The organism is Oceaniglobus ichthyenteri, from assembly GCF_003057885.1.
GTDB lineage: Bacteria > Pseudomonadota > Alphaproteobacteria > Rhodobacterales > Rhodobacteraceae > Oceaniglobus > Oceaniglobus ichthyenteri.
The window spans coordinates 1-57,671 of the sequence record NZ_QAGK01000015.1 but is presented as its reverse complement, the minus strand read 5'-3'; the positions used below and the strand labels follow the sequence as shown (position 1 = coordinate 57,671).

Sequence of the window (57,671 nt, the reverse complement as noted above, 5' to 3'; positions counted from 1 at the left end):
CCACGGATCATCCGACAGCGCCGCCTTGGACGCAGTGTTTGAGGTATTGGTGCGCGCCGGGCGGTCGGCCCCGATGGCCAAAACCATGATGGTGCCAGAATCCTGGAGCAAGCAGGCCGAGGAGCTGCCAAAGGCTTGGCGCGACATGTATTCGTACTGCAACTCGGTTATGGAACCCTGGGATGGCCCCGCCGCGCTGGCGATGACCGATGGGCGCTGGGTGTGCGCCGGGCTTGATCGCAACGGGTTGCGCCCCATGCGCTATGTCGTGACCGGCGATGGTTTGGTGATTGCCGGGTCCGAGGCCGGGATGGTGCCGGTGGATGAGACCGGCGTGGTGGAAAAGGGCGCGCTGGGTCCGGGCCAAATGTTGGCGGTGGACATGCAAAAGGGGCTGATGTTTCACGACACGGCGATCAAAAATAAACTGGCCGCCGCCCTGCCGTTCGAAGAATGGGTGGGCAAGATCAAAGAGTTGGACACAACCCTGACCGCCCTTCCCGAAGTGCCGGGATATACCGGCGCAGAATTGCGCCAACGCCAATCTGCGGCGGGCTATACCATTGAGGAATTGGAACAAATCCTGGCCCCCATGGCCGAGGATGGTAAAGAGGCCATCGCCTCCATGGGCGATGACACGCCAAGCGCGGTCTTGTCGCAGAAATACCGGCCACTCAGCCATTTCTTTCGCCAGAATTTCAGCCAGGTCACAAACCCGCCCATCGATTCGCTGCGTGAACACCGGGTGATGAGCCTGAAAACACGGTTCGGAAACCTGAAAAACGTGTTGGACGAAGACAGCAGCCAGACCGAAATCATCGTTTTGGAAAGCCCATTTGTGGCCAATGCCGAATTTGACGAGCTGATTCGTCATTTCGACAGCACGGTCTCCGTGATCGATTGCACATTCTCCCCCGGCACCGGTGCCTTATCCCAAGGATTGGCCCGCATCCGCGCCGAGGCGGAAGACGCCGTGCGATCAGGGTCCGGCCATCTGGTGCTCAGCGATCGGGGGGCGGGCCCCGACCGGGTGGCGATGCCGATGATCCTGGCCACCAGTGCGGTGCATTCCTGGTTGACGCGCCAGGGTTTGCGCACCTTTTGTTCGCTGAACGTGCGCAGTGGCGAATGTATCGACCCGCATTATTTTGCGGTGTTGATCGGTTGTGGGGCGACCACGGTCAACCCGTATCTGGCACAGGATTCCATTTCCGACCGGATCGAACGCGGCCTGTTGGGCGGCACTTTGGCCGAGGCGGCGGCGCGCTATCGCAAAGCGATTGATCAGGGCCTGCTGAAAATCATGGCGAAAATGGGCATTTCGGTTGTGTCCTCTTATCGCGGCGGGCTGAATTTCGAAGCGGTGGGATTAAGCCGCGCCATGTGTGCCGAATATTTTCCCGGCATGCACAGCCGGATTTCCGGCATCGGCGTGTCGGGGATTCAGTTGAAGGTTGAACAGGTTCACGCCCAAGGGTGGCACGGCGGCAGTGATATTTTGCCCATCGGCGGATTTTACAAAGCCCGGCGCAGTGGCGAAACCCATGCCTGGGGCGCGACCAGCATGCACATGCTGCAAACCGCCTGTAACACCGCCAATTTCCAGATGTGGAAACAATACAGCGCCAAGATGCGCAGCAACCCCCCGATTCATCTGCGCGATCTGCTTGATATCAAACCCTTGGGCAAACCGGTGCCGTTGGAAGAGGTGGAAAGCATCACCGCGATCCGCAAACGGTTTGTCACGCCGGGCATGTCGCTGGGCGCGCTGTCGCCCGAGGCGCATAAAACACTGAACGTGGCGATGAACCGGATTGGCGCGAAATCGGACAGCGGCGAAGGCGGCGAAGACCCGGCGCATTTCGTGCCCGAATCCAATGGCGATAATCCTTCGGCCAAGATCAAACAGGTGGCCTCGGGGCGGTTTGGCGTTACTGCCGAATACCTGAACCAATGCGAAGAGTTGGAAATCAAGGTCGCCCAAGGCGCCAAACCCGGCGAGGGTGGCCAATTGCCTGGCATGAAGGTGACCGATCTGATCGCGCGTTTGCGCCATTCAACCAAGGGCGTGACCCTGATTTCACCGCCCCCCCACCACGATATTTATTCTATCGAGGATCTGGCACAGCTGATTTACGATCTCAAACAGATCAATCCGCGCTGCAAGGTGACGGTGAAATTGGTGGCCAGTTCCGGCGTTGGCACGATTGCCGCCGGGGTGGCCAAGGCCAAGGCGGATATCATCCTGATCTCTGGCCATAACGGCGGCACCGGGGCCTCGCCCGCGACCAGCATCAAATATGCCGGCCTGCCTTGGGAAATGGGCCTGACCGAGGCGCATCAGGTGTTGGCGATGAACAACCTGCGCGACCGGGTGACATTGCGCACCGATGGCGGTTTGCGCACCGGGCGCGATATTGTCATGGCGGCGATGATGGGGGCCGAAGAATACGGCATCGGCACCGCCGCCCTGATTGCCATGGGCTGTATCATGGTGCGCCAGTGTCAATCCAACACCTGCCCGGTGGGCGTGTGCACCCAGGATGACGCGCTGCGCGAAAAATTCACCGGCACTGCCGATAAGGTGGTGAACCTGATCACATTTTACGCCCAAGAGGTGCGCGAGATTCTGGCCAGCATCGGCGCGCGATCGCTGGATGATGTGATCGGGCGGGCGGATTTGTTAAGCCAGGTATCGCGCGGATCGGCGCATCTGGATGATCTGGATCTCAACCCGCTGTTGGTGACGGTCGACGATGCCAAAACCATCGTTTACAATCGCAACAAAGACCGCAACGCCGTGCCCGATACGCTGGATGCCGAAATCGTCAAAGATGCGGCGCGGTTCCTGGAAGACGGTGAAAAGATGCAGCTTTCCTATGCGATTCAGAACACCGACCGCACTGTGGGGACGCGCACATCGTCCCATATCGTGCGCCGGTTCGGAATGCGCAACAGTCTGCAGCCCGATCATCTGACGGTGAAACTGGCAGGCTCGGCCGGTCAATCCCTGGGGGCGTTTGCCGCGCCGGGATTGAAATTGGAAGTGTCGGGCGATGCCAATGATTACGTCGGCAAGGGCCTGTCGGGCGGCACTATCGTGGTGCGCCCGCCCATGGCGTCGCCCCTTGTCGCGTCGGACAATACGATTGTCGGCAACACGGTGCTGTACGGTGCGACAGACGGCTATCTGTTTGCCGCCGGGCGCGCGGGCGAACGGTTTGCTGTGCGCAATTCGGGCGCGAAAGTGGTGATCGAGGGCTGCGGCAGCAACGGTTGTGAATATATGACCGGCGGTGTGGCGGTGATTTTGGGATCAATCGGCGCGAATTTCGGCGCGGGCATGACCGGTGGCATGGCGTATCTGTATGACCCCGATGGAGTGTCGGCGGCGTTGATCAACATGGAAACACTGGTCACCTGTTCTGTGAGTGTCGATCACTGGCATGATCAGTTGAAAGGCCTGATTGAACGGCACGTTGCCGAAACAGGCAGCCGCAAAGGCGCGGCGATCCTGCAACATTGGGAAGAAGAGCGGCACCATTTCGTGCAAGTCTGCTCAACCGAAATGCTGGCACACCTGCCCGCGCCGCTGACTGTTGAAAACCGGGCGATGCCCGCTGAATAAAGCGGGTGCGCCGCAATTGAAAAAGCCCTGCCTTTGCGGGCGGGGCTTTTTCAATTACAAACACTGGAATGTTTCGCCGATGCGCCACCTTGACCGGGGCGGGCGGCCTTGGTCTATGGTGCGCTGTGGCACGTTCTAAACCCTCAAAAAAAGCGCAGGCCAAAGCCCCGCGCCAATTCCGCCCTGTGCGGTGGCTGTTGCGCTGGGCGTTTCGGATTGGCGTTGTGGCGCTGTCTCTGGGGCTGATCTGGATTTCGTGGTTTGCGGTGTTCAACCCCGGTTCCACCCCTTATATGCGCGACGAAAGAAAACGCCTGGGGGCGGTTGATTATCAATGGGTGTCGATGGCCGATATCGCGCCGGTGATGGCCCGTTCGGCCGTGGCGGCAGAAGATGCGAATTTCTGCGCCCATTGGGGGTTTGACATGGCCGCGATCCGCCTCGCGTTGGAAAACGGCGGCGCGCGGGGCGCTTCGACCATCTCGCAACAGGTTGTGAAAAACCTGTTTCTTTGGCAGGGTCGCAGTTGGACGCGCAAGGCGCTTGAGGCTGGAATCACCCCTATCGTTGAAACCCTGTGGAGCAAACGGCGCATTCTTGAGGTATACCTGAACATCGCCGAATTTGACCAAGGGGTGTTTGGCGTCGATGCCGCAGCGCACCATTATTTCGGCGTGACCCCGGCCAAATTATCGGCAACCCAGGCGGCACGTCTGGCCGCGATCCTGCCCAACCCGAAAGAGCGGTCTGCCAGCAAGCCCAGCAATTTTGTGCGCACACGTTCAAACAGCATCCGGGACGGTGCCGCAACCATCGACCGCGATGGGCGCGCGGCGTGTTTTCAACAGTGAAACCTGTGTAGGGGCCGGTGTCTTGCGCGGCTTGCCCGAAACCCGTGCCGAACACAGGATAACGCGGCGCTGAGCGCGCGTCTGTGCCGGATCAGGCCCGGCCCCCGATGAACGGTTGAAAAGACCCGGCGTTCGCGCCATTGAGGGGGTAACCCTGACAGTACGGTAGTGCCCGATGAATCGCTTGTTCCATGTTCCTTTGTCGCCCTATTCCCGCAAGGTGCGTTTGGTGTTGGCCGAAAAGAAAATCGAAGTCGAGCTGGTCGAAGAGCGGTATTGGGAGCAGGATCCCGATTTCCTGCGCCGCAACCCGGCCGGCAAAGTGCCGGTTCTGAAATACGGATCGCATACGCTCAGCGATTCGATGGCGATTTGCGAATACATCGAAGAGGTGCACCCGACCCCGCCTCTGATGCCCACCGATGCCTTGGGCCGTTACGAGGTGCGCCGTCTGGTCGCCTGGTTCGATGACAAGTTTCAGCACGAGGTGACATCAAAGCTGTTATACGAACGGGTCAATAAAAAGGTCATGGGCCTAGGATACCCCGACAGCACCAATATCAAAGCCGGCGCAAAGGCGGTGAAATACCACCTTGATTACATGGCCTGGTTGTTGGAGCAGCGCCGCTGGTTGGCGGGCGATGCGATGACCTTGGCAGATTTCGCGGCAGCGGCGCATTTGTCCTGTCTGGATTACATTTCCGACGTGGACTGGAATCGAAGTGAAACGGTAAAAGACTGGTATGCCAAGATAAAATCGCGTCCGGCGTTCCGTTCTATTCTGGCGGACCAGATTTCGGGGTTCATGCCGCCGCCCCATTACGCCGATCTGGATTTTTGATCGCTGGTGTCGGGGGGGGGGTTCACCCCCTACACCCCCCAGGATATTTGTAAAAACGAAAATGGGGGCGGTGTGTCAGCAGATTTGAAGACTGCGCTTGTCGATATGGCTTTGGCAGAGGGGTTTGTTTCGGTCGGGATATGTCGGCCGGGCGCGGTGCCCCATGCGGCGGGGCGGTTGGCGGAATATGTCGATCTGGGGCGGCACGGGCAGATGGAATGGATGGCGCAGCGCATGGAGTGGCGCGGCGATCCGGCGGCGTTGTGGCCGCAAGCGCGGTCAGTGGTGATGTTGGCCGAAAGCTATGCGCCCACCTATAACCCGTTGGATGTTTTGGATTTGCGTGACCGGGGCGCGATATCGGCCTATGCACAAGGGCGCGATTACCACGATGTGGTGAAAAAGCGCCTGAAACGGGTGGGGCGGTGGTTGATCGATCAGGCGCCGAATGCCGAGATCAAGGTGTTTGTGGATACCGCGCCAGTGATGGAAAAGCCGTTGGCCCAGGCGGCGGGGCTGGGCTGGCAAGGCAAGCATACCAATGTGCTTAGCCGGGATTTCGGCAATTGGGTGTTTCTGGGTGCGATTTTCACCACGCTTGATTTGCCCGTTGATCCGGCAGAACAAGAGCATTGCGGCAGTTGCACCGCCTGTCTGGATATCTGTCCCACTTCGGCTTTTCCGGCGCCTTTTCAATTGGATGCGCGGCGGTGCATTTCCTATCTAACGATTGAGCATGCCGGGCCGATTGATCCGGAATTGCGCCCGTTGTTGGGCAACCGGATTTATGGCTGTGATGATTGTCTGGCCATATGTCCGTGGAACAAATTTGCCGTCGCGGCATCGGATTTACGGTATCATGGCACGGGCGATCTGGTGGCGCCGGTGTTGGCGGAACTGGCCGTATTGGACGATGCCACCTTTCGGGCGCGGTTTTCCGGCAGTCCGGTCAAACGCATTGGCCGCAACCGGTTTGTGCGCAACGTCTGCTATGCCATTGGAAATTCAGGGTATGTTAAATTGGCACAGGTCTTGGACGGATTGACCCAGGACAGTGATCCGACCGTTGCCGATGCGGCACAGTGGGCTAAGATGCGATTGAGTGGGTTATAAAAGGCGGCAATTGGTGCTGGGGCGCAGTATTCTTCATAAAACGGCGGTGGGATTTGAGCGGTTGGTTGACCGCGCCATGCGCCGTGAAGGCGCGCGCCCGTTGTTGGATGGCTATCACGGGTTTGCCACGCCTGACCGTCTGATCCTGCGTGGCCGGGTGTTAAGCGCGCTGCGCCGGGGTGCGCCATTGCCCGATCAGGGCAAGTGGGCGAATTTCAAACAGATGGTATCGCTGTTCATGACCGATGAGGTTGCGGGCGTTACCGTGCGCAGTGGCCAGACCACCGCGGTCAGCGATGGCGAGGGATATATCTGGTTGGAAATCCCGCGCGAAGGGCATGGCCCGGGTTGGCATGAGGTCGAGGTGATGATCGACGGCGACCCCGAATCGACGGTGATGTTTCCGGTGATGGTGCCGGCGCGCGATGCGCATTTGGGGGTGATCTCCGACATTGATGATACGATGATGCAAACCGGCGCCTATTCCCTTGGGCGCAATTTATGGACCACATTCACCGGCAGCGCGCGCACCCGAAAGGTGTTTCCCGATGCGGTGGTGCTGATGGATCATCTGCATGCCCATGGGCGTAATCCGGTGTTTTACGTCAGTTCGTCGCCCTGGAACCTGCATTATTTTCTGAACAAGGTGTTTGATCGGGCCGGGCTGGTGCCGGGTCCGATGTTTTTGCGTGATTTCGGGGTGGGTGAAACCCATTTTCTGACCGGCACCCATGGCGACCATAAAGGCGGGGCCATTGACCGGATATTGGCCGCCAACCCCAGATTGCCGTTTGTTCTGATGGGGGACACCGGCCAACATGACGCCGAGGTGTATCACGCCGTGTGCGAACGTGCCGGCGGGCAGATTGCCGCCGTGGTTTTGCGTGAACCGGGGCGGGGGGCCAATGACGAACAGCGCCGCCAGATTGCGGCGATGCGCACCATGGGGGTGGTTGTGCATACCGGCGTGGATTTTTCGGGCGCGGCCAATACGCTTTCGAAAGGCGGGATTGAGCCTTAGGGGCATTTCGCTAAAAATAATCGACACCGGCATGCTGTGCCTTGCCGCAGGGCGCGCGCCTGTCTAGGGCTGGTAGGGTCTTTGCCCGAGGTTTCCATGTCTCCGTTACGCGCCATTTTGTTCAAGGTCGGGTCTGTCGTTCTGTTTGTTCTGATGTCGGCCCTGATCAAACTGGCCAGCGAAGATGTCCCGGCGGGGCAGGCGGTGTTTTTCCGGTCGTTCTTTGCGATCCCGGTGATTTTGACCTGGCTGTTGTGGCGGCATGAATTGCGCACCGGTTTGCGCACGGTTGTGCCGCTGGGCCATGTCTGGCGCGGGCTGGTGGGCACCACATCGATGGGGTTGGGGTTTGCCGGTCTGGCCTATCTGCCGTTGGCCGAGGCGCAGGCGATTCAATACACTGCGCCGTTGTTGGTGGTGATTTTCGCCGCGATGTTTCTGGGCGAAGAGGTGCGCGCCTTTCGCCTGACCGCTGTCGCGCTGGGCATGACCGGCGTTTTGATCGTACTGTCGCCCCGTCTGACCACGCTTAGCACCGGAGGCGTGGCCGATACAGATGCGCTGGGCGCGTTGTTGGTGCTGATGGCCGCGGTTTTTGCCGCCCTCGCACAGGTGTTCGTGCGCAAACTGGTGCGTACGGAGCAAACCAGCGCGATCGTGTTCTGGTTTTCGGTCACGGCATCGGTATTGGCGTTGACGACCATTCCGTTTGGCTGGGTCATGCCCGGTGTGCCGGTCCTGGTGATGCTGGTGTCGGCTGGCCTTGTGGGGGGATTGGCGCAAATCTTGCTGACCACGTCATACCGGCTGGCCGATGTGTCGGTGGTGGCACCGTTTGAATATTCTTCGATGCTGTTGACTGTGGCGATCGGATATTGGGTGTTTGACGATGTGCCGACGCTGACGATGCTGTTTGGTGTGGCGTTGGTGATTGCTGCGGGTGTGTTGATTATCTGGCGCGAACGCGCGCTGGGGCTTGAGCGGCGTCAGGGCCGCAAGGCCGTTCCGCCGCAATAGGATAATTGGCGCGCAGATCGAAAAAGCGCCGCATCAGCCGCGCTTTTGCATGCTTCACCCCGGGCTTTTGGGTTCAGCCCCTCAAACCCGCATGATCCATGGCATCGCGGATCACCGCCTGTGCGCCACTGGTCAGCCCGACCAATGGCAGGCGCACCTCGTCCGAACACAGACCCAACAGCGACATGGCGTATTTCGCGCTGACCAATCCCGGTTCGATAAACAATGCCCGGTGCAGTGGCATCAGGCGATCCTGATACTCCAACGCCTTGGCATAATCGCCTGCCAAAGTGGCCTCTTGGAATTGGGCGCAAAGTTTGGGCGCAACATTCGCGGTGACAGAAATCGCACCGTGGCCGCCATGGGCATTATACCCCAGCGCGCTGGCATCTTCGCCCGACAATTGGATGAAATCGGTGCCGCAGGTGATTCGCTGATCCGATACGCGGGTGATATCGCCGGTGGCATCCTTTACCCCGATAATGCGCGGCAGTTTGGCCAGTTCGCCCATGGTGGCCGGTGACATATCCACCACCGAACGGCCGGGAATGTTATAGATGATGATCGGAATATCCGCCGCTTCGTGCAGCGCGGTGAAATGCGCGATCAGCCCCGCCTGTGTCGGCTTGTTATAATAGGGTGTCACGACCAGCGCGGCATCTGCCTTGACCGATGCGGCATGACGGATCAGGCGCATGCCTTCGTTGGTGTTGTTTGATCCGGCACCGGCAATCACCGGCACGCGGCCTGCTGCATGGGCCACGACGACCTCAATCACCTGTTCGTGTTCTGCATGGCTTAACGTCGGGCTTTCGCCTGTTGTACCGACAGGAACCAACCCATGGGTGCCCTGTTCGATATGCCAATCGACAAGTTTTTTCAGCGTGTCCAGATCCAGTGCGCCGTCCTTGAACGGCGTGACCAGGGCAACAAATGATCCCTTGAACATGACACGCTTCCTTTGTGTTTGGGGTGCGTTCCCCGGTTGATTGCGCGGCAGACCCTAGCGGCAGTTCGCGGGATTGCCAAGTTTGTGTATTGATGTAATCGCGCGAAAGACTAGGGTTCACCGCATGTTTTCAGTTCAACGATTTCTTTTTTTCATCCTGCTGGTTTGTCTGGGGGGCGCGGCCCTGGCCCAGGCCACATCGCCCCCACCCCAGCGCCCTTTTGTGTCGCCGGTCAGCCATGGCATGGCCCAGGCATTGGCCGCCATCGCCGTGGGCAGTTACACTGATGCCTTTGCCGCCGCTGACCGCGCCGGACCTGTGGCGCGTGACATTGTCGAATGGCACCGTCTGCGCGCCGGGCAGGGCACGTTTGACGAGGCACTGGCGTTTCTCAACCGCAACGGCGATTGGCCCGGTCTGGCATATCTCAAACGCAAACAAGAAGAAAATCTGCCGTTGGATGCCCGTGCGCCCGATGTAATTGCGTTTTTTGCCGATACACATCCGGTAACGGGGCGCGGTGTGGTTGCCCTGGTCAATGCGTTTCGCGCCATTGGGGCCGATGGCGATGCCCAGGCCCAAGCGGCGATGGCCTGGTTGGATCTGTCGATGACCGCCGAGGCCGAGGCGACGCTGCTTTGGTATTATCCCACATTGCTGGCGCCCCTGCATTTGGCGCGGCTCGACAAGATGTTGTGGGATGATGCCGAATCCGCCGCGGAACGGATGGTCGAACTGTTGGATGATCCGGGCCAGACGGCGCTGGCGAATGCGCGCTTGGCCCTGCGCAACGGGCGGCCCGGGGCGGCGGCGTTGGTGAAAGCGGTGCCAGAGGCGTTGCAGGACGATCCCGGTCTGGCATTTGAACGGTTTCGCGCCGCCCAGATTGATGATCGTGACGCCGAGGCGACCGACATCATCACCCGCCACAGTGTCGATCTGGCGAAATTGGGCCGCCCCGAAGTTTGGTCGCGGCGCCGTCGCGCGTTAACCCGCACCCTGATGCGGGCGGGCGACTTCGAAGACGCCTATGCCGTTGCCTCATCCCACCGGTTGGAGGCCGGGGATGATTACGACTATTCCGATCTGGAATGGTTGTCAGGGTATATATCATTGCGTTTTCTTGAGGATCCGGCCCGCGCCCTGACCCATTTTCAGAAGTTCCGCCAATCGGTGGCCAGCCCGATCAGTCTGGGCCGCGCCGGATACTGGGAGGGGCGCGCCCATGCCGCGCTTGGCGATGGCGAAGCGGCACAGAATGCCTATGCCTTTGGGGCGGAATACCAGACCAGTTTTTATGGCCTGCTGGCCGCCGAACAGGGCAATATCGCGATGCAGCCGGAATTGACCGGCACGCAGATCTATCCCGATCTGGCAACCGCGCCCTTTGCCCGTTCGTCGGTGTTGGAGGCGGCGCTATTGTTACAGGCGGCGGGCGCGCGCGATTTGTCTGAACGGTTTCTGGTGCATCTGGCCGAAACCCTGACCGAGCCGGAGTTGGGCACATTGGCCGATCTGGCCCTGGCTCTGGGAGAGCCGCATATGGCGCTGATGATCGCAAAAGAGGCGGCGACACAGGGCATTACCCTGCCGCGGGCCTATTATCCGGTGGTTGATCTGGGCCTGCCCGATATGCCTGTGCCGCTGGAACTGGCCCTGACCATTGCGCGGCGCGAAAGTGAATTCAACCCCGGCGTGGCCAGTGGTGTGGGCGCGCGCGGCCTGATGCAGCTGATGCCGGGCACCGCCAGCGATATGGCGCGCAAGCTGGGCATCGAATATTCGCGCAGCCGCCTGTTTACCGACCCGACCTATAACGCCCGCCTTGGCACCGCCTATCTGGCGGAATTGATCGGGCGATATGGCGCCAATGTGGTGTTGGTATCGGCGGGGTATAACGCCGGGCCGGGCCGCCCGAACCGGTGGATGCGCGAGCGCGGCGATCCGCGCGATCCGTCCGTTGACGTGATTGACTGGATCGAAATGATTCCGTTTGATGAAACCCGCAACTATGTGATGCGCGTGGCTGAATCCCTGCCGGTGTACCGGGCGCGGATCACCGGCAAAACCGCGCCGATCGAATTGTTGAAAGAGCTGCAGGCGCGTTAATTTCCATCCGTGAGGCGGGCCAGGGCCGCGTCCAACGCTGCCGTATCGCCCAACTGCAACCGCACCGGCAGGGTCAACACCTTGGGGCGAAACGCAGCAGGCAGGCGCGCGGCGTCTTTTTCGGTGGTGACAAGTTGCGCATTCAGCGCCTTGGCGTCGCGCTCCAGCCGGGTCAGAAGTGCGGTCGTGAGCGTTTGGTGATCGTCCAACGCCTGTTGGCCCACCACATCGGCCCCCTGTTGGGCCAGCGTCTGGAAGAACTTTTCAGGCCGCCCGATCCCGGCAAAGGCAAAGGCGCGCAGCCCGGCCCAATCCATCCCCATTTGTAGCGGTGCCAGATGCCCGCGCAGATGCGGCACCCGGATCGCCGCGCCCCAGTCCTGGTCAAAGCGGGCCTGTGCGGTGTCATCGCCAATGCTCAGCACCATATCAGCCCGCGCCAGCCCCACGGCGACCGGTTCGCGTAGCGGCCCCGCCGGTATCACGCGCCCGTTGCCAAACCCGACGGCGGCATCGACCACGACAATCGACAGATCCTTGGCCACGCCGGGGTTTTGAAACCCGTCGTCCAGCAGAATCAATTCGGCCCCCGCGCCCTGTGCCGCGCGCACGCCCTGGGCGCGATCTTTTGCAACCCAGGTGGGTGCAAAGGCCGACAGCAAAAGCGGCTCATCCCCGACCTGATCGGCGGTGTGCACGCGGTCTTGCACCTGCACCGGGCCGGTCAATGTTCCGCCATATCCGCGGGACACAACATGGGCGCGCAGGCGCAGGTGTTGCAGCAGGGCAATCACTGTGGGGGTCTTACCCACACCGCCGGCATTCAGGTTGCCGATGCAGATCACCGGTCCATCGGCCTTGAACCCCGGGCCTTTCGCCACCCGCCGGGCGGTGCCGGCCGCATACAGCGCGGCAAGCGGAGCGAGAACCGCCGCCTGCCATCCCGGCGGTTGGTGCCAGAATGCCGGGGGGCGCATCAGGCGTGCCCCTGATTGAGCAAATCATGCAGCAGCGACAGCGCCCTGTCGGTGGCTTCGGCTCCGGTGGTCATCACCTCCCATCCGGCATTGGCCAAAGCGGCGGCTTTGTCGGCGGCCTGCAGGTGTTCGATCATCCGCCCCAGGGTGGCGCCCGAGTCAACAGAGCTTAGCGCACCGGCGCGGCGCAGGCGGGAATAGGCATCGTCGTGACCATGGGTATGGGGCCCATGCACCACCACCGAACCCAGCGCGGTCGGCTCCATCGGTGAACGCCCGGGCCCGGTACCCGACAGGGTTTGCCCCATATACGTCACCGGGGCGAGGCGATACCAAAGGCCCAGTTCACCATGGGTATCGGCCAGATATATCTGTGTGTTTTCCACCGGCGTTTCCTCGGCCGAGCGCAGGGCGGTTTGCCAGCCGTCGGATTCTAGCTTGTCACGCCACACCGGCCCCAGTGCGGGATCATGGGGCGCAAGGATCAGGATCAAACGATGTGACAGGCGGCTGGCCAATCGGTGCGCTTCGATTACGGCGGCGCATTCTTCCTGGGGAATATCGGCGGCCAACCAGATCGGGCGCGCATCGAATGCCTGGCGCATATCGCCCCATTCGGCATCATTGGCCGGCAGCGCGCCGGATGACGCCTCTAACCAGCCGCAGGTTTCCACCTGACCGGGGGCGGCCCCCGCGGTAATCAGGCGTTGCGCATCGCGCGCGGATCCGGTCAGGATATGCGCAAAGGCGGCAAACGGGCCATGCGCCAGTGCCTTTGGCGTCATTCGTTGTTTGGTCGGTTCCAACTGCATGTCAACGCACAGGGCCGGGATCGACCGCCGCGCCGTTTCAGCCAATAAAACCGGGGCCCAATGCGCCCCGATCCACAGGCAGATATCAGGGTGCCAGTGGTCAAGAAAGCCGCGCGCGGTATCGTCGGAATCGATTGGCGGCAATTGCACGATTGCACCGGGGATTGCACCGGGTGCGACGGGCTGTTCCGAGGTCAGCAAGATCGCAAGCGGGCCATGATCGTCGCGCAGCCGGGCAACCAACAGGGCAACCGCCGCCATGGTGCAGATGCCGCCAATGTGGACCCATGCCAAATCCCCCTTGGGGCGGATGTGAGTGGGGCGGCCAAGGCGCTGTTGCAGGCGTTCACGTTCGGCCGGGTCTTCGGATTTTCCCATCTGGCGCAACAGGGTTGCCGCATCGCCGCGGGTCTTGAACCGATGGTGCCAGAGGGAAAACATTTAGCCCCGTCCCCTTGTCGCGATGCCTGTCCTGCATTCGCCATCAAAAACGGGCTGTAAACGCTGGGCCATCTGAAGATTCCTCATGCACGCAACCTAGCGTTGGTGTTGGGTGGCCACAACACCCCAGCATCGCGGCCCGGCTCAGGCCAATCGCGACAGCAGGGGGGTGTGAAGCGCCGGCGCCGTGGCCAGGCATCCATCGGTCTGTGCCGTTGCGGTGTTGAACAACAAAGGCATGCCGGTGCGGGTTGTCGTGCATCCGCCCGCCTCGGTCACGATCAGGGTGGCGGCGGCGATGTCCCATTCCCATGTGGGGTGCAGGGTGATCATGGCGTCAAACCGGCCCTGGGCCACAAGGCAGGCACGATAGGCCAGCGAGGGGCGATAATGCCGGTCGCTCGGGGGTGTCGCGGCCCAGTTGGTTTGGTGCATCACGGGTTTTGCCGCCAGGATCGTGGCTGTGTCCGGGTTGGCGGCGATTGACGCGTGGATCGGCGTATCGTTCAACGTCGCCCCCTGGCCCAATGCGGCGGCAAACAGTTTTCTCTGGGCGGGCAAGAACACCGCACCGGCAGTGATTTTTCCGTGGTGCGCCACCGCGATTGAAATCGCCCATGCAGATTGGCCCGAAATAAAGGCGCGGGTGCCATCAATCGGATCGATGATGAAACAGTGATCCGATGTCAGGCGGGCCGGGTCGTGATCGGATTCTTCGGACAGCCATCCATAGTCGGGGCGCGCCGTGCGCAAAATGTCATGCAGATGGTCATTTGACGCCAGATCCGCCTCGGTCACTGGCCCTGCCGCCCCTTTCGACCAGGTTTTCGGATCGCCCTTCCAATACTTCAGGGCGATGGCACCGGCACTTTGGGCGGCATCGGTCAGTAACGCCAGATCGCTTTGCACCGGGGTCATGACCCGGCGAGGGTCAGCCCCTCAACCCGCAGCGATGGCACCTGGCGTGACAGATGGGCGCGGGCATCATTGGCGGCAGTCAGGGTGCGCAGCATATCGCGCAGATTGCCCGCGATGGTGCATTCGTTCACCGGATAGGCCGGCACACCGTTTTCGATCCACATGCCGCTGGCGCCGCGCGAATAATCGCCCGTGGTGGGGTTGATCGTGCTGCCGATCATTGATGTCACCCACAGGCCCGTGCCCATTTCTGCCATCAGATCGGCGGGCGATTTGCTGCCTTGGGTCAGGGTCAGGTTGCTGACGCCCGGCGATGGCGGGGCCGATGGGCCACGCTGGGCATTGGCGGTGCTGGCCAGACCCAGCTTGCGCGCCGTGGCCAGATCAAGCGTCCAGCCGGTCAGCTCTCCGGCGCGGATGATGGCGCGCTTTTGGGTGGGCAGACCTTCGGCGTCGAACGGGCGCGATCCGGGCGTGCGCGGGCGCAACGGGTTTTCAATCAGCGACATGCCCGCGGGCAACACCTGTGCCCCCATCGCATCGCGCAACCACGACGCACCCCGCGCAATCGCGGTGCCGTTGATCGCAGCCACCAGATGCCCGATCAGCGAACTGGCGACCCGTTCATCAAACAAAACCGGATAGGCGCCGGTTTTGGGTTGGCGCGGATTGGCCCGGGCGACGGTGCGTTCCCCGGCCAGTTGGCCGATGGTTTCGGGGCTGTCCATATCGGCGCGGAAAATGCGGTAATCGCCGTAATAATCCCGCTCCATCCCCGCGCCGGTGCCGGTAATCGCCACACAGGACACCGCGTTGTCGGTGCGGGCATAGCCGCCGGAAAACCCGTTTGATGTGGCCAGATGAATGGCGCGCCGGCCATATCCCGCACTGGCCGATTGCACCTGTGCCACACCATCAACGGCCAGCGCGGCCGCCTCGGCGCGGCGCGCGGCGTCCTCTAACAGGGCGGGGGCGGGTTCATCGGCGGGATCGGCCAGTTCAAGTGCTGCGATATCCCAATCGCGGGCGAATTGTTCGGGGTCGGCCAACCCGATGGTGGGGTCAACCGGGGCCTCGTGGGCCATGGCCACGGCGCGCTGGGCCATCTGGGTGATTGTATCGGGGTTGATATCGCTGGCCGATACACAGGCCTGACGTTGGCCAATCATCACCCGCAACCCGATATCAATGCCTTCCGAACGTTCGGCATGTTCCAACGCCCCGGCGCGCACGTCGATGGAAACGGATGTGCCATCCACCGCCATGGCATCGGCGCTGTCGGCCCCGGCTTTGCGGGCGGCAGTCAGCAGGGCATCGGTGAGTTTTTCAAGGCGATCAGACATGGGAATTCCTTTGGCGCGGTCTGATCTGACCTAGTTCGCCAAAGAGGGGCATGCAAGGGTGGCAAGCCCAGGAAAGCGTGCCACCCCCATGCCGTTTACTGCAAACGCTGACCGTTTGCCGAAATTGCCCCATCCGGCGTGACCTGAATTTTCGAGGTCAGCGTATCATCGCCCGATGGCACGGCAAACAGACCCATCATCATTCGCGCGCCCATCGCCTGATCCTGGGGCAGCAGGCCCATTTGCACCAGTTTATCCAACAGGGTGTTGCCACCAACCAGTTTCAGATTGATTTCGCCATCCGGCGCGGGAAAGCCATCGAACGTGACCAGATCAGAGTTGTCAAAGGTAAAGCCACCCTCGCCAGTCAGTTCGGCCCCGGCAATCGACAACCGCAGCGCATCAAGTTTCAGCGCGTGCAATTCGCCGGGCGCGGCATCCGTATCAAGCGCGGCAGGGTCGGTCGGATCAACCAGCATTGTCGCCTGTCCACCCAGATCAACCAACAGCGTGGCCGGGTCGCGCGGCAAGGCGCCGGACGGGTCAATCATGCTCCACAATACATCGCTGACACTCAGCCCGTCGAGGATCAGGGTGAGGCCGAAATCGGCCGGCGCGTCGGTTTTCACGACGGGCATTTCCAGTGCAAAGCCGAACTCATCCAGTGTGGCGCTGAGTTCGGGAAACGGAATTGCCGCGCCCGATACTGTCAGATCCAGGGATTGGGATTCCCCGGCATACATCATCGTGCCATCCACGATAACGGCATCCAGACTGCCCGCAGCAGTGGTGGAGGCAAAGGTGAAACTCCCTTCCTCGGGGTCGCTTACATCCAGGGTGAAGCTTCCGCCGTTATGGGTGTAACCACTTTCCAATACGGTGTCGGGTGCAAACAGGGCGGCGGGATCGGCCATATTGCTCAGCCCCGCGCCCTGGCCGCTGTTTTCGGCGCGAATATCCTGATACGCGGCCTTCAGCGAAACACCGGAACCGGGCGTTTCAAGATCGCGCCCTTCCATATCGACAATCAGCGTGGCGATATCCACCACACTTTCAAAACCGAACCCTTCGCTGCTGTCGATCAGATAATGGCCCGCCAGACCGTTCACCGCGACATCGAGATCCATATCGACAGGTTTGCCATCAACCATCATTTCAACAATCGACATGGCAATCTCGGGCGCGGTGAAATCATATCTGATATTCTCAAGACTGCCCGATGCGGTGGTCTGCAGGCCCGGCGTGACCAGTTGCAGGGTCATATCCACCGCTTCATCGTCTTCCGGGTCAAGCTTTACGCGCATGTCATATTGCGGCGACATGGTGATCAGCACCGTGCCATCCTGCGGTGCCAAGGTGATATTGGACAGGGTGCTGGTAAACTGACCATCGGGCACATCCATCGCAATGGCCACATCGTTCAGGGACAAGATGCCATTGGTCATGGTTTCGGTGCCCACGGTGATGGATTGCCCCATATTCGCGCCGAGGTTTTTCCAACTGTCCCACACCTGTTGCGCGGTCAGATCGGCGGCGGCGGGGCTGGCAAGCGTAAGCGCCAAGGCAGATGCGGTGTAAGCGGGGGCAAAACGGATCATCATATAGTACTTTCCAAGACAGGTTTGATATCAGAGTGTGCCGCCGTCACCGTGGCGTCAAGGGCGGAAGCCCTGATATGGCAAGGCGTTGCCAAGTGTCGTTTGGCAAGCCGGCCGCACCGGGTTAGGATGATACGGACACTGAAAAGGGGACAACCAAGTGGATATGACAGGCAAAACCGTTCTGATCACCGGCGCAAGTCGTGGCATCGGCGCCGAGGCCGCGCGCGTCTTTGCGGCGGCGGGGGCGAATGTGGCTTTGCTGGCGCGCAGCGGCGATTCGCTGGCGGAACTGGCCACGGAAATTGGCGACCGGGCGGTGGCGCTGCCTTGCGATGTGTCGTCGTGGGGCGAAATGTCGGGCGCGGTTTCGGCCTGTGTCGACCGGTTTGGCGGGTTGGATGTGTTGATCAATAATGCCGGCGTGATCGACCCGATTTCGCATCTGGCCAGTGCAGACCCCGAGCAATGGGCCAAAGCCATCGATATCAATCTCAAAGGCGTGTTTTACGGAATGCGCGCGGCGGTTCCGGTGATGGCGGCGGCGGGGGGCGGCAGCATCCTGACCATTTCATCGGGGGCGGCACACAAACCTACCGAAGGCTGGTCGGCCTATAACGCATCAAAGGCCGGTGTGGCGATGCTGACCCGGTGCATTGATGGCGAAAACCGCGCCGACGGCATTCGCGCGATTGGCCTGTCGCCCGGCACCGTGGCCACCCAGATGCAGCGCGAAATCAAGGATAGTGGCGTGAACCCGGTCAGCCAACTGGATTGGTCAGTGCATATCCCCCCCGAATGGCCCGCCCGCTGTTTGCTGTGGATGTGCGGCCCCGAAGCCGATGAATATCTGGGCGATGAGATTTCGCTGCGCGATGAGGGTATTCGCCGCAAGGTGGGGTTGATTACGTGATCCTGTGCGCCCGGGATGGTGCCGTTGTCACCCTGACTTTGAATCGCCCCGACAAGGCAAACGCCGTGACGCCCGACATGTTGGCCGATCTGGTGGACCATGTTGAACGGTTGGGCGATGCCAAGGTTTTGATCCTGACCGGGGCGGGCCGGGTGTTCAGCGCCGGCGCCGATCTGGACGCGGTGCGCGCCGGGCTGGCGACATCGGAACTGTGGGAAACCCTTTCCGGCGCGATTGCGCGGTTTGACGGGCTTTCGATCTGTGCGCTGAACGGATCACTGGCGGGAGGCGCGTTTGGCATGGCTTTAGCCTGTGATATCCGCGTGGCGGTGCCGGGGGCAAAATTTTTCTATCCGGTGATGAAGCTGGGGTTTTTGCCTCAGCCGTCTGATCCGGGCCGCCTGACCGCGCTGATCGGTCCGGCGCGGGCCAAGATGGTGCTGATGGGCGGGGCCAGGTTGGACGCGGCTCAGGCGCTGCAGTTCGGGTTGGTTGATGCGCTGGACGACGATGTCATTGGTGCCGCCCACAGGTTGGCGGGCGATGTTTTGTTGGCGGATCGGGCGCATGTGGCCGCTATCAAGCAGATGATTTGACGGGTGTCGCGCGCTGTTGGGGCAGGATGCCTCCGGCGGGGATATTTCAGGCAAGAAAAAGCCGGGCGCGGCGTTAGCGTGGCATCGGATTGGTGGCCTTGGAATAGGGCTGCCAGTTGGTGATTTCGGGGTAATGTCGTTTGCGCCAGGCCCGCACCATCGGGTTCATCTTGCGCCGCCATAAAGGCGGGATCATCGCGAAAAATGTCATCAATGGATAGCCATGGGGCAGTTGTGGCGCCTGATCCGTGTCATAGGTCTGTAACAGTGGGAAACGCCGGTTGGGTTTGTAATGATGGTCAGAATGGCGCTGAAGGTTGATCAGCAACCAATTGGTGGCCTTATGCGCGGCATTCCAGGAGTGGCGCGGCATGACGTGTTCGTATTTGCCATCGCCCAGATATTTGCGGGTCAGGCCGTAATGTTCGACATAGTTGGCCAGCTCAAGCTGCCAGATTGCGATGCCGGCCGAAAATAGCAGGAGGGCGAGGCCAGCCAGCCCGCCCAGTGCCAGGGCGAGAGCGGCGAATATGGCCTGCAACGCCCAATAGCGCCAGAACGGATTCGAGCGGTGCCATTTCGACAGCCCCTTGCGCGCCAGCATCGCCGCCTCGGCGCGCCAGGAAGATTGGTAACATTCGCGCAGAACCCGGGGGTAAAACCGGTGAAACCCCTCGTTATAGCGGGCGCTGACCGGATCACGGGGGGTGGCGACGTAACGGTGATGGACCAGCAAATGTTCACTGCGGAAGTGGGAATAGAACGCCATGGCGAGCAAAGCATCGGCCATCCAGCGTTCAACCCTGGATTTCTGGTGCATCAATTCATGGGCATAGTTGATGCCGATCGTGCCATTCATCACCCCGACCCCAAAGAACAGCGCGATCTTTTCCCAGGTTGCCAGATGGGGGGCGTGGGCGGTGTACCAGATCAGGCCAAAGGTGGTAACGCATTGCAACGGAAACCAGATCAGCGTGATCAGGCGATACCAGACCAGTTGATCGTCGGGCGTGTCGGGGTCGGCGTTTTCGGTTTCGAGCCCGGCGAAGGCATCGACGATGGAAAACATGTACCAGGTGCAAATCGGCACCAACGCCAGGGTCCAGCCGCCATAAACCGCGCCCAGAACAACCAGGGGAATCAGCGATAGCGACAGCCAAAAGGGCAGGGCGCGGGCGAGGCTGGCAATGGGTCTGCGGGTCATGATCGGGCCTTTTTGCCGAATGTACGGGGGATATGTGGCCGATTAAAGGGTACTGAATGTCGCGCGGGTGGCATCCCACACTTTGCGCATCACGGTCGGCAGATCGGTGGGGCGGAATGCGTGTTTGTCGATGAAATGGCCGGTTGTTGGAGTCGCATCCTGTGGCACGTTCGCGGTGCGAATCGCCAGGATCAGATGGAAATGGGTGAAGGTGTGGCGCACATGCAGCCCCGGATCGTGCCAATCGGCGGCAAGGGGGGGATGTTCCTGTGCCGTGTCACCCCATGGCGCGCCGGGCCAGCCCAACATCCCGCCCAGCAGACCGGTATCGGGCCGGCGTTCCAGCAGCAGTGCGCCGTCGGTCCGCCGGGCCACATAGGCAATGCCATGGCGCGTTGGCTTGGCCTGTTTTGGCAGCTTGCGCGGCAGATCGGCGGCGATGCCGGCATGGCGCGCAGCACAAGGGGCCATCCACGGGCAGATGCCGCAGGCCGGGGATTTCGGGGTGCAGATGGTGGCGCCCAGATCCATTACCGCCTGGGCGTAATCTCCGGCGCGGGTTTGCGGCGTCAGGCGGCTGGCATGGGCGGTCAGCTCACGCTTGGCCGGGGGCAGGGGTGTTTGAACCGCGAACAGGCGGGCCATCACCCGTTCGACATTGCCATCGACCACGGTTTCAGGCCGATCAAACGCGATTGCGGCAATGGCGGCGGCAGTATAGGGGCCGATGCCCGGCAGTTTGATCAGATCGGCGTGGGTGTCGGGAAAGTCACCGCCATGATCGGCCACCACAGCGCGGGCGCATTTCAACAGATTGCGGGCGCGGGCGTAATAGCCAAGGCCGGCCCACTCTGCCATTACATCGCCGTCATCTGCCGCCGCCAGATCCGCGACTGTGGGCCAGCGGGCGGTGAAGCGCGTGAAATAATCGCGCACTGCGGCGACGGTGGTTTGTTGCAACATGACTTCGGATAGCCAGATGCGATAGGGGTCGGGGCGCAGACCGGCGGCGCGATCCTGGGGCGGCACCCGCCAAGGCATGGTGCGGGCGTTTGCATCGTACCAGTCCAACAAAATTTCGCTGAGTTCACTTTCACGCAATGTTTATGGTCCCTTTTCCGGCTTGGGCTTGGTATGCACCGCGACAACGCCTAGAACTAGCGCAACCTGAACGATGGAACAGAGATGAGCCAGCCCCGCCGCCCCGCGACCCGCAGTTTCAGCCGGGGATTCAAGATGACCTCGGCGTTGCTGGGCCCGCAGATTCGCGCGGCGGGGGAAAAGCGCGGATTTGCCGTGACCCGTCTTTTGACCCATTGGCCCGAAATCGTGGGCGAAGACGTGGCCGGGATGTGCCGACCCGTGAATGTGTCATACGGGCGCGGAAATTTCGGCGCGACGCTGATTTTGCTGACCACCGGGGCGCGGGCGCCGATGCTGGAGATGCAAAAGGAAAAGATTCGCGAAAAGGTGAATGCCTGTTACGGATATGCGGCGATAAAACGGGTAAAGATTACCCAGACCGCGCCGACCGGATTTGCCGAAGGACAGGTGAGTTTCGATCACCGTCCACGCGCCAAAACGACCCCGCCCGACCCCGCAATCGATGCCCATGCCGAGGCGGCCGTGGCCCCGATCACCGACCAGACATTGCGCAGCGCCCTGGAATCCCTTGGGCGGAATGTGTTAAGAAAATCCTCTGAAAAGAAAGGCCTGAAATGAAACGTTTCATCCCTGCTATAATCGCCATCGCATTGGGTTTGGGGGGCGCTGTATATTACCTGAACCAACCCACCGACACCACAGCCGCCACATCATTCGCGCTGGATGCGCAAGAAGCGGGTGACGTGGATCTGTCGTTGGTGAATGAAATGACCATGGGCGATGCGGACGCGCCAGTGACCATGGTGGAATATTCGTCCTTCACCTGCCCCCATTGCAAACGTTACCACGAAGGGCCGATGAAGGAGATCAAGAAGAACTATATCGACACCGGCAAGGTGCATTATATCGCCCGCGAAGTGTATTTTGACCGCTATGGCCTGTGGGCCGGGATGGTGGCGCGCTGTGGCGGGCCGGTTCGCTATTTTGGTGTGACCGATCTGATTTACGCCCAGCAGGCAGAATGGACGCGCGGCGAGCCCGCCGAGATTGTGGCGAACCTGCGCCGGATCGGCAAAACCGCCGGTTTGAGCGATACGCAGTTGGATGCCTGCCTGGCGGATGCCGACAAGGCACAGGCGATGGTCGCGACCTGGGAAAAATTTCAGGCTGAGGATCAGATTCAATCGACCCCCACATTCATGGTGAATGGCACGCAGTATTCGAACATGAGCTATGACGAGTTTGCCACGTTGCTGGATGAAAAACTGGGCGAATAGGCCAGGTTTGATCAAATGGGGCGCGCTGGCGCGCGCGCTTCATTTTTTGTTTTGGCGTATATGGCGGCGGTTGTGATTTGATTTTGGGCGATGCGCCCGCGTTCACCTGCGGTTTTTTGGATATTTAGAGCAAGAAAAAGCCAGAGTTTCCGATTGGCGCAGATGATGTGCGATTCGTCGAAAATGCAGCGGGAATGGCGCATTTTCCGGGTTGTGGCAACACAGGTAAGCGCGTAAAGCGGCGGTGGGACACGCCGCCCCAACGCGGCGCATTTATCTGTGAGGATACTATCAATGGCTATTGATGCTCCGGCTGCGCGGCCGGTCAATCCGCGTTTTTCTTCTGGCCCCTGTGCCAAGCCCCCCGTATTTTCGTTGGATCGTTTGCGTGACGCGCCCTTGGGCCGGTCGCACCGTGCCGCTGTCGGCAAGGCCAAGCTGGCCGCCGCGATTGATGAGACGCGCGCGATTTTGGGCGTGCCTGACGATTATCGGATTGGCATTGTCCCCGCGTCAGATACCGGCGCGTTTGAGATGGCCATGTGGAACCTGTTGGGCGAGCGCCCGGCAGAGATGGTTGCCTGGGAAAGTTTTGGTGCCGGTTGGGTGACCGATGCCGTGAAACAGCTGAAGATTGAAGCGACAGTTCACGAGGCACCGTATGGTCAGATCGTGGATATGGCGGCGCTGAATTATGACCATGACGTGTGTTTTACCTGGAATGGCACGACATCGGGGGTGCGGATGCCCAATGGTGATGCAATTCCGGCAGATCGTGCGGGGCTGACATTATGTGATGCCACCTCTGCGGCCTTTGCGATGGAATTGCCGTGGGACAAATTGGATGTGACCACGTTTTCCTGGCAGAAGGTTCTGGGCGGAGAAGCGGCCCATGGGATGCTGATTCTGTCGCCCCGCGCCGTTGCGCGGTTGGAAAGTTATGCCCCCGCTTGGCCGTTGCCCAAGATTTTCCGCCTGACCAAGGGTGGCAAGCTGATTGAGGGGATTTTCAAGGGCGAAACCATTAACACACCCTCAATGCTGTGTGTTGAGGATTATTTGCAGGCGTTGGATTGGGCGCGATCCGTTGGCGGATTGGCCGGGCTGATCGACCGGGCCGATGCCAACGCCGCCACCGTGGCCGATTTTGTGACCGCGCGCGATTGGATTGATTTTTTGGCCGAAAATCCGGCGACACGGTCTAACACATCGGTTTGCCTGAAATTTACCAATCCGGCGATTGCCGATGGGGCCGCCTTTGCCAAGGCGGTGGCGAAACGGTTAGAGGCAGAAGGTGTGGCGTTTGACATTGGCGGATACCGTGATGCGCCCCCCGGATTGCGTATCTGGTGTGGTGGCACGGTGGAAACATCGGATGTGGCCGCCCTGATGCCCTGGATCGAATGGGCCTATCTGAGTGAGCTTGCGGCGGCGGGATAACCCCCGCGCCACCCCCCACGAAATATAGTCAAAGGAGCGCCCTGAGATGGCCCCCAAAGTTCTTGTATCTGACAAGTTGTCGGAAACCGCTGTGCAAATTTTTCGCGATCGTGGAATCGATGTGACCTTCGATCCGTCGATCGGGAAGGATAAGGAAAAGCTGCTGAGTGTGATTGGTGAATACGATGGATTGGCGATTCGCAGCGCCACCAAAGTGACCGCCAAAGTGTTAGAGGCCGCCACCAACCTGAAGGTGATCGGCCGCGCCGGGATTGGTGTGGATAACGTTGAAATCCCCGCCGCCAGCAAAAAGGGCGTGATCGTGATGAACACGCCCTTCGGCAATTCGATCACCACCGCCGAACATGCGATTTCGCTGATGATGGCTGTGGCGCGCCAGATCCCCGAGGCAAACGCCAGCACCCATGCCGGAAAGTGGGAAAAATCGCGCTTTATGGGGGTTGAGCTGACCGCGAAAACCTTGGGCGTGATCGGCGCCGGCAATATCGGCAGCATCGTGATTGACCGCGCGCTGGGCCTGAAAATGAAGGTGATCGCCTATGATCCGTTCCTGAGCGAAGAGCGGGCGGTGGAACTGGGCGTGCGCAAGGTTGAGTTGGATGAGCTGTTGGCCAAATCCGATTTCATCACCTTCCATGTGCCTCTGACCGACAAGACCCGCAATATCCTGAGCGCGGAAAACATCGCCAAGCTGAAACCGGGGGTGCGGATCATCAACTGCGCGCGCGGCGGTTTGGTGGACGAGGCAGCCCTGGCCGACGCGTTGAAAGAGGGCCGCGTGGCCGGTGCGGCATTCGATGTGTTTGCCGAAGAACCCGCCACCAACAGCCCGCTGTTCAACCTGCCCAATGTGGTGGTGACCCCGCATCTGGGCGCGGCCACGACCGAGGCACAGGAAAACGTGGCCCTTCAGGTGGCGGAGCAGATGTCGGATTACCTGTTGTCGGGTGCGGTGACCAACGCGTTGAACATGCCATCTGTCACGGCGGAAGAAGCATTGGTGATGGGCCCTTGGGTTAAATTGGCCGGACATCTGGGCACGTTCGTGGGCCAGATGACCGATGATCCGATCCTCGCGGTGAACGTGTTGTATAACGGCAAAGCGGCCGAAATGAACACCGCCGCCCTGAATGCCGCCGTGATGGCGGGTATCATGCAGGCGACGAACCCGGATGTGAACATGGTGTCGGCCCCGGTGATCGCGAAAGAGCGCGGTGTCGATATGACCACCACAACCCAGGCCAAGACCGGCACGTTCGATGGTTATATCAAATTGACCGTGGTGACCGAAAAGCAAGAGCGCAGCATCGCCGGCACGGTATTTTCCGACGGCAAGCCCCGGTTCATTCAGATCAAAGGCATCACCATAGACGCCGAGATTGGTGAACATATGCTGTATACCACCAACGAAGACGTGCCGGGAATCATCGGCGCATTGGGCCAGACCATGGGTGACAACGGCGTAAACATCGCCAACTTTACCCTGGGCCGGTCCGACAAGGGCACCGACGCCATCGCATTGCTGTATCTTGACGATCAGCCCCCCGCGCCGGTGCTGGACAAACTGCACGCCACCGGCATGTTCCGCGCGATCCGGCCTTTGCGGTTCAATATGTAAAAACGAACGCCGCACCGCGTTTTGTGGTGCGGCGTTGCCGGATGATGGTGGCAAGGCGTTTTCTTTTCGGAACGCTGCCAACACACAAACCGACCGGTGGGTTGATGAGCCTTGCAAAAATCCTGGGGCGCATCAGCGACTAACCAGTTGAATTAAAAATCTGATATGGCTAGCTGTCGCCAAACGGTCATATTGTGAGTCAGCCCCATGTTTTCCAGCCTGAAATCGCTATTTATAAGCTTGGAACGGGCTGTCTCATTCACAGCGTCGATCGCTGCAACCGGTGGGCTTGTCCTTGCCCTATATGCGTTTGTTTATCCTGCCGAAGTGGCAGAGAACTTTGCCAATTTTCAGGATCTCGTTGAAGACGCACGAGGGGATGTGGCACGCATTGCCACCGCTTCGGAAGGAATTCTCGAAAATACTGAGGGTACGGAAACCAATACGCGAAAGCTGGCGGACGCGATTCCATACTGGGTCGTATTTGACGGGCAGCCATATGCCGACGCCAGCATGTCTCACGCTGTAGGATTGCGGCTTAAAATGGACCTGAAAAACCCTTCACCCTATCCGATTACCCTGCGGGTTGAGGCGTCGGCGGACAACAAAAACGTAATTGAAGCGTCAGAAATAATAATGCCCTACGAATTTACAGTGATCACTGGCAAACTCGAAAAGCGGCCCGAAACATTTACAATCTGTCTTTTTGGCGAATCTCCCGCATTTGAGGGGCAAACCTTGCGCGAGCGTCGTACATATGACGGTGGTAACCTTGTTGTCGCATCGCAATCATTTGATCCGATTGAGGGGTGCGAATAAATCGGATCGGACAGATCTTGGCTGTATCTGTCGAACTTGTTTCAATTAAACTTAAAACGTAACGGCTTTCTTTCTCATTGTCTCTCGAGCGGCCAATCCCCCCTCACCGCTTTCCCATCATCGCCAGCCGGATCAGCGCGCGTTCCATTACCGCCATTTGCGGGGCTCTTGTGGCCGAGCGGAGGGATAAATCTGTGTCGGTCAGCAGTTTCAGCGCCTGTTCCAGCCGGTTAATGCCCCACCCCCGCGCCTGGCTCTCTAACTGTCGGGCGCGGGGGTGGAAGACGCGGGCCCCCACGGCCAGCCCGTGCAGGGTGCGGAAATGGCGCAGGGTGCCGATGCACAAAGTGACGGCGTTCACGCCCTGGCTTTGCAGGCGGGTCATCACCGGGCCGATTTTATCGGATTGGCCCGTGGCGACAATATCGAGCATATCGTCCAAATCCGCCTCGGTTGAGGCGGGGGCGCAATTTTTCACATCCGTTGTGGACACCGGCGTGGTATCGCCCAACATATACAGCGCCAGCTTTTCCAGGGTTTGGCGAAAATCGCCTGGGTCCAATTGCTGTGCCAGAGTCACCAGCATTTGCCGCGCGTCTGGGTCGATCTGGGTCAGGTTGGCGCGGGCGAGTTCGGCGTCGATCTCTTGCGCCGTTGGCGGATTGTCGTAGATCGCGATGCACACGGCACTGGGATGTTTTTCAAACAGTTTGCGCACCGGGCTGGTTTTTTTCAAATCCCCCGCCGTCACGATCAGCGTGGCATCGCCCGGCTGCCAATCTTTCAGAGCTTTGGTCAGGGTGTCACCGCTGTAATGATTGGCCTCTTCCACCAAGGTCACCCGATGGCCGGGAAAGAACCCTTGGGATTTTAGCGCATCAATGACCAGCGCGGCGTTTTTGTTGATATCGGACGCGGGCAGGCGGGTCAGGCGCATTTCTTCATCGCCCTTTGGCCCGATCAGCGCCTTGACCGCTTCTTGCCGTTTCAGGGCGACGCGCATCGGATCGGCCCCGTAAATCAGCACGGCGGGAAGTTTCGGGTCGGGTTTGGCCAGAAACGCCTGTGCCTTTGGCCCGGTCAGAATCATCGTTGCCAATCCGGGGCGGTGGCAATCAGGCGCGCAACCAGTTGATCGGCCAGGATGATCATCAGCCGTTCGCGCGCGTCCCGCTCGGCCGTTAAAACCGAAACGGTATTGCCGGCGATTGATCCGCGCGTGTCGTCAAACACCGGCGCGGAATAGGCGGTGAAATTGCGCACCCGACCATCGGCAACGATTTCATCACTGGCCAGATGGCGCAACGCCCAGGTCAGTTCGCCGCGAATGCGGTAGCGGGTGATATCCTGATCCGGGGTAATGCCCAGCCCGTCTTGGCCAATGGCGATGCTGGCTGACAAACGGTACGCGCCAGTGGTGGGCGCGCCCAATCGTTCCTCAAGGCGGCGCACCAGATGATAACCTTCTTCATCATTGGGCGCATCAACGGTGATCGCGCCGCGCAGGCCATGGGCCGCGCCCCCCGGCCCATAAGCGGGGGTAAACCCGCAGGCCGGAACGGCGGCAAGCGCCAGAAGAAGGAATCGCCTAGAGTACAACATTCACAATTCGCCCCGGCACCACGATCAGTTTCTTGGGCGTCGCCCCATCGGCCATCGCCCGTTTCACAGCATCGCTTGCCAGAACCAGTTTTTCAATCTCATCCTTGGGCATATCGCGCGGCACGGTAATTTCGGCGCGGCGTTTGCCGTTGATTTGGATGGGCAACGTCACTTCGTCATCCACCAACATCGCCGCATCGGCCATGGGCCAAGGCGCGTTGGCGATCAGGCCGGTTCCCCCCAGGGTGGCCCATAATTCCTCGGCCAAGTGTGGTGTCATCGGGGCCATCAGTTGCGCCAGTGTTTTCGCGGCTTCGGTTTTTGCGCCGCGCCCGGCCTTGGATTTGTGCAGGGCGTTGGTAAAGGCATAAAGCCGCGCAACGGCGGTGTTAAACCCGAACGACTCAACCGCCATGGTCACATCATGCACGGCCTTGTGCATTTCGCGCAGCAGGTCTTTGTCGCCCTCGCCGGTTTCCGGCGCCTGCATGGCATCGGTGGCAATGCGCCAGACGCGGTTGAGGTGTTTGCTGGAGGCTTCGGCGCCGCTGGCTGTCCATTCCACATCCCGTTCGGGGGGCGAATCGGACAACACAAACCAACGCGCGGTATCGGCGCCGTATTGCGCGATGATCGCTTCGGGATCGACGACGTTTTTCTTGGATTTCGACATTTTCGCGGAGGGGATGATTTCAACCGCTGTGCCGTCGGCCAGTTTGCCATCATGCACATCGCCGGGCAGGTGATAAATCGCGCGCCCGGTATCATCGCGGGTCAGATAAATCTCGTGCGTTACCATGCCTTGGGTGAACAGGGCATCGAACGGCTCAATCGCGCTGGCGGGCAGGTGGCCGCAGGCGTGCATGGCGCGGGCGAAAAACCGGGAATACAGCAGGTGAAGAATCGCATGTTCTACCCCGCCGATATATTGATCGACATTCATCCAATAGGCGGCATCGGCGGCGTTGGTCGGGCGATCGGCACCGGGCGAGGTGAAGCGCGCATAATACCACGACGAATCGACAAACGTATCCATCGTATCGGTTTCCCGCTGGGCCGCGGCACCGCATTTGGGGCAGGGCACATCGCGCCAGGTCGGATGCCAGTTCAGCGGATTGCCTGGTTTGTCGAATGTCACATCTTCGGGCAGGCGCACGGGCAGGTTTTCTTTCGCCTCGGGCACCACGCCGCAGGTTTCACAGTGGATAACCGGAATCGGGCAGCCCCAATAGCGTTGCCGCGACAGGCCCCAATCGCGCAGGCGGAAATTGGTCACCCCCCGGCCCACACCGTTTTCTTCGCAAAATGCGATGGCCGCGTCGATAGCCTCAATCCCGGTTTGTTCGGTATCCCCGGCAAAGCCGCGCAGGTAAATCACCGGGTCGGTTTTGGGCGGCACAAAGGCATCGCCGCCATCTTCGGGCAGGGCGGTGCCTTCGTCAGTCACGGGGGCAAAGGTAGAGATCACCGGCAAATCGTATTTGCGGGCAAATTCCAGATCGCGCTGATCATGGGCGGGGCAGCCGAAAATCGCGCCGGTGCCGTAATCCATCAGGATGAAATTGGCCACGTACACCGGCAATTCCCACGCCGTATCAAACGGATGGCGTACGCGCAGCCCGGTATCAAACCCCTTTTTCTCAGCCTTTTCCATGTCTTCTTCGGCGGTGCCCATCTTGCGGCATTCGGCGTTGAAGGCGGCCAGTTCGGGATTGTCCTGTTCCAATGACTTGGCCAGCGGGTGATCGGGCGAGATACCCACAAAGGACGCGCCCAACAACGTATCGGGGCGGGTTGTGTAGACTTCGACCCGGTCATGGGACGCGGGGCCATCAATCAGGGAAAACGCAAATTGCAGACCGCGCGATTTGCCGATCCAGTTGCGCTGCATCAATTTTACCTTGTCGGGCCAGTTGTCCAGCCCGTCGAGCGCATTCAGCAATTCTTCGGAATAATCAGAGATTTTGAAAAACCACTGGGTCAGCTCGCGCCGCTCGATCACCGCGCCAGATCGCCAGCCTTTGCCATCTTCCACCTGTTCATTGGCCAGAACGGTCAAATCCACCGGATCCCAGTTGACGGTCGCGTTTTTGCGATAAACCAACCCTTTTTCCAGAAAATCAATGAACATCGCCTGTTGCTGGCCGTAATATTCGGGATCGCAGGTGGCAAATTCGCGCGACCAATCCAACGACAGGCCCAGCTTGGCGAACTGTGATTTCATGTTGGCGATGTTTTGATAGGTCCATTCACCGGGGTGAATTTTTTTCTCCATCGCGGCGTTTTCGGCGGGCAGGCCAAAGGCATCCCACCCCATCGGGTGCAACACGGCGTGCCCGGTTGACAGTTTGTACCGCGCCACCACATCGCCCATGGTATAGTTGCGCACATGGCCGATATGCAGGTTGCCCGACGGATAGGGAAACATCTCAAGCACATAATATTTCGGCTTGGCGTCATCACGCACGGCGGTAAACGTGCCGGCGGTTTCCCAGGCCTGTTGCCATTTCGGTTCAATTTCTGCGGCAGAATAAGAGGACATCGAGAAACCTTTGGTTCAAGCGTTCATGTACGATTTATTTCTGCGCTTGATATGTTGCAGATCGCGATTGGTCCAGTGCACGATTTTCGGCGATGGCCCATGGTGATTTTGCGGTATAGCGTGGCGTGATACGAAAAGATGAGGCACGTTCATGAAAATCCTGTTTCTGCACCAGAACTTTCCCGGTCAGTTCAAACACCTCGCTCCGGCTCTGGCGGCCCAGGGGCACCGGGTTGTCGCCCTGACCAGCCGGGTGGACAAACAGCAGAAATGGCAGGGCGTGAATCTGGTGCCCTATAAATGGAGCGAACCCGAAGGGCAGAAACATCATCCATGGCTGACCAATCTGAACGGTGCTGTGCACCGGGGCGCGACAGTTTACAAAGTGGCGCATCAGCTGAATGAAAAAGGTTATGCGCCCGATATCATCATCGCCCATAGCGGTTGGGGCGAAGCGTTGTTCCTGCAAGAGGTGTGGCCCGATGCCCGGCTCGGGGTGTTCAGCGAATTTCATTACATGGCCGAAGGGGCCGATATCGGGTTTGACCCTGAATTTCTGTTGAAGGGCGCGTTTGGCGAAGGGGCGCGAATCAAGATGCGCAATCTGTCGATGCGGCTGCAGCTTGAAAATGCCGATGCCGCCCTGTGCCCGACCAATTGGCAGGCAAGCACCCATCCCGCCGATCTGCGCCAAAAGATCACTGTCGTACATGACGGAATCGATACCGATCACGTAAAACCCAACCCCGATGCACAGGTCACCCTGAACGGTACCACCTTCAGCCGCAAGGATGAGGTGATTACCTTTGTGAACCGTAATCTCGAACCCTACCGCGGCTTTCACATCTTCATGCGGGGCCTTGGCGATTTGCTGCGCCGCCGCCCGAATGCACAGGTGATTGTGGTGGGGGGGGATGGCGTCAGTTATGGATCGGCGCCAAGGCAGGGCGGCACCTGGAAGGACAAGATGATTGCCGAAGTGCGCGGCGATATCCCCGATGCCGATTGGGCGCGGGTGCATTTCGTGGGCAAGGTGCCCTATGGGGATTTCCTGTCGCTGTTACAGGTATCGACGGTACATTTATACCTGACCTATCCATTTGTTCTGAGCTGGAGCTTGATGGAGGCGATGGCCTGTGAAGCGGCCATTGTCGGCAGCGCGACGAGCCCAGTAGAAGAAGTGATCACCGACAACGAAACCGGTGTGTTGTTCGATTTTTTCGATGCCAAAGCGATGGTCGATCAGGTTGAGCGGTTGTGCAACGACGCGCCGCTGCGCGCACGGCTGGGGGAACAGGCCCGGGCGCGGGTGATCGAACGCTATGATTTGAAAACGGTGTGCCTGCCAAGGCAGTTCGCGTGGGTGGCGGATTTGGCAAGGGGCGCGGCGGGCTGACCCCGCCTTGCCCTAATTCGTCAGCTTTGGGGGCTGTGAATCACAGCTTGCCATCGCGAATGCGCAACTGCCGCGCGCGGGTCAGAATCGCATCTTCGATGGCGCGCACCGTATCAACGCTGGCCGGTCCGCCCTGGGTTTGCAGGGCAACATTCAGCGACCGTGCATCCAATGCCGGGTCTTGCACATATACGGTGGCCCGATAGGCGCGGCCACCGCCGGGGGGGCGACCATAGCCATACACCAAGACGCCCGAAAATGGATCGGCCGATTCGATGGGCATGAAATTCAGCACCTCTTGCGCTGCGTTCCAGATATATTTGTTCACTTCGATGGTTACATTCGGATCATCGGCATTGGTGAACAGATCAAACAGGGTCGATTGTTCCGGGCGCTGCTGCAGCTCGCGCTCGCGGTATTCGCGAATCTCACGGTCGGCGGCGCTTTCCACGCTTGGGTCTTGTTGGCCAAAGTTAAAACCACCACAGGCAGACAGGGCTATTCCCATCACTGCCATCAGGCCAGATTTCATGATCCCGCGCGTGCCCATATTGTGCCCTCACCCCTTGTTTTTCTCGTATGTATCCGACCGACTCTTGCGTCACAAGGATTTTTGACCATTTCCTGCGCCCTTGCCGCACTGGCCCCGGGTTTGCCCGCCTGAAAATGACTGTGGCAAAGGTGCATCATCTGAATGCGGTTTGAACCGGGAGGGCATGGCCCGCTTGCAATTAGGGGGCAGGCGAGCGAATTAGGCTCATGTCTCACTTCGGATTTCCTGGAATGAGATAAACCTTTAGAGAATTACACGAGGGAAATCGAAATGAAAAATGTTCTCCTGGCCTCAACCGCGCTGATCATGTCGGCCGGTGTTGCAGCCGCAGAAGTTACCGTTGGTGGCGACGGCCGTATGGGTATCATCGATATGGATGATGCACGTGGTCTGCACTTCACCAGCCGTATCCGCATCTCGTTCGCCGCTTCCGGCGAAACTGACAGCGGCCTGTCATTCGGTGGTTCGGTTCGCGTAGACAACTACGAAAACGATCAGGCAACCAACGGTCAAGAAGGTTCCGTATTTGTTTCGGGCGCATTCGGCAAGTTGTCGATGGGTGACGTAAGCGGCGCTGCTGAAGCTGCTGTTGGCGATCTGTCGGGCGTTGGCTTGACCGGCCTGGGCGATCGGAACGAAGTGACCTACCTGTTGAACTCGGCTGCTGTGTACCGTCCCAGCGCCCTGTACGAATATTCCACTGGTTCGCTGACATTCTACGCATCGGCCGAAAACCCCGGCGCACCAGCCGTAGTCGGCTCGCCCTTCGGCACGAACGAAGCCTATGGCGTTGGTGTTAAGTACTCCGCTGGCAACTACACCGTTGCTCTGGGTTACGAAAACTACAACACAACCGACGCTTTCGGTGTAGACACCGGCAACATCGACCACATCGTTCTGGGTGGTACCGCCGCATTTGGCGACGCAACCGTAAAAGCGATCTACGGTTCGGTTGACGATGCGATCTCCACCAACGACCAGTATGGTCTGTCGCTTGACTATGTCTTCGGTGCGACCACTGCGACTGCTTTCGCAATCGAGCAGTTCGACGGCGAAACCGACTTCGGTATCGGCGCATCCTATGACCTGGGTGGCGGTGCTGCTCTGAAGGGTGGCGTTGTTCGCGACAACTTTGTTGGCGGCGACAACACATACTATGACTTCGGTGTATCGATGTCCTTCTAATTCCCTAACAGGAATTGGATGACGGAAAGAGCGGGCCTTGTGCCCGCTCTTTTCTTTTGTACGGCACTGGCCTATCCCGGTTTTAAACTAAAGGAGCCCGGATATGACCCTGTCTGATATCACAGCCCGCATCGATCATGCCGAAAAACAGGCGGATCGCACCCCGGGCAGCACCCGTTTGATTGCGGTCAGCAAAATGCAACCGCTCGAACGGGTAGAGGCGGTGTTGGATCAGGGCCACCGTTGTTTTGGTGAAAACCGTGTGCAAGAAGCGGCCGGCAAATGGCCCGAATTCCGCGATCGGTTCGGCCCGGTCGATTTGCATCTTCTTGGGCCATTGCAAACCAACAAGGCGCGGCAAGCCTTTGATTTGTTTCAGGTGATCCATTCCCTTGATCGGCCCAAACTGGCCCAAACCCTGGCGCGGTTGGCGCAGGAAACCGGCCAATGCCCCGATTTGTTCATTCAGGTCAACACGGGCGAAGAGCCGCAAAAGGCCGGCGTTCTGCCTACTGATGTCGATGGATTTGTGGCCGAGTGTCAGGCGTTGGATTTGCCGGTGCTTGGGCTTATGTGTATCCCCCCAGCCGAAGAAGAGCCCAGTTTGCATTTTGCTCTGCTCGCAAAAATGGCTGCGCGCAACGGGTTGGCGGGCCTGTCCATGGGCATGTCGGGGGATTTTGAAACGGCAATCAGCTTTGGCGCGACCCATGTGCGTGTCGGATCGGCAATCTTTGGTGCGCGCGCATAAACTTGGCCGGTTGCGCCCGGCGGTAGGTTTGAAATTGGATATTTAAGGCAAGAAAAAGCTAGGCGGTGTGCAGACCGGTGCCGGGCTGTATTTGTTTTGCGATTTCAAGCAGATGTGTTGGATGAAATGCGATGCAGCCTTCTGTGGGATGCCCCGGCTTGCGCCAGCGATGCAGAAAAATGGCCGATCCCCTGTGGGGTGTCGCGGGCGTGTTCCAATCGGTGATCAGGATCAGATCATAAAGGGGATCGGCCCGGCGCAGGGTTTCATGGCTGGCGGAATAAGGCGCGCGCACCAAGGTGTTGTAGTCCGGATTTTCGGGGGCATCGGACCATAAATCACCGCGTCGGATTGGCGTGGCCCACGGGGCAGGGCGCGCCATTCGGTCGGGCCGATAGAGCATGTCGGTGATCCGCAGAATGCCGTGCGGAGTGGCGCCGTCCCCCTCGCGTTTGTGCGATGTCACGCCGCCCCGCCCGATGGTGCAGGGGTAAATCCGCCCCCGAAACCGCACGCCGCGCGGAGTCAGCACCAGATCATCGGGTGTCACAATAGATGGCCTGATTTGGCGGCCTTGGTGCGCAGATACGCCGCGTTCAACGGGTTTTCGCCAATATGCAGCGGCACACGTTCCGTCACGGTCAGCCCGTGAGTGGCCAACATTTCAACCTTGCGCGGATTATTGGTAAGCAGGCGCACCTTGTCGATGCCAAGCGCGGTCAGCATATGCGCGCCAATGCGAAAATCCCGTTCGTCATCCTCAAAGCCCAGGCGGTGATTGGCCTCGACCGTATCAAACCCCTGATCCTGAAGGGAATAGGCGCGCATTTTGTTGGTCAGGCCGATGCCGCGCCCTTCCTGATTGAGGTATAGCAAGATGCCGCCGCCTTCTTGCGCCATTTGCGCCAGGGCGCCGTTCAACTGTGGCCCGCAATCGCATTTCAGCGACCCCAGAACATCGCCGGTAAAGCAGGCCGAGTGCAATCGCGCCAGAACCGGCCCATCGCGATCGGGTTTCCCGATTTCAACGGCGTAATGCTCTTCGCCGCCATCGTCGGGGCGGAAAATATGCAGCCGGGCCGCCGTGCTGACCGCAAGGGGCAGGCGCGCGGCGACGACCGGTTTTACCGCTGCGTCGCCGATCAGATCCAAGGTGGGATCGTCCATGTCGATCACCGTCAGATCGCCGGGCGGGTCGGCACATGGCACCATCAGCGCGCCAGGCAAAAGGCGGGCCGATTTCAGAATCGCGATGGCGGTGCGGGCCGGCGCCGGATCGCCCGTGCGCACCGGGCGAAACGGGCCTTTCATTGGCGCGCGCAGATCATCGGCCGGATCGAGAATGGCGCGCAGTCGGCTCAGATTCATTGTGGTCGGAATTTCGATGCGCGTGATGTCGCCATCATACACCGGTGTTTTCAAGGTTTCGGCGCGCCGGTGGGTCAGCGCCAGATATGCCGCGCCCCCCGCGATCAGGTTGGCAAACCGGTCGGGGTGCAGTGTTTCCGGGGCTGCGGCCAACAGACAGGCCGCCCCCCGGCGCAGCACAACAGGCAGGCCCATGCGCAGATCGGACCGTGCCCGCGCCAAGCGTTCGGGCAACGTAGGGGTAAGGATCATGTAATCGGGCCTTTCATGGCGCCATTTACGGTGTTTCAGGGGGGAAAGGGAACACCGTTTCCTTTGGCGAGTTGAGCGAAAGTGGGCCAAACCCTGTAAAAAGGTGAAACATTTCCCATGTTTGGGACACGACCGCGTGAGTATGGTGCAGCATTTCTTGCCGAACCTGTGATGTGGCCACATCTGATATGCCAACCGGAGGACGATACATGAGCAACCAAAAGAAAATCCTTCTTGTCGATGATGATGATGATTTGCGCGAAGCGTTGAGCGAACAGTTGATGATGACCGAAGATTTCGACGTGTTCGAAGCAACCAATGGCCAGGAAGCATTGGATCAGGTCAAGGCGGGGTTGTTCGATCTGCTGATCCTGGATGTGGGCCTGCCGGATACGGACGGGCGCGAGTTGTGCCGGTTGATGCGAAAGCAGGGGGTGAAATGCCCCGCGATCATGCTGACCGGCCATGACAGCGACGCCGATGCGATTCTGGGGTTGGATGCGGGCGCGAACGACTATGTGACTAAGCCGTTCCGCTTTCCGGTGCTTTTGGCGCGGATCAGGGCCCAGTTGCGCCAACACGAACAATCGGAGGACGCAGTGTTCAGTCTGGGGCCGTACACGTTCAAGCCCGCGCAAAAGGTGCTGATCGATGCGGCAGACAAGAAAATTCGCCTGACCGAGAAGGAAACGAATATCCTCAAGTTTTTGTACCGTGCCACCGACAGCGTTGTGGCGCGCGACGTGTTGTTGCACGAGGTCTGGGGATACAACGCCGGGGTCACGACCCACACATTGGAAACCCATATTTACCGCTTGCGACAAAAAATTGAACCAGATCCGTCGAACGCGCGTTTGCTTGTTACGGAAAGCGGCGGATACAGATTGGTCGCCTGAGATTGGAGTTCCCGTTGATATGGCCGGGTTATGCCATGTCACCTCCCTGTTGGACTTGCCCGGGCCATTGTGCCCGGGTTTTTTTCGGACCTGTGCGTTGACGGTTGGGCAAGTGATCTTTTTTATCGCCCCCAAGACGCATAGACAGGCCCGATGACAGGACCGGATTATTCATTAGAGCAGACGCTGCGCGATCAGGGATATACCCACATCGCCGGTGTCGATGAGGTGGGCCGTGGCCCCTGGGCGGGGCCGGTGGTGGCCGCCGCTGTGGTGTTTGACCCCGGGCGCATCCCTGCGGGACTGAACGATTCCAAGAAACTGACCAAAAAGGCCCGTGAGGGATTAGAGGCCGCGATTCTGGCCGGGGCGCAGGTGAGTGTTGCCGAGGCATCCGTGGCCGAGATCGACGAGATGAACATCTTGCGCGCGAGCCACCTTGCGATGGTGCGCGCCTTGCGCGGTTTGCCCACGCCGCCCGATTTTGCCCTGATTGATGGCAATCAGATGCCGCGCGACATGCCGTGTGCGGGGCAACTGGTGATCAAGGGCGACGGACGCTCGGTCAGCATCGCGGCGGCGTCAATTGTGGCAAAAATCAGGCGAGATTTAGGCATGGTGGCGCTGGCGCAACAGCATCCAGGTTATGGATGGGAAACAAACATGGGATATGGGGCCGCCAAGCACCAACACGGCCTCAAGACGCTAGGGGTAACCCCACATCATAGGCGTTCGTTCAAACCCATACACAAGATGTTGTATCAAGGAAATTAACTAACCTCTTGATTCAAAAAGAAATTGACCCCGATTCGGCTTTGACTCACATTGTGGATAACTACAGAGCACGCCGCAAAAGGCGCCGGAATCAGAGGCAGAATATGACGATAGAAACCAAAAGCTGTGCCGCGGCACGGCCCCTGAAAACATGCGCAACTGCGGCGGAATTGCCCCTGAATCAGATCCTGGGCGGTGACTGTATTGAGTTGATGAACAGTCTGCCGGAATCCTCGATTGATCTGATTTTTGCCGACCCGCCCTACAACCTGCAGTTGAAAGGCGATCTGTATCGCCCCGACAATTCCCATGTGGATGCGGTGGATGATGCGTGGGATCAGTTTTCAAGTTTTGCCGCCTATGATCGGTTTACCCAGGACTGGCTGAAGGCAGCGCGCCGATTGCTGAAACCGCACGGGGCAATCTGGGTGATCGGCAGCTATCACAACGTGTTTCGCGTTGGCGCGGCGATGCAAAATGCCGGCTATTGGATCCTGAATGATGTGGTCTGGCGCAAATCCAACCCGATGCCGAACTTTCGCGGCAAGCGTTTGACCAACGCCCATGAAACCCTGATCTGGGCCTCCAAGGAAGAAGCGAGCAAGTACACCTTTAACTATGAAGCGTTGAAACAGCTCAACGAAGGCGTGCAGATGCGCAGCGATTGGGTTTTGCCGATTTGCACCGGCCACGAGCGTTTGAAAAATGCCGATGGGGATAAGGCGCATCCGACCCAAAAGCCCGAATCACTGTTGCACCGGGTCATCCTGGGTACGACAAACCCTGGCGATGTGGTGCTCGATCCGTTCTTTGGCACCGGCACCACCGGGGCTGTGGCGAAAATGCTGGGCCGGGAATATATCGGGCTGGAGCGCGAGGCCGCTTACCGCGAGGTTGCCGAAGAGCGTCTGAGTCGTGTGCGCAAGTTCGACAAGGAAGCATTGAGCGTGACCGGCAGCAAGCGCGCCGAGCCACGGGTGCCGTTCGGACAGCTGGTGGAGCGCGGTATGTTGCGCCCCGGTGAAATGCTGACCAACAACCGTGGGCAGATGGCCAAGGTGCGCGCCGACGGCACGTTGATTGCAGACGATGTCAGAGGATCGATTCATCAGGTGGGCGCCGCATTGGAAGGCGCGCCGTCGTGCAATGGATGGACCTATTGGAATTTCAAACGCGATGGAAAAACCGTGCCGATCGATCTGCTGCGCCAGCAGATCCGGGCCGAAATGTCGTGATCTGACCCCCCCACAAAAGAATACAACAGTTACCGCCAGCGCCCGTGGCTTTTGCCACCGGGTGCTCACCTTGCCCCGCCGTTTTCAAACGGTGGGGTTTTTTTGTGACTGACTGTGATTTTGCCCGCTAAACGGGGGGTAATCAAACGGAGCGGGCTGACGCCCGCGCGACATGATGTGTTTGGCGCGATATGGGCGCGGTGTGATCTGTAACATCTGTGGTGTGGGTTGTGGTGTCGGCTGCCTCCGGCGGGGATATTTCGGGCAAGAAAAGCCTCAGTTCGTGCTTTTCCTTTACTTGGGGGCGTGGTTTTAAGCGGCAGGAAGAGGATGGTTTATGTACGTTGTAACGTTGTTGACGGCGCCTGCGGCTGCCACGCTTGACCCGGCCTTGGCCGAGGCCCTGCGCAATGCCTGGGGGGGCGGGGATATTCAATGGCTGGCCCCCGATGAGGCGGTTGAATTTCCTGTGGCGCAGGTTCCCGATACCCTTTGGGAGGTGTGGGGCAGCGTTCAGGCGCAGGGTGTTGATCTGATTTTGCAACCGATGCAGGGGCGGCGCAAGCGGCTGTTGATTGCGGATATGGACAGCACGATGATCAAGCAGGAATGCATTGATGAGTTGGCGGATCTGGCCGGGGTGGGCGCGCAAGTGGCGGGGATTACCGCGCGGGCGATGAATGGGGAGCTGGATTTTGAACAGGCGCTGCGCGAACGGGTCGGACTGTTGAAAGGGTTGCCCGTTGCCGTGATTGATGAGGTGTTGCGCAGCCGGATCACGCTGATGCCGGGCGGACCGGCGTTGTTGGCGACGATGAAGGCGAACGGGGCCTATGCGGCTTTGGTCTCGGGTGGGTTTACGCAATTCACGGCGCGGATTGCTGCACAGTTGGGGTTTGATGAGGAGCGCGCCAATCGCCTGATCGCGGTGGATGGGACATTGACCGGCGATGTTGGCCAGCCGATTTTGGGCAAGCAGGCCAAGTTGGATGCCCTGCTTGAGATCGCCGCGCGATTGGGGATCGGTCTGGATCAGGCGATGGCCGTGGGGGATGGTGCCAATGATCTGGCGATGTTGCAGGCGGCGGGGGCGGGCATTGCGTTGCACGCCAAGCCATCTGTTGCAGCGCAGGTGCCGATGCGCATCAATCACGGCGATCTGACCGCGCTGCTGTATTTGCAGGGCTATAGCCGGGATGAGTTTATCCTGCCCTGAAATCAGGCCAAAGGCCGGTCGCAAAATCCGTTTGCACGTTGGATTGCGCCCACCTTCACACCGGCCCAGTTTTCAAGCGGCGCGCCCATGCGTTTCAGGGTGGCGGGGTGATTGGGATCAAGCACGCCAAGGGCCACCAGAATGGCGGTGATGGCGCATTCTGATGCGCGGGTTGCCCCATCGGTGATCTTTAGCGCAACGCCCAGCCCCAATTCGGGCAGGATCGCAACGAACACCGCCTCGGCCCCGGTTTTTACCGCCACTTTGCCGTTCATGGCGCGCATCAGTTCGGTGCAGGCGCGGCCTTCGCCAGCCACCAGTTCGGGATGGGCCAACATGGCGGTGCGCAAGGCCAGCATGGCGCGCCCGCGCGCATCGGTTTCGATGGCCGTGGCAAACCGGGCCATGGCATGGGCCAGTCCATGCACGGTTGTCGCGAAATTGGGGGCGGAGCATCCGTCGATGCCTGTTCCCATGATTGGCGTGCCTGTCACCTCTTGCGCGGTCTGGCGGGCGGCGATTTGCACCGGGTGATCCAGGGCAACATAATCTGGCCCGGCCTCAAGGTGCCGTGTCAAGGTCAGGAAGCCGGCGTGTTTGCCCGAACAGTTGTTATGGACCCGGCATGGGGTTTGACCCTCGCGGATCATGGACAGTTTCAGATCCTTGTCGCGCGATGCCTCTGTGCCACAACGCAGATCGTTGTCATCCAGCCCCAGATCGGCCAGCCATGCGTTGACGGCTGCCACGTGCACGGGCGCGCCCTGATGGGAGGCACAGGCCAGGGCCAGTTGCCGTGATGTCAGACGTGCCGCCGCGCCGCTTTCAACCAGGGGCAGCGCCTGAAGCATCTTGCACGATGAGCGGGGGAAAATCACCGCTTCGGGGTTGCCCCAGGCATGACGTATCTGCCCGGCGGCATCGCAAACCACGGCGTGTCCGGCATGCCAGGATTCCAGCAAATCGCCACGCCAAAGCTCGACCATGGGTTCGGGGGCTGCATTCATCGTCACTTCCTTTCACGGTTCAGCGATTTTCCGCCACAGGGGGTTTTAATATGGGCGGATTTGACGTTAAAGTCGCACCGCAGAGTTGAAAAGGAAACCGTGCACTCAAGATCTACTGAGATGGATCATGCACGTGTCCCCAGGCAGAGGCAGCTGGAGGCTGTGATAGATATGAATTCTTTCTTCGCACGGAGCGGTGTGGCGGCGGCGCTGGCCATGATGGCAACTGGGGCTTTTGCGCAAGCGGAATCCACAAACCGGGTGGCCGTTGAAACGGCTTGGGCCGTGTTCGTCGAGGACGACCCAAAGGAATGCTGGAGCGTTTCAAGCCCCAAACAGACCGTGAACTCGAAAGATGGCCGGGTGGTGCAGGTGCGCCGGGGCGATATTTTGATGTTCGTCAGCTTTCGCCCCGGATCGGGCGCGCGGGGCGAGGTTTCGTTCACCGGCGGCTATCCGTTTGCGCCGGGATCGACCGTGAATCTGGATATCGGCGGAACAGCGTTTGAATTGTTCGTCGATGGCGAATGGGCTTGGCCCGCGTCTGACGAAGAGGATGCCAAAATCGTTGCGGCGCTGAAACGCGGCGCCGAGGCGGTGATGACTGGCCGTTCGGCACGCGGCACCCAAACCGAAGACACGTTTTCGTTGTTCGGGTTTACCGCCGCGATGGACGAGGCGGCGAAACGCTGCGCCAACTGATCCTGCTGCCGTCCCGCCGCGGTTTGGCGGCATGGGGCGGGCATTGCGGCAAGACAAAGGCGGGCGTGGCCATACTGCGGCCCCAGTAATCTGTTCAACCTGTACCCGATTGTAACCACACGGGTGCAGTATGTTGAACGACTCCTTTGCAGCCACCCCTTGCACCAGCGCCGTTGGCCCGGTTGATGCGCTGCTGCGCGGTATACCCGCAAACGGATGCCTTGGTCTGAATCGGTCACCGTTTTTCCTGTTTCTGGCGATTTCGGGTCCGGGTTTGATGATTGCGGCTGTTCAACTGTTGGTGAGGCAAGTGGTGTTTGGGCGCAGATCCGCGCCCCGGCTCAGCCTGCGGGAGATTGCCAATCGTGCCCGTGCCGAACGCTATGCCAAGGAACCACTATGAAAGAAATTCTGTTCGAATCGCCGGAAGCGGCGGCCATTTATGATGCTCTGGTGTCGTTTACCGGTTGGGCCTTGCAGGCAGGTGGGCCGATTGTGGTATTGGTTGGTGTGACGGCATTGGTGTTTTTGCTGGGCGTTGTGCGCAATGGTAAGGCCGAAGGCGATACGCCTCCCGATGCTCTTGCCCTGCGGTTGGCCAACCGGCATCGCTGAACCGCTTTGTAATTCATTGCCATATCCCCTATATCCGGGTGACTTAACCCCGGAGAGTTGCCATGCCCGCCCCCGCGCCAATTACGCAGGATGTTCTGACCTTACCGCGCAAACTGTCTGATGATGGGCCTGTTAACCTTGTCGGTTTGACGCGCGATGCCATGCGCGCGGCGTTGATCGCTGCGGGAACCCCGGAAAAACAGGCCAAAATGCGCACCGGCCAGGTGTGGCAATGGATTTATGAAAAGGGCGTGCGCGACTTTGATGCCATGACCAATCTGGCCAAACCGTACCGCGCGCTGTTGGCTGACCATTTCAAGATTGAACTGCCCGAGGTGGTGGAGCGCCATGTTTCAACCGATGGCACCCGCAAATATCTGGTGCGAATCGCCGGGGGGCATGAGGTTGAAACCGTGTATATCCCCGAAGATTCGCGCGGCACCCTGTGCATTTCGTCACAGGTGGGCTGCACGCTGACCTGTTCGTTCTGTCACACCGGCACCCAACGGTTGGTGCGCAATCTGACGGCAGGTGAGATCATAGGGCAGGTGTTGTTGGCCCGCGATGATCTGGGCGAATGGCCCGAACCAGGTGTGGTGAAAACCGAAGGCCGGTTGCTGTCAAACATCGTGCTGATGGGTATGGGTGAACCTTTGTATAACTTTGATGCGGTGCGCGATGCGATGAAAATCGCCATGGACCCTGAGGGGATTCAGTTGTCGCGCCGCCGAATCACATTATCGACCTCGGGTGTGGTGCCCGAAATTGCCCGCACCGCCGAGGAAATCGGATGCCTGTTGGCAGTGTCGTTTCACGCCACCACCGACGCGGTGCGCGATCAATTGGTGCCGATCAACAAAAAGTGGAACATCGCCGAATTGCTGGATGCCCTGCGCGCCTATCCCAAGGCCAGCAATTCCGAGCGTATCACATTTGAATATGTGATGCTGAAAGATGTGAACGACAGTGACGAAGACGCCCACCGACTGGTTGAATTGATCAAGGGGATTCCAGCGAAAATCAACCTGATCCCGTTCAATGAATGGCCCGGTGCCCCCTATGAGCGGTCATCAAACAACCGAATTCGCGCGTTCGCTGATATTGTCTATCGCGCTGGCTATGCCAGCCCGGTGCGCACCCCTCGGGGCGAAGATATCATGGCCGCCTGTGGCCAATTGAAAAGCGAAAGCGAGCGGGCAAAAAAGGTGCGCCGCCCCGCCGCGACGCCCGCCACAGACGGTTGATCGGAACATTCCGGGCGGGCGGCGCGTTGGCCGACTGACCCGTTTCGGAGTGTTCATGCCACTGGCTTTTGCCCCCCTGCCCAATCCCGCCAACTGCACCGGTGCGCCCCGGCGGGTCGGCGTTGAGATTGAATTTTCCGGGTTGGGCGAACAGGCCGCATGCAATGTGCTGACCCGCACTTTGGGGGGCAGGGCGCACCAGATCGACAGTGTGAAATGGTTGGTCGAAAACAGCGAGATTGGCGAACTTCAGGTTTATCTCGATGTGTTCCTGCGCGACGCCAAAAAATCCCCGATTCGCGACGTGGTGCTGGAGGCAGGGCGCGGTGTTGTTCCGGTTGAGGTGGTATCGCGCCCGTTGGATCGTGACGGGCTGATCGCGCTGGACCGGGCGCGCGCGGCGCTGTGTCAGGCGGGCGCACTGGGCAGTGGTGCCGGGGCGCTGAACGGGTTTGGCGTGCATTTCAACATCGAGGCTCGGGGTGACAGCGTGGGCGACATTTTCCCGACTCTGCTGGCCTTTGCCCTGTGCGAACCCTGGCTGCGCCTGCACAACCGAATCAATGTGACCCGGCGGTTGCTGCCCTGGACCGATGCGTATCCTTACGGGTTGCTGGATGGTTTGGTTGCGCTGTGGCCCGATCCGGATATGACGCGGCTGATTGATACCTATCTGGCCCATGCGCCGTCGCGCAATTACGGGTTGGATATGCTGCCGCTGTTTGCCCATATCGACCGCGATCGTGTGATGCGGAAAATGGGCCAGGCTCAGGCAGTGCGCCCGACATTTCATTTTCGTCTGCCTGATTCGCTGATTGATGATCCGGATTGGTCGCTCAGCCAGGGGTGGGATCAATGGCGTTTGATCGAACGCATTGCCGACACGCCGGGCCTGAACGACGCGCTGTGCGTGGCTTGGCGCGGCAATCGGGCCGAAAGCGCGCTGACCCGGCCCGCCTGGGCCGAAGTGGCAGGCGGTATTCTGGCCGATCACGGGGTGCGGATATGAACCGGCCTGTGATTGGCGTTACCACATCCCATGCCACCGGCTGGCGGGTGTTTCCGTTGATGCGGTTCAACCTGTGGCTGGCGGGCGCGCGCGCTGTGCGCTGGGCCTCGGGGTGGCCGGCGGATATGGCGGCGGTCGATGGCATTTTGGTGGGGGGTGGTGATGATGTCTCGCCCGATTTGTATGGCGGTCAGATCATTGCCAGTGCCCGGTTGGATCCGGCCCGCGATGCGATGGAGCGCGACCTGATCCGCGATGCTTATAACCGCAACAAACCGGTGATGGGCATTTGTCGCGGCTCACAAATGCTGAACATCGCGCTGGGCGGCACGCTGCATCAGGATGCCTATGGTATTTATGAAAAAAGCCGCAAATTTTACACACCGCTGCCGCGCAAGACCGTGCGGATCGAACCGGGCACACGCCTGATGGCCCTGACCGGCGACGCCCCGATGAAGGTGAATGCCCTGCATTCACAGGCGGTTAACGCGCTGGGCCGGGGTTTGCGCGTGGCGGCCCGGGACGAAGGCGGCATGATTCAGGCGATTGAACGTTTGGCCGATCCGTTTTGCATTGGCGTGCAATGGCACCCCGAACAACTGTTCTATGCCCGGCGACAGCGGGCGCTGTTTCGCGCCTTGGTCGATGCCGCCCGTGCCGGGATGGCCGGCGAACCGCAGGCCAAGGCAGTCACACCATGAAAAAGGAGATATCATGTATTCCCAAGGCGATAAGGTCGAATGGAACTGGGGCAATGGCACCGGCACCGGCAAGGTGACGAAAATCTATACCCAAAAGATCACCAGAAAAATCAAAGGCACCGAAGTGACCCGTGACGCGGATGAAGGCAACCCCGCCTACCTGATCGAACAGGAAGACGGGGATGAGGTGCTGAAATCAAGCTCGGAGTTGACGAAAGGTTAGCGCCCGGGAATCGATCCGCGTTTGGTGCCCGCACCTTCCCAATTGTTCATTTCCTCGATCGCCTCGTCGGCGGTTTCGACAAAACGAAACAGGTCCAGATCATCGTCCGAAATGGTGCCCGCATCGGCCAGGGCCTCCCAGTTGATGATGGTTTCCCAAAAGGCGCGACCGAACAAAAGAAACGGCACCCGTTCCATCCGGCCTGTCTGAATCAGGGTCAGCGCCTCGAATGTTTCGTCAAGGGTGCCAAACCCGCCGGGAAACACGCAAATCGCCCGGGCGCGCATCAGGAAATGCATTTTGCGAATCGCGAAATAGTGAAAATTGAAACACAGGCCCGGGGTGACATATTCATTCGGGGCCTGTTCGAACGGCAATACGATGTTCAGCCCGATCGACCGGCCCCCGGCATCGATGGCGCCGCGGTTTCCGGCCTCCATTACGCCGGGTCCGCCGCCGGTGACGATCACATCGTGATGCCCACCCCCCGCCATGGAACGTTCGGTCATCAGCCGTGCAAACTTGCGGGCCTCATCATAATATTGCGAAAGTTTGCCCAGGGATTCGGTGCGCGCGGTATCGGCCTTGGCCGGTTCGGGAATCCGTGCGCCGCCAAATAAAACGACGGTTGATTCAATGCCTGCCTCGGTCAGCATCATTTCCGGTTTCATCAGCTCAAGCTGCCAGCGCACCGGGCGCAATTCATCCCGGCACAGGAATTCATCATCAACAAACGCAAGGCGGTACGCCGGGGCGCGGGTTTGCGGGGTATCGGGAATGCCGCGTGCGGTTTTGATGTCTTCCTGAGCATCGCGAAGCGGCGAGGGGTGGTGATCTTTCATCTATTGTGCATCCTGTGTGAATTGGCCCCATATCTAGCGCCAATGCGGTGTTCGCGCCAGACACCGGCGAATCTTTGGCCAAATTCGCCGCGTGTGCGCCTTTGTCCGCTGGACGTGCCTTTCATCCGCCGCTAAGTAATCCACACAAACAACCTTGCTTTTACAGCGAGGGTGATCGCATTTGCCCAAACCAGGGCTTGATGATGGAGAATGCCGTGTCCCACGCAGAACATCCCGAAGGCACACGCCGCGACTTCCTGTTTTACGCAACCGGTGGTGCCGGGGTCGTTGTGGCCGGCGCTGCCGTTTGGCCGCTTGTAAATCAGATGAACCCAACGGCCGATGTGCAGGCCCTGAGGAGTATCCGTGTGGATATCGGCGGTGTCGAACCCGGCACACAGCTGACCGTGAAATGGTTGGGCAAACCGGTTTTCATCCGTCGCCGTACGGAAGAAGAAATCGAAGCCGCCCGGTCTGTCGATCTGTCGGCCCTGCCCGATAACAGTGCCGAAAACGCAAACCTGCCCGTTGGTACCGATGGCGCCGATGAAAACCGCGCCCTGTCAGACGATGGCGAATGGTTGGTGATGATCGGCGTTTGTACGCATCTGGGCTGTGTGCCATTGAACGAAGCCGGTGATTTTGGCGGCTGGTTCTGCCCCTGTCACGGGTCGCACTATGATACATCCGGGCGCATTCGCCGCGGGCCTGCGCCCACCAATCTGCCGATTCCGGTTGCCCGGTTCGACGATGAATCAACCCTTGTTCTCGGATAACGGAGTATAAAATGGCTGGAATCCCACACGACCATTATGAACCGAAAACCGGGGGCGAAAAGTGGATGCATCGCCGTCTGCCGATCATCGGTTTGATGTATGACACGATCATGATCCCGACCCCAAAGAACCTGAACTGGATGTGGATCTGGGGCATCGTTCTGGCGTTCTGTCTGGTGCTGCAAATCATCACCGGCATTGTGCTGGTCATGCATTACACCCCTGACACGACCCTGGCGTTTGCCTCGGTCGAACATATCATGCGTGACGTGAATGGCGGCTATATGCTGCGGTATCTGCATGCCAATGGCGCGTCGCTGTTCTTTGTTGCGGTGTATGCGCATATTTTCCGGGGTCTGTACTATGGCTCTTATAAAGAACCGCGTGAAATTACCTGGATCATCGGCATTCTGATTTATGTGGCGATGATGGCAACGGCTTTCATGGGCTATGTTTTGCCTTGGGGTCAGATGTCATTCTGGGGCGCGACCGTGATCACCGGCCTGTTTGGCGCGATCCCGTTCGTGGGTGAAACCCTGCAAACTTGGCTGCTTGGCGGGCCTGCGGTGGATAACTATACCCTGACACGGTTCTTCAGCCTGCATTATCTGCTGCCGTTCGTGATTGCCGCTTTGACGATCGTTCACATCTGGGCGTTCCACACCACCGGCAACAACAACCCCACCGGGGTTGAGGTGCGCCGCACATCCAAGGAAGACGCCGCAAAAGACACGCTGCCGTTCTGGCCCTATTTCGTGATCAAGGATCTGTTCGCGCTTGGGGTTATCCTGGTGGTGTTTTTCGCAGTCGTCGGTTTCATGCCAAACTATCTGGGCCACCCTGACAACTATATCGAGGCGAATCCGCTTTCCACACCTGCACATATTGTGCCCGAGTGGTATTTCCTGCCGTTTTACGCAATCTTGCGTGCCTTCACCGGCGAAGTCTGGGTGGTGATTGCCGCCAACTGGATCACCGGTGGCATTGTCGACGCGAAATTCTTTGGCGTGTTGGCGATGTTTGGCGCGATCATCGTGATGGCACTGGCGCCTTGGCTTGACACCTCGTCGGTGCGGTCGGGCCGGTATCGCCCGATGTTCAAATGGTGGTTTGCCCTGCTCGTGGTCGATTTCTTTGTGCTGATGTGGGTGGGTGCGATGCCCACGGATGAACCATATGCCACGATCTCGCTGATCGCGTCGGCCTATTGGTTTGGCTATTTCCTGGTCATCCTGCCGCTGCTTGGTGTGATTGAAAAGCCGCTGCCGCAACCCGCCACCATCGAAGAAGACTTTGACGCCCACTATGGCGAGACTTCGGCCCACGGCAAAACCGCCGTGAACCCGGCTGAGTGAGAAAGGAACGCTGAGAATGCTTAAAAAGCTTACCATCGCAGCGACCCTGGCTTTTGGCCTGTCCTCCGGGACAGCCATGGCCGCGGGCGCCGAGGGCCATGTCGAGGATTTCAATTTCTCGTTCGAGGGTCCGTTCGGCAAGTTCGACCAGAACCAGCTTCAGCGCGGTCTTCAGGTGTACACCGAAATCTGTGCGGCCTGTCACGGGTTGGAATTTGTACCTCTGCGCACTTTGGGTGATCCGGGCGGGCCGGAATTGCCAGAGGACCAGGTGCGCGCCTATGCCGAATACTATGAGGTGTTCGATGAGAGCCTGCTGGATGGCGAAGGCGATTATCGCCCGGCCAGCCCGACAGATCATTTTCCCGCTTCGGGCCTGGCCACCGCGCCCGACCTGTCGTTGATGGCAAAGGCGCGTTCGGGGTTCCACGGGCCTTATGGTTTGGGGATCAACCAGTTCTTCAAGGGGATCGGCGGACCGGAATATATCGCCAGCCTTCTGACCGGTTATACCGGCGAAGAAAAAGAGCAGGCCGGAGCCGTATTTTACGAAAACACCGCATTTCCCGGTGGCTGGATCGCAATGGCCCCGCCATTGTACGGTGATGACGTCGAATTTGCCGATGGTCACGCGACCGATGTTGAAAGCATTTCCAAGGACGTTTCGGCGTTTTTGATGTGGACAGCAGAACCCAAGATGATGGCCCGCAAACAGGCCGGCTTTGTGGGTGTTCTGATGCTCATCATCCTGACAGCACTGTTGTATCTGACCAACAAACGTATCTGGGCGCCGATCAAGAACGGGCGCAGAACGGATGTTCCGGCTGAATGATTTCGGCGTGATGAATTGAAAAAGGGCGCGTCCGGTCTGGACGCGCCCTTTTTCTTTGGTCGGTGTGAATTAAAGCGCGCGGCCCTGTAACAGCTCCGGACGGTCGCCGTTCAGCCCGGCCGCCTCGCGCATGAAACCCCGGCGCAGGCCCGGCATTGCATTGACGACCCCCAATCCAACATCCCGGGCCAGACGCAACAGAGGGTTATCGTTGGAAAACAATCGGTTGAACGTATCCGTGGCCAAGGCCAATGTGGCCACATCAAACCGGCGCCATTGCGCATACCGTTCCAAAACATCCAACCTGCCAATGTCTTCGCCGCGGCGGCGGGCCTCGGCCAGGACTTGCGCCAGAGTGGCGATATCTTTCAGGCCGGCATTCAAACCCTGCCCGGCAATCGGGTGCAGCCGGTGTGCCGCATCACCGCACAGGGCCAGACGCGGCGCGACCATGGAATTGGCCAGAGACAGCGATAATGGATAGCTATAGCGCGCCCCGGCCAAGGCGATATCGCCCAGAAAATCACCAAAACGGGGTCGCAGAATATCGAGATACTCAGCATCCGACAACGCGTTGATCCGCGCCGCATTGCCCGTGCGCTCGGTCCAGACGATCGAACAGCGATTGCCAACCAGCGGCAGAATTGCCAATGGCCCCTCGGGCATGAACAACTGATGCGCGATGCCGTTATGGGGTTTTTCATGGGCAATGGCGGCAACCATTCCTGTCTGGCCATAGTCCCACCCGGTGTGCCGTATGCCGGCGCGTTTCGCTGTGCCGCTGCCCAATCCATCACAGCCGATCAGCAATTGCGCCGCAATCACGGTGCCATCATCGAGGGTAACGTGCGCGCTCTGGCCCTCTATCGATTGCGCCAGAACACTGCGCCCGGACATCTGGGTGATGGCGGGGGTCTTATCCATCTGCGCCAACAGGTGTGGGCGCAAATGGCGATCTTCGACCATGTGGCCCATCGGGCCTTCCTCAAGCTCGGCATGGTCAAACTCCAGCACGAAGGGCGATGCGCCTTCGCCGGCGCGCCCATCGCTGACCTTGATATCAAGGATCGGTTGGGCCGTTTCCGCCAACCCGGCCCACAGGCCAAGGGCAGCCATCATGGCGCAGGAACTGTGCGCCATCGCATAGCTGCGCCCGTCAAATCCCTGCGCGCCGCGCACGTCGCGCGGTTTGGCATCGACAAGGGTAATGGTGAACCCGACGCTGGCCAAGGCCAAGGCCAAAGTTGCCCCATTCAAACCGCCGCCGACGATTACGATATCTGTATCATGTGTCATACCCTAGATGTGGCGCAGACGCGGGGCATTGTCCATGTGGCCGATGGGCGTTAGCGTCAGGTTTGATACGAAAGGGCAGGGCGATGACGAATTGGTTAACGATCACAGCGGGCGATTTGGGCCGGGGGATTGGTGCGGGCGATATTGACCCGGTGGAATTGTGCCAAACCTATCTGGATGCGATTGAAACCCATGAGTTTCGCGATCGGATATACGCCCGGCTGACCGTTGATCGCGCATTGACCGAAGCAGCAGCAGCGCGCGACCGGGCCAAGGCCGGGCGGCGCTTGTCGCTTTTGGATGGTGTACCGATTTCCTGGAAGGATCTGTTTGATTCGGCCGGGGTTGCCACCGAATCAGGCTCGGCCCTGTTGCGCGGACGCACGCCGGATCATGATGCCGTTGTTTTGGCCAATGCCACTGCCGCCGGTTTGGTGTGTCTGGGCAAAACCCACATGACCGAACTGGCATTTTCCGGCCTTGGGCTGAACCCCGTCACCGCCTCGCCGCCCTGTGTGAATGATCACGCGGCGGTGTCTGGCGGTTCATCCTCCGGGGCGGCGACCAGTGTTGCCTTTGGCCTGGCTGCGGCGGGCATCGGGTCTGACACCGGCGGGTCGGTGCGTGCACCCGCCGCGTGGAATGATCTGGTGGGGCTGAAAACCACACTGGGCCGGGTGTCTGTGGGGGGTGTTGTGCCCCTGTGCCCGCGGTTTGATACCATCGGCCCATTGTGCCGGTCGGTCGAAGACGCGGCATTGCTTTTGGCCGCACTTGAGGGCGGCACCGCGCCCGATTTGGCCAATGCCAGTTTGCAAGATACCCGGTTTTTGGTGCTGGAAACCTGTGCTTTCGATGATATTGATCCGAAAGTGGATGCCGCATTCAACAGCGCGGTTGATAGGTTAAAGGCCGCAGGTGCGCGGATTACCCGCGCCGAAATCTCCCATGTCACCGATGCGATGGATCAATCGGCAAGCGTGTTCGCACCCGAAGCCTATGGCGTTTGGGGTGACACGATTGAGGCCAACCCCGATGCCATGCACGATCAGGTGCGCGAACGGTTTCGCGGTGGCAAAGCGATCAGCGCCCCCGCCTATGTCAAAGCGTGGCGGGTGATCGACCAGGCGCGCGCCGAATATGCCGCCGCAACTGCGGGGTATGATGCGGTGCTGCTGCCGACCTGTGCGATCCTGCCGCCGAACAAGGAAAGGCTTGAGACCGATGGCGATTATTTCGTCAAGTCCAACCTGATGACTTTGCGCAACACCCGTATTGGCAATTTGTTGAACCTCGCGGCGCTGACCCTGCCCACGGGTGTGTCGTCGGTCGGGATAACGTTGCAAACCAACCCGATGAGCGAACATCGGCTGTTGCGCTTGGGGGCGGCTGCCGAACGCGCCTTGGCCTGAAAGACACACCCACCGAGCTAAAGTAGGGAAATTACGGGGCTTTTCTGGACGGTTGCGGCATCGCTGCGCTATCCTTGCCACAAAGGGGCGACACGACCCCGGTATATTTTGAGGCACCGATGCAATATCCCCAGAGGTTTTCGAACCTGCCTGAGTATGCGTTCCCGCGTCTGCGCGCATTGTTGGACGCGCATGCCCCCGGTGGCGATCCGGTACATATGACGATTGGTGAACCGCGCCATGCCTTTCCGGCCTGGATCACCGATGTGATTGCCGAAAATGCGGCTGGTTTTGGCAAATACCCCCCGAACGAGGGCGCGCCGGAATTGTTGAGCGCGATCACCGATTGGGTACAGTCGCGCTATGGCGTGACCCTTGACGCCGGATCAAACGCGATGGTGTTGAACGGCACGCGCGAAGGGTTGTTCAACAGCGCGATTGCCCTGTGCCCCGAACAAAAGAATGGCGCAAAGCCGGTGATCCTGACGCCCAATCCGTTTTATCAGGTTTACGCCGTCGCCGCCCTGGCCGTAGGGGCCGAGCCGGTATATGTGCCCGCCACAGCATCCACCGGATTTTTGCCCGACTATGCCGGTTTGCCAGAAGACGTGTTGAACCGCACCGCGATTGCCTATCTTTGTTCGCCCTCCAACCCGCAAGGGGCGGTGGCCAGCGCGCAGTATTGGCGCGATTTGATCGGTTTGGCAGAACGCTATGATTTCCGCATTTTCGCCGATGAGTGTTACTCCGAGATTTACCGCAATGACGCCCCTGTGGGCGCGTTGCAGATTGCCGATGAAATGGGCGCTGACCCGGACCGTGTGGTGATCTTTCATTCGCTTTCAAAACGCTCTAACCTGCCCGGCCTTCGATCGGGGTTTGTGGCCTCGGGTGCCAAAACCATCACCGCGCTTAAACAGTTGCGTAATTATACCGGCGCGCCTTTGCCGTTGCCGTTGCAGATGGCCGCCGCTGCCGTGTGGCGCGATGAAGAGCATGTCATCGAAAACCGCGCCCTGTATCAGCGCAAATTCGACATTGCCGATCAGGTGTTCGCGGGCATCCAGGGGTGCGGCGCGCCCGAGGCGGGGTTTTTCCTGTGGTTGCCGGTCGATGATGGCGAAGCGGCCACCGTGAAATTGTGGCGCGAAACCGGGGTTCGGGTGCTGCCGGGCGCATACCTGTCGCGCGATGTCGGCGGTGATAATCCCGGCGGCAATTACATAAGGGCCGCCATGGTGGCCCCAGAACAAGAAATGCAGCGCGGGCTGGAAATGCTCCGTGACTGTCTCTTTACGTGAGGAACAGGTAGATGGCGTATCAGACCCGACAGCGCGACCCGCTTTTCGACAGCAATACCCAGGCAGCATTAGAGCGGCGCGGCAAGGAATTGCTGGGCATGGTGCTGATTGGGGCGGCTGTGCTGACGGCGCTGATGCTTGGGTCTTATGTGCCGGACGATCCATCGTGGTTTTCGGTTACCAATGAGCCGGCGAAAAATATGCTGGGCCGGTTTGGCGCATCGATTGCCGCACCGCTGTTTAATATCGTGGGTTGGGGCGCATGGGGGTTTCCGGTGGTGTTTGCCGCCTGGGGTCTGCGGTTTGTGGCCCATATGGGCGAAGAGCGCGCGCCGTCGCGTTTGATTTTTGCGCCATTGGCGATTGCCTTGGGTGCGGTTTACATTTCCACCCATCAACCCCCCGAAGGCTGGGCGCATTACTTTGGCCTGGGCGGATTGTTTGGCGATACGATTCTGGGCGCGGTTCTGGGCGTTGTGCCGGTACAGGCGACGTTTGGGTTGAAAATGATGGCGTTTGTGATGGCGATTGCCACCATCGCCATGGGGCTGTTTGTGCTGGGTTTTACCCGGCCTGAATTGCGATATGTGGTCACGTTTTTGATTCTGTCGGTGATCCGGTGTTACGATATGTTGATGACCGGGCTGGGCCACGGGGCCGCGGGCCTTAGCAAAGGCGCGGTTGTCGGGTTGAAAACGGCGCAATCGACCGCCCATAGCGTGGCAGAAAAACGCGCCGCCGCCCGTATCGCCGCCGCTGATGAGGCCGCAGCGCGCGCCACATTGGATGCCGAAATGGCAATGCCCGCGGAACCGCCGGTGGCAAAATCGGTGCCCGGTGTCAGCCAGCGGCGCACACCGATCCTGCGCGCAGATCGCGGCCCGGTCGATGACCCCTATGGCGTGTTCGAAGACGATATCGCGCCCGTGGCCGAGGAAAAACAATCACTGTTCGCGCGCCTGCCCAATCTGTTCAAGCGCCCGGTTGAAACCGCGCCTGCCCCCTATGAGGCCGCGCCCGAAGCCTTGGCGCCCGTTGCCGAAGGTGACGACCGGATCAAGGCCAAGATTGCCGATGTGATCAAATCACGGGTGCGGGCGCAGCCAATCCTGACCGCGGGCATGGGCCGGCGGGCCGAACCCACCGTGGCGCGCGCACGCCATCCCCGTGGGCCGCAGCCGATGATCCTGGATACCACCCCGCGCATTGCGCCCGAACCGCCGCTGACCGCGCCCGCGCGTGCGCCCGCGCCCGTGCAGGTGGCACCGTCTGAACCTGTTTATGACGATCTGGCAAACGAACCTTTGCCCGAACCCGAACTGGTCGCGCCTCAGCCCACTCCGGCCCCCGCGCCGCCTGTGTTCCGGTCTAGCCAATCAGAGGCCGCGAAAAGCGTGGTGCAGCATCCGGTGAAAAAGCCGGTTCAGCCCAGCAAACAGGCCCAGGCCGAGGCGCAGCCGGATCTGCAATTCGAAGAAAAATTCGCCGCATACGAACGCCCGCCGCTGTCGTTGTTGACCAGCCCCGACACGATTACCCGCCATGTGTTAAGCGACGAAGCGTTGGAAGAAAACGCGCGGATGTTGGAATCGGTACTGGATGATTACGGCGTCAAGGGTGAAATCGTATCGGTGCGCCCTGGCCCCGTCGTCACCATGTACGAACTGGAACCGGCACCAGGTTTGAAAGCGTCGCGTGTGATCGGCTTGTCCGATGATATTGCCCGGTCGATGTCGGCCCTTTCGGCGCGTGTATCCACCGTGCCGGGGCGCAGTGTGATCGGCATCGAATTGCCCAACGAAAACCGCGAAATGTGCGTATTGCGTGAAATTCTGGCGGCGCGCGATTTTGGCGACAGCTCCATGCGCCTGCCGCTTGCCTTGGGCAAGGATATTGGCGGCGATCCTGTGGTGGCCAACCTGGCCAAAATGCCCCACCTGTTGATTGCGGGCACCACCGGGTCGGGTAAATCCGTGGCGATCAACACGATGATCCTGTCATTGTTGTATAAACTGACACCCGAAGAATGCCGGATGATCATGATCGACCCGAAAATGTTGGAATTGTCGGTGTATGACGGCATTCCACATCTTCTGTCGCCGGTGGTGACAGACCCGAAAAAGGCGGTTGTCGCCTTGAAATGGGTCGTGGGTGAAATGGAAGACCGGTATCGCAAGATGTCGAAAATGGGTGTGCGCAATATCGAAGGGTATAATGGCCGGGTGCGCGACGCGCTTGAAAAAGGCGAAATGTTCTCGCGCACCGTGCAGACCGGGTTTGATGACGACACCGGCGAACCCACCTTTGAGACCGAGGAAATCCAGCCCGAGATTTTGCCGTTCATCGTGGTGGTTGTCGATGAAATGGCCGATCTGATGATGGTGGCCGGTAAGGAAATCGAAGCCTGCATTCAACGCCTTGCGCAAATGGCGCGGGCTTCGGGGATTCACCTGATCATGGCCACTCAGCGCCCGTCGGTGGATGTGATCACCGGCACGATCAAGGCAAACTTTCCAACGCGAATCAGTTTTCAGGTCACCAGCAAGATCGACAGCCGCACCATTCTGGGTGAGATGGGCGCCGAGCAATTGTTGGGCATGGGCGATATGCTGTATATGGCCGGTGGTTCAAAAATCGTGCGGGTGCACGGCCCGTTCTGTAGTGATGAAGAAGTCGAAGAAATCGTCAACTACCTCAAAGGGTTCGGGCCGCCCGAATATATGTCAGGCGTGATCGAAGGCCCCCCCGAAGACAAGGAAAGCAGCATTGATGCGGTGCTGGGTCTGGGCGGTGATGGCAGTTCGGAAGATCAGTTGTACGATCAGGCGGTCGCCATCGTGATCAAGGATCGCAAATGTTCGACCAGCTATATTCAGCGTAAACTGGCCATCGGATACAACAAAGCGGCGCGTCTGGTGGAACAGATGGAGGATGAAGGCATCGTGTCATCGGCAAACCATGTGGGCAAACGCGAAATATTGGTGCCGGAACAGCAATGAGAAAGGCCCGGGGCAAAACGGCGCCATTCTGAGTTATAGGACACGAGCGGCAGATTTTCTGCCGCTCGTTCTTATTCCAGAGAGCGCTTTATCGGCCTTGGAGCTTGCCCCACATCGGAGTGCCGTGAAATAGCCAGGGCTGGTAGAGGATCCTCGAGAGATTCGGGAGACGCGGCCGATCATCCCGGCGTCGATCCTTCTTCTTTCCGACAGGCTCAAAACCTTCTCCGGTTTGCAAGGCCTCTTGCCGCGCTTCATCGGGATCGCGATTGCCATCCGCGATGCCTCCGGTTTCGTCGTCTGATCGCGCGGATGAAGGAGAGGTGTATTGAGCCGAATGAACGCCCATCCGCATCGCGGGTGTGGTTCGTTGAACACGGGTCTTTCGCCGCAATGGAACATCAATGGTTTCATTGGTTCCCGGCACCTTGAGGCGACGCATGACTCTGGCATCATCGTCGGTGATCGTGCTCTTGTCTTTGTCTGGGGATGCGGCTTCATCCTTTTCAGGTGCCGTGGCTTCGTCCTCATCCGGTGATGCGTAGGCTCGCCAGTCAAAGAAATTGTAATAGATCCGCCAGATGTTCAGCATCGCAATCAGCACCCGCGGATTGTATGCGGAACCATTGATGTAGCTGGAGCCCTTGCGGGCACTGCGTCCGCCCGCACGCTCGACGATGCTGACACGGTTCCGCAGAGCGTTCTGGAAGGTGGAGACCGGCTGAAGGGTTGCCATCGTCATCCTTCTCGTGATCGCCGCCCGCAGCTTCGGATCCTGTATGGTGTCGTCGATGCCGAGTTTGCGATACTCGGCCCGATAGCGCGGCGACAGGATCGGAAACCCAATGACTGAACCGCCCCGGGTTTACCGGAGAGTAAAACTCTCCAAGGATGAGCCCTATGACACAGAGAAAACCCACCCCGTCCTACACGGCTGAATTTCGCGCACGCGGCGTTCGGCTTTTCAAAGAGAACC

Annotated in this window: 52 protein-coding genes (1 of these 52 running past the window's edge); 34 read left to right on the top strand and 18 right to left on the bottom strand. The window is 59.6% G+C overall.

What is annotated here, in order from left to right:
* The 6 genes from gltB to C8265_RS17240 form a co-directional block, all read left to right on the top strand.
* Positions 1–3,628: the 3' portion of a glutamate synthase large subunit gene (gltB, locus tag C8265_RS17265; RefSeq protein WP_108485284.1), read on the top strand. It extends 905 nt beyond the left edge of the window; the window shows 3,628 of its 4,533 coding nt (coding positions 906–4,533); the start codon falls outside the window, past its left edge; the stop codon is at positions 3,626–3,628.
* A 125-nt stretch (positions 3,629–3,753) separates the two neighbouring features.
* Positions 3,754–4,479: a monofunctional biosynthetic peptidoglycan transglycosylase gene (mtgA, locus tag C8265_RS17260; protein ID WP_240611125.1), complete on the top strand. Its 726-nt coding sequence runs from the start codon at positions 3,754–3,756 to the stop codon at positions 4,477–4,479.
* Positions 4,480–4,654: 175 nt separating this feature from the next.
* Positions 4,655–5,320, top strand: coding sequence for an FtsZ-binding protein FzlA (gene fzlA / locus C8265_RS17255; RefSeq protein ID WP_108485282.1), 666 nt, complete (start codon positions 4,655–4,657; stop codon positions 5,318–5,320).
* 105 nt (positions 5,321–5,425) lie between these two features.
* A complete protein-coding gene (gene queG / locus C8265_RS17250; RefSeq protein ID WP_108485292.1) occupies positions 5,426–6,433 on the top strand; it encodes a tRNA epoxyqueuosine(34) reductase QueG in 1,008 nt (335 codons plus the stop codon).
* The gene (locus C8265_RS17245; RefSeq protein WP_126623191.1) at positions 6,423–7,454 is read left to right on the top strand and encodes an App1 family protein; all 1,032 of its coding nucleotides are present in this window, start codon (positions 6,423–6,425) and stop codon (positions 7,452–7,454) included. The genes queG and C8265_RS17245 overlap by 11 nt, the downstream gene beginning before the upstream one ends.
* A 96-nt stretch (positions 7,455–7,550) precedes the next feature.
* The gene (locus C8265_RS17240) at positions 7,551–8,471 is read left to right on the top strand and encodes a DMT family transporter (protein WP_108485280.1); all 921 of its coding nucleotides are present in this window, start codon (positions 7,551–7,553) and stop codon (positions 8,469–8,471) included.
* 73 nt (positions 8,472–8,544) lie between these two features.
* Here the strand turns inward: C8265_RS17240 and dapA are convergent, their stop codons facing one another.
* Positions 8,545–9,420 carry a 4-hydroxy-tetrahydrodipicolinate synthase gene (dapA, locus tag C8265_RS17235; protein WP_108485279.1) on the bottom strand — a complete coding sequence of 292 codons (876 nt, stop codon included), beginning with the start codon at positions 9,418–9,420 and terminating at the stop codon, positions 8,545–8,547.
* A gap of 124 nt (positions 9,421–9,544) precedes the next feature.
* On the opposite strand from dapA, the gene C8265_RS17230 reads away from it, so the two are divergent.
* Positions 9,545–11,530 carry a lytic transglycosylase domain-containing protein gene (locus C8265_RS17230; RefSeq protein WP_108485278.1) on the top strand — a complete coding sequence of 662 codons (1,986 nt, stop codon included), beginning with the start codon at positions 9,545–9,547 and terminating at the stop codon, positions 11,528–11,530.
* Here C8265_RS17230 and lpxK read toward each other — a convergent pair.
* From lpxK to C8265_RS17205, 5 genes are all read right to left on the bottom strand, one after another.
* Positions 11,527–12,507, bottom strand: coding sequence for a tetraacyldisaccharide 4'-kinase (gene lpxK, locus C8265_RS17225; protein WP_108485277.1), 981 nt, complete (start codon positions 12,505–12,507; stop codon positions 11,527–11,529). The two genes, C8265_RS17230 and lpxK, sit on opposite strands and share 4 nt — an antisense overlap.
* A complete protein-coding gene (locus tag C8265_RS17220; RefSeq protein ID WP_108485276.1) occupies positions 12,507–13,760 on the bottom strand; it encodes a 3-deoxy-D-manno-octulosonic acid transferase in 1,254 nt (417 codons plus the stop codon). The genes lpxK and C8265_RS17220 overlap by 1 nt, the downstream gene beginning before the upstream one ends.
* A gap of 144 nt (positions 13,761–13,904) precedes the next feature.
* Entirely contained in the window at positions 13,905–14,678 is a 774-nt protein-coding gene (locus C8265_RS17215; protein WP_108485275.1) for a 3'(2'),5'-bisphosphate nucleotidase CysQ, read from the bottom strand.
* Positions 14,675–16,021 (bottom strand): TldD/PmbA family protein, encoded by a 1,347-nt coding sequence (locus C8265_RS17210; RefSeq protein WP_108485274.1) that lies wholly within the window; start codon positions 16,019–16,021, stop codon positions 14,675–14,677. Before C8265_RS17210 ends, C8265_RS17215 begins: the two co-directional genes overlap by 4 nt.
* 95 nt (positions 16,022–16,116) lie before the next feature.
* Complete coding sequence (locus tag C8265_RS17205; RefSeq protein WP_164512369.1) at positions 16,117–17,619, bottom strand: DUF2125 domain-containing protein; 1,503 nt, start codon at positions 17,617–17,619, stop codon at positions 16,117–16,119.
* 160 nt (positions 17,620–17,779) lie between these two features.
* Here C8265_RS17205 and C8265_RS17200 point away from each other — a divergent pair, with 160 nt between their 5' ends.
* Positions 17,780–18,532 carry an SDR family oxidoreductase gene (locus tag C8265_RS17200; protein WP_108485272.1) on the top strand — a complete coding sequence of 251 codons (753 nt, stop codon included), beginning with the start codon at positions 17,780–17,782 and terminating at the stop codon, positions 18,530–18,532.
* Positions 18,529–19,128, top strand: a complete 600-nt coding sequence (locus tag C8265_RS17195; protein WP_108485271.1) for an enoyl-CoA hydratase/isomerase family protein — start codon at positions 18,529–18,531, stop codon at positions 19,126–19,128. Before C8265_RS17200 ends, C8265_RS17195 begins: the two co-directional genes overlap by 4 nt.
* A 73-nt stretch (positions 19,129–19,201) precedes the next feature.
* Here the strand turns inward: C8265_RS17195 and C8265_RS17190 are convergent, their stop codons facing one another.
* Entirely contained in the window at positions 19,202–20,332 is a 1,131-nt protein-coding gene (locus tag C8265_RS17190) for an alkane 1-monooxygenase (protein WP_108485270.1), read from the bottom strand.
* A 42-nt stretch (positions 20,333–20,374) separates the two neighbouring features.
* Positions 20,375–21,433 (bottom strand): A/G-specific adenine glycosylase, encoded by a 1,059-nt coding sequence (mutY, locus tag C8265_RS17185; RefSeq protein WP_108485269.1) that lies wholly within the window; start codon positions 21,431–21,433, stop codon positions 20,375–20,377.
* An 84-nt stretch (positions 21,434–21,517) separates the two neighbouring features.
* Between mutY and C8265_RS17180 the strand changes: the two genes are divergently transcribed.
* From C8265_RS17180 to C8265_RS17155, 5 genes are all read left to right on the top strand, one after another.
* Entirely contained in the window at positions 21,518–22,054 is a 537-nt protein-coding gene (locus C8265_RS17180) for a DUF721 domain-containing protein (protein WP_108485268.1), read from the top strand.
* Positions 22,051–22,713, top strand: a complete 663-nt coding sequence (locus tag C8265_RS17175) for a DsbA family protein (RefSeq protein ID WP_108485267.1) — start codon at positions 22,051–22,053, stop codon at positions 22,711–22,713. Before C8265_RS17180 ends, C8265_RS17175 begins: the two co-directional genes overlap by 4 nt.
* Before the next feature lie 294 nt (positions 22,714–23,007).
* Positions 23,008–24,153, top strand: coding sequence for a phosphoserine transaminase (locus C8265_RS17165; RefSeq protein WP_108485265.1), 1,146 nt, complete (start codon positions 23,008–23,010; stop codon positions 24,151–24,153).
* A 46-nt stretch (positions 24,154–24,199) separates the two neighbouring features.
* On the top strand, positions 24,200–25,792 hold the full coding sequence (gene serA, locus C8265_RS17160) for a phosphoglycerate dehydrogenase (protein ID WP_108485264.1): 1,593 nt from the start codon (positions 24,200–24,202) through the stop codon (positions 25,790–25,792).
* 207 nt (positions 25,793–25,999) lie between these two features.
* Positions 26,000–26,611 (top strand): hypothetical protein, encoded by a 612-nt coding sequence (locus C8265_RS17155; RefSeq protein WP_108485263.1) that lies wholly within the window; start codon positions 26,000–26,002, stop codon positions 26,609–26,611.
* A 103-nt stretch (positions 26,612–26,714) separates the two neighbouring features.
* Here the strand turns inward: C8265_RS17155 and holA are convergent, their stop codons facing one another.
* Genes holA through leuS form a run of 3 tightly spaced genes read right to left on the bottom strand, consistent with a single transcriptional unit; the run spans position 26,715 to position 30,755 of the window.
* The gene (gene holA, locus C8265_RS17150; RefSeq protein ID WP_108485262.1) at positions 26,715–27,701 is read right to left on the bottom strand and encodes a DNA polymerase III subunit delta; all 987 of its coding nucleotides are present in this window, start codon (positions 27,699–27,701) and stop codon (positions 26,715–26,717) included.
* A complete protein-coding gene (gene lptE, locus C8265_RS17145; RefSeq protein ID WP_108485261.1) occupies positions 27,698–28,213 on the bottom strand; it encodes an LPS assembly lipoprotein LptE in 516 nt (171 codons plus the stop codon). Before lptE ends, holA begins: the two co-directional genes overlap by 4 nt.
* Positions 28,200–30,755: a leucine--tRNA ligase gene (gene leuS / locus C8265_RS17140; protein WP_108485260.1), complete on the bottom strand. Its 2,556-nt coding sequence runs from the start codon at positions 30,753–30,755 to the stop codon at positions 28,200–28,202. Before leuS ends, lptE begins: the two co-directional genes overlap by 14 nt.
* 151 nt (positions 30,756–30,906) lie before the next feature.
* Between leuS and C8265_RS17135 the strand changes: the two genes are divergently transcribed.
* Positions 30,907–32,151: a glycosyltransferase family 4 protein gene (locus C8265_RS17135; protein ID WP_108485259.1), complete on the top strand. Its 1,245-nt coding sequence runs from the start codon at positions 30,907–30,909 to the stop codon at positions 32,149–32,151.
* Positions 32,152–32,191: 40 nt separating this feature from the next.
* Here the strand turns inward: C8265_RS17135 and C8265_RS17130 are convergent, their stop codons facing one another.
* The gene (locus C8265_RS17130; RefSeq protein ID WP_108485258.1) at positions 32,192–32,701 is read right to left on the bottom strand and encodes a DUF3576 domain-containing protein; all 510 of its coding nucleotides are present in this window, start codon (positions 32,699–32,701) and stop codon (positions 32,192–32,194) included.
* 273 nt (positions 32,702–32,974) lie between these two features.
* On the opposite strand from C8265_RS17130, the gene C8265_RS17125 reads away from it, so the two are divergent.
* Both C8265_RS17125 and C8265_RS17120 read left to right on the top strand, forming a co-directional pair.
* Positions 32,975–33,889: a porin gene (locus C8265_RS17125; RefSeq protein WP_108485257.1), complete on the top strand. Its 915-nt coding sequence runs from the start codon at positions 32,975–32,977 to the stop codon at positions 33,887–33,889.
* A gap of 103 nt (positions 33,890–33,992) precedes the next feature.
* Positions 33,993–34,640, top strand: a complete 648-nt coding sequence (locus C8265_RS17120; RefSeq protein ID WP_108485256.1) for a YggS family pyridoxal phosphate-dependent enzyme — start codon at positions 33,993–33,995, stop codon at positions 34,638–34,640.
* 58 nt (positions 34,641–34,698) lie between these two features.
* Here C8265_RS17120 and C8265_RS17115 read toward each other — a convergent pair whose 3' ends face one another.
* Together C8265_RS17115 and ribA are read right to left on the bottom strand one after the other, a co-directional pair.
* Positions 34,699–35,190, bottom strand: a complete 492-nt coding sequence (locus C8265_RS17115; protein ID WP_108485255.1) for a L,D-transpeptidase family protein — start codon at positions 35,188–35,190, stop codon at positions 34,699–34,701.
* Positions 35,187–36,260 (bottom strand): GTP cyclohydrolase II, encoded by a 1,074-nt coding sequence (gene ribA, locus C8265_RS17110; RefSeq protein ID WP_108485254.1) that lies wholly within the window; start codon positions 36,258–36,260, stop codon positions 35,187–35,189. The genes C8265_RS17115 and ribA overlap by 4 nt, the downstream gene beginning before the upstream one ends.
* Positions 36,261–36,469: 209 nt before the next feature.
* On the opposite strand from ribA, the gene C8265_RS17105 reads away from it, so the two are divergent.
* The 4 genes from C8265_RS17105 (at position 36,470) to serB (ending at position 40,381) form a co-directional block, all read left to right on the top strand.
* On the top strand, positions 36,470–37,156 hold the full coding sequence (locus C8265_RS17105) for a response regulator transcription factor (protein ID WP_108485253.1): 687 nt from the start codon (positions 36,470–36,472) through the stop codon (positions 37,154–37,156).
* A gap of 153 nt (positions 37,157–37,309) precedes the next feature.
* On the top strand, positions 37,310–37,930 hold the full coding sequence (locus C8265_RS17100; RefSeq protein WP_108485252.1) for a ribonuclease HII: 621 nt from the start codon (positions 37,310–37,312) through the stop codon (positions 37,928–37,930).
* A 104-nt stretch (positions 37,931–38,034) separates the two neighbouring features.
* Positions 38,035–39,165 carry a site-specific DNA-methyltransferase gene (locus C8265_RS17095; protein WP_108485251.1) on the top strand — a complete coding sequence of 377 codons (1,131 nt, stop codon included), beginning with the start codon at positions 38,035–38,037 and terminating at the stop codon, positions 39,163–39,165.
* 337 nt (positions 39,166–39,502) lie between these two features.
* The gene (serB, locus tag C8265_RS17090; RefSeq protein ID WP_108485250.1) at positions 39,503–40,381 is read left to right on the top strand and encodes a phosphoserine phosphatase SerB; all 879 of its coding nucleotides are present in this window, start codon (positions 39,503–39,505) and stop codon (positions 40,379–40,381) included.
* A 2-nt stretch (positions 40,382–40,383) separates the two neighbouring features.
* Here the strand turns inward: serB and C8265_RS17085 are convergent, their stop codons facing one another.
* Complete coding sequence (locus tag C8265_RS17085) at positions 40,384–41,388, bottom strand: asparaginase (protein WP_108485249.1); 1,005 nt, start codon at positions 41,386–41,388, stop codon at positions 40,384–40,386.
* A 171-nt stretch (positions 41,389–41,559) separates the two neighbouring features.
* Between C8265_RS17085 and C8265_RS17080 the strand changes: the two genes are divergently transcribed.
* From C8265_RS17080 to C8265_RS17050, 7 genes are all read left to right on the top strand, one after another.
* Positions 41,560–42,090, top strand: a complete 531-nt coding sequence (locus tag C8265_RS17080) for an invasion associated locus B family protein (protein WP_108485248.1) — start codon at positions 41,560–41,562, stop codon at positions 42,088–42,090.
* Positions 42,091–42,220: 130 nt separating this feature from the next.
* Positions 42,221–42,493, top strand: coding sequence for a hypothetical protein (locus C8265_RS17075; protein WP_108485247.1), 273 nt, complete (start codon positions 42,221–42,223; stop codon positions 42,491–42,493).
* On the top strand, positions 42,490–42,705 hold the full coding sequence (locus C8265_RS17070) for a hypothetical protein (protein WP_108485246.1): 216 nt from the start codon (positions 42,490–42,492) through the stop codon (positions 42,703–42,705). Before C8265_RS17075 ends, C8265_RS17070 begins: the two co-directional genes overlap by 4 nt.
* A gap of 62 nt (positions 42,706–42,767) precedes the next feature.
* Entirely contained in the window at positions 42,768–43,949 is a 1,182-nt protein-coding gene (gene rlmN / locus C8265_RS17065) for a dual-specificity RNA methyltransferase RlmN (protein WP_108485245.1), read from the top strand.
* Between the two features lie 55 nt (positions 43,950–44,004).
* Positions 44,005–44,958: an amidoligase family protein gene (locus C8265_RS17060; protein ID WP_108485244.1), complete on the top strand. Its 954-nt coding sequence runs from the start codon at positions 44,005–44,007 to the stop codon at positions 44,956–44,958.
* Positions 44,955–45,659, top strand: a complete 705-nt coding sequence (locus C8265_RS17055) for a gamma-glutamyl-gamma-aminobutyrate hydrolase family protein (RefSeq protein WP_108485243.1) — start codon at positions 44,955–44,957, stop codon at positions 45,657–45,659. Before C8265_RS17060 ends, C8265_RS17055 begins: the two co-directional genes overlap by 4 nt.
* A 10-nt stretch (positions 45,660–45,669) precedes the next feature.
* Positions 45,670–45,882: a hypervirulence associated TUDOR domain-containing protein gene (locus C8265_RS17050; RefSeq protein ID WP_108485291.1), complete on the top strand. Its 213-nt coding sequence runs from the start codon at positions 45,670–45,672 to the stop codon at positions 45,880–45,882.
* Here C8265_RS17050 and C8265_RS17045 read toward each other — a convergent pair.
* Entirely contained in the window at positions 45,879–46,724 is an 846-nt protein-coding gene (locus C8265_RS17045) for an LOG family protein (RefSeq protein ID WP_108485242.1), read from the bottom strand. The two genes, C8265_RS17050 and C8265_RS17045, sit on opposite strands and share 4 nt — an antisense overlap.
* Positions 46,725–46,939: 215 nt before the next feature.
* On the opposite strand from C8265_RS17045, the gene petA reads away from it, so the two are divergent.
* The 3 genes from petA to C8265_RS17030 are packed head-to-tail and all read left to right on the top strand — an operon-like array spanning position 46,940 to position 49,687.
* A complete protein-coding gene (gene petA, locus C8265_RS17040; RefSeq protein ID WP_108485290.1) occupies positions 46,940–47,500 on the top strand; it encodes a ubiquinol-cytochrome c reductase iron-sulfur subunit in 561 nt (186 codons plus the stop codon).
* 11 nt (positions 47,501–47,511) lie between these two features.
* Complete coding sequence (gene petB / locus C8265_RS17035; protein ID WP_108485241.1) at positions 47,512–48,855, top strand: cytochrome b; 1,344 nt, start codon at positions 47,512–47,514, stop codon at positions 48,853–48,855.
* A 16-nt stretch (positions 48,856–48,871) separates the two neighbouring features.
* Positions 48,872–49,687 (top strand): cytochrome c1, encoded by an 816-nt coding sequence (locus C8265_RS17030; RefSeq protein ID WP_108485240.1) that lies wholly within the window; start codon positions 48,872–48,874, stop codon positions 49,685–49,687.
* 69 nt (positions 49,688–49,756) lie between these two features.
* Here C8265_RS17030 and C8265_RS17025 read toward each other — a convergent pair whose 3' ends face one another.
* Positions 49,757–50,983, bottom strand: a complete 1,227-nt coding sequence (locus C8265_RS17025; RefSeq protein WP_108485239.1) for a UbiH/UbiF/VisC/COQ6 family ubiquinone biosynthesis hydroxylase — start codon at positions 50,981–50,983, stop codon at positions 49,757–49,759.
* 83 nt (positions 50,984–51,066) lie between these two features.
* Here C8265_RS17025 and C8265_RS17020 point away from each other — a divergent pair, with 83 nt between their 5' ends.
* From C8265_RS17020 to C8265_RS17010, 3 genes are all read left to right on the top strand, one after another.
* Complete coding sequence (locus C8265_RS17020; RefSeq protein ID WP_108485238.1) at positions 51,067–52,395, top strand: amidase; 1,329 nt, start codon at positions 51,067–51,069, stop codon at positions 52,393–52,395.
* Positions 52,396–52,514: 119 nt separating this feature from the next.
* A complete protein-coding gene (locus C8265_RS17015; protein WP_108485237.1) occupies positions 52,515–53,696 on the top strand; it encodes an aminotransferase class I/II-fold pyridoxal phosphate-dependent enzyme in 1,182 nt (393 codons plus the stop codon).
* A gap of 11 nt (positions 53,697–53,707) precedes the next feature.
* The gene (locus tag C8265_RS17010) at positions 53,708–56,695 is read left to right on the top strand and encodes a DNA translocase FtsK (protein WP_108485236.1); all 2,988 of its coding nucleotides are present in this window, start codon (positions 53,708–53,710) and stop codon (positions 56,693–56,695) included.
* Positions 56,696–56,783: 88 nt separating this feature from the next.
* On the opposite strand, the gene C8265_RS17005 is transcribed toward C8265_RS17010, so the two are convergent.
* A complete protein-coding gene (locus C8265_RS17005) occupies positions 56,784–57,431 on the bottom strand; it encodes a hypothetical protein (protein ID WP_126623190.1) in 648 nt (215 codons plus the stop codon).
* Positions 57,432–57,671 lie beyond the last annotated feature (240 nt).

Coding starts and splice junctions, on each gene's coding strand:
- C8265_RS17175 (WP_108485267.1), top strand. CDS start 22,051: ATGAAACGTTTCATCCCTGCTATAATCGCCATCGCATTGGGTTTGGGG.
- C8265_RS17080 (WP_108485248.1), top strand. CDS start 41,560: ATGAATTCTTTCTTCGCACGGAGCGGTGTGGCGGCGGCGCTGGCCATG.
- C8265_RS17230 (WP_108485278.1), top strand. CDS start 9,545: ATGTTTTCAGTTCAACGATTTCTTTTTTTCATCCTGCTGGTTTGTCTG.
- C8265_RS17240 (WP_108485280.1), top strand. CDS start 7,551: ATGTCTCCGTTACGCGCCATTTTGTTCAAGGTCGGGTCTGTCGTTCTG.
- C8265_RS17010 (WP_108485236.1), top strand. CDS start 53,708: ATGGCGTATCAGACCCGACAGCGCGACCCGCTTTTCGACAGCAATACC.
- C8265_RS17165 (WP_108485265.1), top strand. CDS start 23,008: ATGGCTATTGATGCTCCGGCTGCGCGGCCGGTCAATCCGCGTTTTTCT.
- serB (WP_108485250.1), top strand. CDS start 39,503: ATGTACGTTGTAACGTTGTTGACGGCGCCTGCGGCTGCCACGCTTGAC.
- C8265_RS17020 (WP_108485238.1), top strand. CDS start 51,067: ATGACGAATTGGTTAACGATCACAGCGGGCGATTTGGGCCGGGGGATT.
- C8265_RS17190 (WP_108485270.1), bottom strand. CDS start 20,332: ATGACCCGCAGACCCATTGCCAGCCTCGCCCGCGCCCTGCCCTTTTGG.
- leuS (WP_108485260.1), bottom strand. CDS start 30,755: ATGTCCTCTTATTCTGCCGCAGAAATTGAACCGAAATGGCAACAGGCC.
- rlmN (WP_108485245.1), top strand. CDS start 42,768: ATGCCCGCCCCCGCGCCAATTACGCAGGATGTTCTGACCTTACCGCGC.
- C8265_RS17130 (WP_108485258.1), bottom strand. CDS start 32,701: ATGGGCACGCGCGGGATCATGAAATCTGGCCTGATGGCAGTGATGGGA.
- lptE (WP_108485261.1), bottom strand. CDS start 28,213: ATGTTGTACTCTAGGCGATTCCTTCTTCTGGCGCTTGCCGCCGTTCCG.
- C8265_RS17075 (WP_108485247.1), top strand. CDS start 42,221: ATGTTGAACGACTCCTTTGCAGCCACCCCTTGCACCAGCGCCGTTGGC.
- C8265_RS17120 (WP_108485256.1), top strand. CDS start 33,993: ATGACCCTGTCTGATATCACAGCCCGCATCGATCATGCCGAAAAACAG.
- C8265_RS17135 (WP_108485259.1), top strand. CDS start 30,907: ATGAAAATCCTGTTTCTGCACCAGAACTTTCCCGGTCAGTTCAAACAC.
- C8265_RS17045 (WP_108485242.1), bottom strand. CDS start 46,724: ATGAAAGATCACCACCCCTCGCCGCTTCGCGATGCTCAGGAAGACATC.
- fzlA (WP_108485282.1), top strand. CDS start 4,655: ATGAATCGCTTGTTCCATGTTCCTTTGTCGCCCTATTCCCGCAAGGTG.
- petB (WP_108485241.1), top strand. CDS start 47,512: ATGGCTGGAATCCCACACGACCATTATGAACCGAAAACCGGGGGCGAA.
- serA (WP_108485264.1), top strand. CDS start 24,200: ATGGCCCCCAAAGTTCTTGTATCTGACAAGTTGTCGGAAACCGCTGTG.
- C8265_RS17205 (WP_164512369.1), bottom strand. CDS start 17,619: ATGATCCGTTTTGCCCCCGCTTACACCGCATCTGCCTTGGCGCTTACG.
- C8265_RS17030 (WP_108485240.1), top strand. CDS start 48,872: ATGCTTAAAAAGCTTACCATCGCAGCGACCCTGGCTTTTGGCCTGTCC.
- C8265_RS17180 (WP_108485268.1), top strand. CDS start 21,518: ATGAGCCAGCCCCGCCGCCCCGCGACCCGCAGTTTCAGCCGGGGATTC.
- C8265_RS17155 (WP_108485263.1), top strand. CDS start 26,000: ATGTTTTCCAGCCTGAAATCGCTATTTATAAGCTTGGAACGGGCTGTC.
- lpxK (WP_108485277.1), bottom strand. CDS start 12,507: ATGCGCCCCCCGGCATTCTGGCACCAACCGCCGGGATGGCAGGCGGCG.
- dapA (WP_108485279.1), bottom strand. CDS start 9,420: ATGTTCAAGGGATCATTTGTTGCCCTGGTCACGCCGTTCAAGGACGGC.
- C8265_RS17220 (WP_108485276.1), bottom strand. CDS start 13,760: ATGTTTTCCCTCTGGCACCATCGGTTCAAGACCCGCGGCGATGCGGCA.
- C8265_RS17125 (WP_108485257.1), top strand. CDS start 32,975: ATGAAAAATGTTCTCCTGGCCTCAACCGCGCTGATCATGTCGGCCGGT.
- C8265_RS17215 (WP_108485275.1), bottom strand. CDS start 14,678: ATGACCCCGGTGCAAAGCGATCTGGCGTTACTGACCGATGCCGCCCAA.
- C8265_RS17105 (WP_108485253.1), top strand. CDS start 36,470: ATGAGCAACCAAAAGAAAATCCTTCTTGTCGATGATGATGATGATTTG.
- C8265_RS17100 (WP_108485252.1), top strand. CDS start 37,310: ATGACAGGACCGGATTATTCATTAGAGCAGACGCTGCGCGATCAGGGA.
- C8265_RS17095 (WP_108485251.1), top strand. CDS start 38,035: ATGACGATAGAAACCAAAAGCTGTGCCGCGGCACGGCCCCTGAAAACA.
- C8265_RS17210 (WP_108485274.1), bottom strand. CDS start 16,021: ATGTCTGATCGCCTTGAAAAACTCACCGATGCCCTGCTGACTGCCGCC.
- C8265_RS17025 (WP_108485239.1), bottom strand. CDS start 50,983: ATGACACATGATACAGATATCGTAATCGTCGGCGGCGGTTTGAATGGG.
- C8265_RS17085 (WP_108485249.1), bottom strand. CDS start 41,388: ATGAATGCAGCCCCCGAACCCATGGTCGAGCTTTGGCGTGGCGATTTG.
- holA (WP_108485262.1), bottom strand. CDS start 27,701: ATGATTCTGACCGGGCCAAAGGCACAGGCGTTTCTGGCCAAACCCGAC.
- C8265_RS17015 (WP_108485237.1), top strand. CDS start 52,515: ATGCAATATCCCCAGAGGTTTTCGAACCTGCCTGAGTATGCGTTCCCG.
- C8265_RS17060 (WP_108485244.1), top strand. CDS start 44,005: ATGCCACTGGCTTTTGCCCCCCTGCCCAATCCCGCCAACTGCACCGGT.
- ribA (WP_108485254.1), bottom strand. CDS start 36,260: ATGATCCTTACCCCTACGTTGCCCGAACGCTTGGCGCGGGCACGGTCC.
- queG (WP_108485292.1), top strand. CDS start 5,426: ATGGCTTTGGCAGAGGGGTTTGTTTCGGTCGGGATATGTCGGCCGGGC.
- C8265_RS17005 (WP_126623190.1), bottom strand. CDS start 57,431: ATGGCAACCCTTCAGCCGGTCTCCACCTTCCAGAACGCTCTGCGGAAC.
- C8265_RS17055 (WP_108485243.1), top strand. CDS start 44,955: ATGAACCGGCCTGTGATTGGCGTTACCACATCCCATGCCACCGGCTGG.
- C8265_RS17070 (WP_108485246.1), top strand. CDS start 42,490: ATGAAAGAAATTCTGTTCGAATCGCCGGAAGCGGCGGCCATTTATGAT.